This window comes from Micromonospora sp. NPDC049282 (assembly GCF_043197045.1).
GTDB lineage: Bacteria > Actinomycetota > Actinomycetes > Mycobacteriales > Micromonosporaceae > Micromonospora.
On record NZ_JBICSL010000002.1, the window covers coordinates 191,826 to 248,028 of the forward strand.

Annotated in this window: 51 protein-coding genes (1 of these 51 running past the window's edge); 14 read left to right on the top strand and 37 right to left on the bottom strand. The window is 75.3% G+C overall.

The window, feature by feature from the left end:
• Positions 1-61: 61 nt before the first annotated feature.
• The 3 genes from ACGFI2_RS04715 to ACGFI2_RS04725 all read right to left on the bottom strand — a co-directional run bounded on the left by ACGFI2_RS04715 (position 62) and on the right by ACGFI2_RS04725 (position 2,475).
• The gene (locus tag ACGFI2_RS04715; RefSeq protein ID WP_393510636.1) at positions 62-568 is read right to left on the bottom strand and encodes a DinB family protein; all 507 of its coding nucleotides are present in this window, start codon (positions 566-568) and stop codon (positions 62-64) included.
• Between the two features lie 67 nt (positions 569-635).
• The gene (locus tag ACGFI2_RS04720; RefSeq protein ID WP_393510639.1) at positions 636-1,442 is read right to left on the bottom strand and encodes a M15 family metallopeptidase; all 807 of its coding nucleotides are present in this window, start codon (positions 1,440-1,442) and stop codon (positions 636-638) included.
• A 70-nt stretch (positions 1,443-1,512) separates the two neighbouring features.
• Complete coding sequence (locus ACGFI2_RS04725) at positions 1,513-2,475, bottom strand: acetylxylan esterase (RefSeq protein ID WP_393510642.1); 963 nt, start codon at positions 2,473-2,475, stop codon at positions 1,513-1,515.
• 201 nt (positions 2,476-2,676) lie between these two features.
• Between ACGFI2_RS04725 and ACGFI2_RS04730 the strand changes: the two genes are divergently transcribed.
• Positions 2,677-3,702 carry a LacI family DNA-binding transcriptional regulator gene (locus ACGFI2_RS04730; RefSeq protein ID WP_393510645.1) on the top strand — a complete coding sequence of 342 codons (1,026 nt, stop codon included), beginning with the start codon at positions 2,677-2,679 and terminating at the stop codon, positions 3,700-3,702.
• Positions 3,703-3,718: 16 nt separating this feature from the next.
• Here the strand turns inward: ACGFI2_RS04730 and ACGFI2_RS04735 are convergent, their stop codons facing one another.
• The 8 genes from ACGFI2_RS04735 to ACGFI2_RS04770 all read right to left on the bottom strand — a co-directional run bounded on the left by ACGFI2_RS04735 (position 3,719) and on the right by ACGFI2_RS04770 (position 12,757).
• Positions 3,719-5,014 (bottom strand): D-alanyl-D-alanine carboxypeptidase family protein, encoded by a 1,296-nt coding sequence (locus ACGFI2_RS04735; protein ID WP_393510648.1) that lies wholly within the window; start codon positions 5,012-5,014, stop codon positions 3,719-3,721.
• A gap of 96 nt (positions 5,015-5,110) precedes the next feature.
• Entirely contained in the window at positions 5,111-5,833 is a 723-nt protein-coding gene (locus ACGFI2_RS04740; RefSeq protein ID WP_393510650.1) for a polysaccharide deacetylase family protein, read from the bottom strand.
• Entirely contained in the window at positions 5,830-7,002 is a 1,173-nt protein-coding gene (locus ACGFI2_RS04745) for a glycosyltransferase (protein ID WP_393510653.1), read from the bottom strand. Before ACGFI2_RS04745 ends, ACGFI2_RS04740 begins: the two co-directional genes overlap by 4 nt.
• Positions 7,003-7,100: 98 nt before the next feature.
• Positions 7,101-8,375 carry a D-alanyl-D-alanine carboxypeptidase family protein gene (locus ACGFI2_RS04750; protein ID WP_393510656.1) on the bottom strand — a complete coding sequence of 425 codons (1,275 nt, stop codon included), beginning with the start codon at positions 8,373-8,375 and terminating at the stop codon, positions 7,101-7,103.
• Positions 8,376-8,479: 104 nt separating this feature from the next.
• On the bottom strand, positions 8,480-8,899 hold the full coding sequence (locus ACGFI2_RS04755) for a protein phosphatase (protein ID WP_393510659.1): 420 nt from the start codon (positions 8,897-8,899) through the stop codon (positions 8,480-8,482).
• A gap of 98 nt (positions 8,900-8,997) precedes the next feature.
• Entirely contained in the window at positions 8,998-9,627 is a 630-nt protein-coding gene (locus ACGFI2_RS04760) for a hypothetical protein (RefSeq protein WP_393510662.1), read from the bottom strand.
• Positions 9,628-9,640: 13 nt separating this feature from the next.
• On the bottom strand, positions 9,641-11,425 hold the full coding sequence (locus ACGFI2_RS04765; protein ID WP_393510665.1) for a DUF4012 domain-containing protein: 1,785 nt from the start codon (positions 11,423-11,425) through the stop codon (positions 9,641-9,643).
• Between the two features lie 117 nt (positions 11,426-11,542).
• A complete protein-coding gene (locus tag ACGFI2_RS04770; RefSeq protein WP_393510668.1) occupies positions 11,543-12,757 on the bottom strand; it encodes a glycosyltransferase family 4 protein in 1,215 nt (404 codons plus the stop codon).
• Between the two features lie 144 nt (positions 12,758-12,901).
• Between ACGFI2_RS04770 and ACGFI2_RS04775 the strand changes: the two genes are divergently transcribed.
• Positions 12,902-13,456 carry a low molecular weight phosphatase family protein gene (locus ACGFI2_RS04775; RefSeq protein WP_393510671.1) on the top strand — a complete coding sequence of 185 codons (555 nt, stop codon included), beginning with the start codon at positions 12,902-12,904 and terminating at the stop codon, positions 13,454-13,456.
• Here ACGFI2_RS04775 and ACGFI2_RS04780 read toward each other — a convergent pair.
• Positions 13,437-14,891: a polysaccharide biosynthesis tyrosine autokinase gene (locus ACGFI2_RS04780; RefSeq protein ID WP_393510673.1), complete on the bottom strand. Its 1,455-nt coding sequence runs from the start codon at positions 14,889-14,891 to the stop codon at positions 13,437-13,439. The two genes, ACGFI2_RS04775 and ACGFI2_RS04780, sit on opposite strands and share 20 nt — an antisense overlap.
• Before the next feature lie 185 nt (positions 14,892-15,076).
• Here ACGFI2_RS04780 and ACGFI2_RS04785 point away from each other — a divergent pair, with 185 nt between their 5' ends.
• On the top strand, positions 15,077-16,933 hold the full coding sequence (locus ACGFI2_RS04785; protein ID WP_393510676.1) for a polysaccharide biosynthesis protein: 1,857 nt from the start codon (positions 15,077-15,079) through the stop codon (positions 16,931-16,933).
• A 153-nt stretch (positions 16,934-17,086) separates the two neighbouring features.
• A complete protein-coding gene (gene nhaA, locus ACGFI2_RS04790; RefSeq protein ID WP_393510678.1) occupies positions 17,087-18,388 on the top strand; it encodes a Na+/H+ antiporter NhaA in 1,302 nt (433 codons plus the stop codon).
• Between the two features lie 230 nt (positions 18,389-18,618).
• Here nhaA and ACGFI2_RS04795 read toward each other — a convergent pair whose 3' ends face one another.
• The 8 genes from ACGFI2_RS04795 to ACGFI2_RS04830 all read right to left on the bottom strand — a co-directional run bounded on the left by ACGFI2_RS04795 (position 18,619) and on the right by ACGFI2_RS04830 (position 25,646).
• Positions 18,619-18,822, bottom strand: a complete 204-nt coding sequence (locus ACGFI2_RS04795; protein ID WP_393510681.1) for a hypothetical protein — start codon at positions 18,820-18,822, stop codon at positions 18,619-18,621.
• 117 nt (positions 18,823-18,939) lie between these two features.
• On the bottom strand, positions 18,940-19,527 hold the full coding sequence (locus ACGFI2_RS04800) for a TMEM165/GDT1 family protein (RefSeq protein ID WP_393510684.1): 588 nt from the start codon (positions 19,525-19,527) through the stop codon (positions 18,940-18,942).
• Between the two features lie 225 nt (positions 19,528-19,752).
• Positions 19,753-20,724, bottom strand: a complete 972-nt coding sequence (gene egtD / locus ACGFI2_RS04805; protein WP_393510686.1) for an L-histidine N(alpha)-methyltransferase — start codon at positions 20,722-20,724, stop codon at positions 19,753-19,755.
• 34 nt (positions 20,725-20,758) lie between these two features.
• Entirely contained in the window at positions 20,759-21,505 is a 747-nt protein-coding gene (gene egtC, locus ACGFI2_RS04810; protein WP_393510688.1) for an ergothioneine biosynthesis protein EgtC, read from the bottom strand.
• Positions 21,506-21,514: 9 nt separating this feature from the next.
• A complete protein-coding gene (gene egtB, locus ACGFI2_RS04815; protein WP_393510691.1) occupies positions 21,515-22,843 on the bottom strand; it encodes an ergothioneine biosynthesis protein EgtB in 1,329 nt (442 codons plus the stop codon).
• On the bottom strand, positions 22,840-24,075 hold the full coding sequence (gene egtA / locus ACGFI2_RS04820; protein WP_393510694.1) for an ergothioneine biosynthesis glutamate--cysteine ligase EgtA: 1,236 nt from the start codon (positions 24,073-24,075) through the stop codon (positions 22,840-22,842). Before egtA ends, egtB begins: the two co-directional genes overlap by 4 nt.
• Positions 24,076-24,232: 157 nt before the next feature.
• The gene (locus ACGFI2_RS04825) at positions 24,233-24,988 is read right to left on the bottom strand and encodes a hypothetical protein (RefSeq protein WP_393510697.1); all 756 of its coding nucleotides are present in this window, start codon (positions 24,986-24,988) and stop codon (positions 24,233-24,235) included.
• 16 nt (positions 24,989-25,004) lie between these two features.
• Entirely contained in the window at positions 25,005-25,646 is a 642-nt protein-coding gene (locus ACGFI2_RS04830; protein ID WP_393511609.1) for an RNA polymerase sigma factor, read from the bottom strand.
• 524 nt (positions 25,647-26,170) lie between these two features.
• Between ACGFI2_RS04830 and ACGFI2_RS04835 the strand changes: the two genes are divergently transcribed.
• Positions 26,171-27,568, top strand: a complete 1,398-nt coding sequence (locus tag ACGFI2_RS04835; RefSeq protein ID WP_393510700.1) for a serine/threonine-protein kinase — start codon at positions 26,171-26,173, stop codon at positions 27,566-27,568.
• 261 nt (positions 27,569-27,829) lie between these two features.
• On the opposite strand, the gene ACGFI2_RS04840 is transcribed toward ACGFI2_RS04835, so the two are convergent.
• From ACGFI2_RS04840 to ACGFI2_RS04850, 3 genes are read right to left on the bottom strand one after another with little or no spacing between them, the layout of a single operon-like run.
• On the bottom strand, positions 27,830-28,495 hold the full coding sequence (locus tag ACGFI2_RS04840) for a response regulator (protein WP_393510702.1): 666 nt from the start codon (positions 28,493-28,495) through the stop codon (positions 27,830-27,832).
• A complete protein-coding gene (locus ACGFI2_RS04845; RefSeq protein WP_393510705.1) occupies positions 28,492-29,715 on the bottom strand; it encodes a sensor histidine kinase in 1,224 nt (407 codons plus the stop codon). Before ACGFI2_RS04845 ends, ACGFI2_RS04840 begins: the two co-directional genes overlap by 4 nt.
• A gap of 17 nt (positions 29,716-29,732) precedes the next feature.
• A complete protein-coding gene (locus tag ACGFI2_RS04850; protein ID WP_393510708.1) occupies positions 29,733-30,440 on the bottom strand; it encodes a DUF305 domain-containing protein in 708 nt (235 codons plus the stop codon).
• Between the two features lie 138 nt (positions 30,441-30,578).
• Here ACGFI2_RS04850 and ACGFI2_RS04855 point away from each other — a divergent pair, with 138 nt between their 5' ends.
• Entirely contained in the window at positions 30,579-32,030 is a 1,452-nt protein-coding gene (locus ACGFI2_RS04855) for an LVIVD repeat-containing protein (RefSeq protein ID WP_393510711.1), read from the top strand.
• A gap of 70 nt (positions 32,031-32,100) precedes the next feature.
• Positions 32,101-32,715 carry an HD domain-containing protein gene (locus ACGFI2_RS04860; RefSeq protein ID WP_393510714.1) on the top strand — a complete coding sequence of 205 codons (615 nt, stop codon included), beginning with the start codon at positions 32,101-32,103 and terminating at the stop codon, positions 32,713-32,715.
• Here the strand turns inward: ACGFI2_RS04860 and ACGFI2_RS04865 are convergent.
• The 7 genes from ACGFI2_RS04865 to ACGFI2_RS04895 all read right to left on the bottom strand — a co-directional run bounded on the left by ACGFI2_RS04865 (position 32,712) and on the right by ACGFI2_RS04895 (position 39,817).
• Positions 32,712-33,704, bottom strand: coding sequence for a carcinine hydrolase/isopenicillin-N N-acyltransferase family protein (locus ACGFI2_RS04865; RefSeq protein ID WP_393510716.1), 993 nt, complete (start codon positions 33,702-33,704; stop codon positions 32,712-32,714). The genes ACGFI2_RS04860 and ACGFI2_RS04865 overlap by 4 nt on opposite strands.
• 49 nt (positions 33,705-33,753) lie before the next feature.
• Complete coding sequence (locus ACGFI2_RS04870) at positions 33,754-34,227, bottom strand: DUF1203 domain-containing protein (protein WP_393510719.1); 474 nt, start codon at positions 34,225-34,227, stop codon at positions 33,754-33,756.
• Positions 34,228-34,326: 99 nt separating this feature from the next.
• On the bottom strand, positions 34,327-35,940 hold the full coding sequence (locus ACGFI2_RS04875; protein WP_393510722.1) for an asparagine synthetase B family protein: 1,614 nt from the start codon (positions 35,938-35,940) through the stop codon (positions 34,327-34,329).
• Positions 35,941-35,944: 4 nt separating this feature from the next.
• A complete protein-coding gene (locus tag ACGFI2_RS04880) occupies positions 35,945-36,907 on the bottom strand; it encodes a hypothetical protein (protein ID WP_393510725.1) in 963 nt (320 codons plus the stop codon).
• 101 nt (positions 36,908-37,008) lie between these two features.
• Positions 37,009-37,803 carry an isocitrate lyase/phosphoenolpyruvate mutase family protein gene (locus tag ACGFI2_RS04885; RefSeq protein ID WP_393510728.1) on the bottom strand — a complete coding sequence of 265 codons (795 nt, stop codon included), beginning with the start codon at positions 37,801-37,803 and terminating at the stop codon, positions 37,009-37,011.
• Complete coding sequence (locus ACGFI2_RS04890) at positions 37,800-38,855, bottom strand: cytochrome P450 (RefSeq protein WP_393510731.1); 1,056 nt, start codon at positions 38,853-38,855, stop codon at positions 37,800-37,802. The genes ACGFI2_RS04885 and ACGFI2_RS04890 overlap by 4 nt, the downstream gene beginning before the upstream one ends.
• Positions 38,856-39,076: 221 nt before the next feature.
• The gene (locus ACGFI2_RS04895; RefSeq protein WP_393510734.1) at positions 39,077-39,817 is read right to left on the bottom strand and encodes an ArsR/SmtB family transcription factor; all 741 of its coding nucleotides are present in this window, start codon (positions 39,815-39,817) and stop codon (positions 39,077-39,079) included.
• Positions 39,818-39,947: 130 nt separating this feature from the next.
• Between ACGFI2_RS04895 and ACGFI2_RS04900 the strand changes: the two genes are divergently transcribed.
• Positions 39,948-42,143 (top strand): family 43 glycosylhydrolase, encoded by a 2,196-nt coding sequence (locus tag ACGFI2_RS04900; RefSeq protein ID WP_393510737.1) that lies wholly within the window; start codon positions 39,948-39,950, stop codon positions 42,141-42,143.
• Positions 42,144-42,182: 39 nt separating this feature from the next.
• Here ACGFI2_RS04900 and ACGFI2_RS04905 read toward each other — a convergent pair whose 3' ends face one another.
• The 3 genes from ACGFI2_RS04905 to ACGFI2_RS04915 all read right to left on the bottom strand — a co-directional run bounded on the left by ACGFI2_RS04905 (position 42,183) and on the right by ACGFI2_RS04915 (position 44,524).
• Positions 42,183-42,716: a 2'-5' RNA ligase family protein gene (locus tag ACGFI2_RS04905; RefSeq protein ID WP_393510740.1), complete on the bottom strand. Its 534-nt coding sequence runs from the start codon at positions 42,714-42,716 to the stop codon at positions 42,183-42,185.
• Positions 42,717-42,779: 63 nt separating this feature from the next.
• Positions 42,780-43,385: a response regulator gene (locus tag ACGFI2_RS04910; protein ID WP_393510742.1), complete on the bottom strand. Its 606-nt coding sequence runs from the start codon at positions 43,383-43,385 to the stop codon at positions 42,780-42,782.
• Complete coding sequence (locus ACGFI2_RS04915; RefSeq protein WP_393510745.1) at positions 43,382-44,524, bottom strand: sensor histidine kinase; 1,143 nt, start codon at positions 44,522-44,524, stop codon at positions 43,382-43,384. Before ACGFI2_RS04915 ends, ACGFI2_RS04910 begins: the two co-directional genes overlap by 4 nt.
• 131 nt (positions 44,525-44,655) lie before the next feature.
• On the opposite strand from ACGFI2_RS04915, the gene ACGFI2_RS04920 reads away from it, so the two are divergent.
• Positions 44,656-45,483, top strand: a complete 828-nt coding sequence (locus ACGFI2_RS04920) for a hypothetical protein (RefSeq protein ID WP_393510748.1) — start codon at positions 44,656-44,658, stop codon at positions 45,481-45,483.
• A 97-nt stretch (positions 45,484-45,580) separates the two neighbouring features.
• On the top strand, positions 45,581-47,341 hold the full coding sequence (locus tag ACGFI2_RS04925) for a DEAD/DEAH box helicase (protein ID WP_393510750.1): 1,761 nt from the start codon (positions 45,581-45,583) through the stop codon (positions 47,339-47,341).
• A 59-nt stretch (positions 47,342-47,400) separates the two neighbouring features.
• On the opposite strand, the gene lon is transcribed toward ACGFI2_RS04925, so the two are convergent.
• Positions 47,401-49,737 carry an endopeptidase La gene (gene lon, locus ACGFI2_RS04930; RefSeq protein ID WP_393510753.1) on the bottom strand — a complete coding sequence of 779 codons (2,337 nt, stop codon included), beginning with the start codon at positions 49,735-49,737 and terminating at the stop codon, positions 47,401-47,403.
• 242 nt (positions 49,738-49,979) lie between these two features.
• Between lon and ACGFI2_RS04935 the strand changes: the two genes are divergently transcribed.
• On the top strand, positions 49,980-50,327 hold the full coding sequence (locus ACGFI2_RS04935; protein WP_393511612.1) for an Lsr2 family protein: 348 nt from the start codon (positions 49,980-49,982) through the stop codon (positions 50,325-50,327).
• Positions 50,328-50,509: 182 nt separating this feature from the next.
• Here ACGFI2_RS04935 and ACGFI2_RS04940 read toward each other — a convergent pair whose 3' ends face one another.
• Positions 50,510-51,802 carry a hypothetical protein gene (locus ACGFI2_RS04940; protein ID WP_393510756.1) on the bottom strand — a complete coding sequence of 431 codons (1,293 nt, stop codon included), beginning with the start codon at positions 51,800-51,802 and terminating at the stop codon, positions 50,510-50,512.
• 249 nt (positions 51,803-52,051) lie between these two features.
• The gene (locus ACGFI2_RS04945; RefSeq protein WP_393510759.1) at positions 52,052-52,918 is read right to left on the bottom strand and encodes a hypothetical protein; all 867 of its coding nucleotides are present in this window, start codon (positions 52,916-52,918) and stop codon (positions 52,052-52,054) included.
• Between the two features lie 136 nt (positions 52,919-53,054).
• Here ACGFI2_RS04945 and ACGFI2_RS04950 point away from each other — a divergent pair, with 136 nt between their 5' ends.
• Together ACGFI2_RS04950 and ACGFI2_RS04955 are read left to right on the top strand one after the other, a co-directional pair.
• Positions 53,055-54,140, top strand: a complete 1,086-nt coding sequence (locus ACGFI2_RS04950) for a DICT sensory domain-containing protein (protein ID WP_393510762.1) — start codon at positions 53,055-53,057, stop codon at positions 54,138-54,140.
• 28 nt (positions 54,141-54,168) lie between these two features.
• The gene (locus ACGFI2_RS04955; protein WP_393510765.1) at positions 54,169-54,885 is read left to right on the top strand and encodes a helical backbone metal receptor; all 717 of its coding nucleotides are present in this window, start codon (positions 54,169-54,171) and stop codon (positions 54,883-54,885) included.
• Positions 54,886-54,897: 12 nt separating this feature from the next.
• Here the strand turns inward: ACGFI2_RS04955 and ACGFI2_RS04960 are convergent, their stop codons facing one another.
• Positions 54,898-55,596, bottom strand: a complete 699-nt coding sequence (locus ACGFI2_RS04960; RefSeq protein WP_393510768.1) for a CBS domain-containing protein — start codon at positions 55,594-55,596, stop codon at positions 54,898-54,900.
• Positions 55,597-55,811: 215 nt separating this feature from the next.
• Here ACGFI2_RS04960 and ACGFI2_RS04965 point away from each other — a divergent pair, with 215 nt between their 5' ends.
• Positions 55,812-56,203, top strand: partial view of a hypothetical protein gene (locus tag ACGFI2_RS04965; protein WP_393510771.1) — the 5' portion only. 166 nt of this gene lie beyond the right edge of the window; the window shows 392 of its 558 coding nt (coding positions 1-392); it begins with the start codon at positions 55,812-55,814; its stop codon lies beyond the right edge, outside the window.

The following is a 56,203-nucleotide window of genomic DNA, read 5'->3' on the forward strand; positions in this document are numbered from 1 at the left end:
CATGATCGACGTGTCAGAAGGGGGCCTCTCCTCTGCCGGAGGCGTTGACAGGGGCCCCGCCCTACACGCCGACGGTGCCGTCGATCGCCTCGCGGAGCAGGTCGGCGTGGCCGTTGTGCCGGGCGTACTCGTGCAGCATGTGCAGCATCACCAGGCGCAGCGAGACGTCCTCGCCCCAGCGGGCCTGGTGGCCGGTCACGTCGAGCGACTCGGCCTCCCGCTCGATCCGGCGGGCGTGCTCGACCTCCCGCCGCCACGCCTCGAACGCCTCCGCGCGGTCGGCCTCGCGCGCGTCGTACGCCACCTGGAAGTCGCCGCTGTCCGACCAGACCAGCGGCACGTCCTCGGCGGCGATGACGCGGCGGAACCAGGTGCGTTCCACCTCGGCCATGTGCCGGACCAGGCCGAGCAGGGACAGCGTCGACGGCGGCGAGGACCGCCGGCGCAGCTGCTCGTCGGTCAGCCCTTCGCACTTGAGGGCCAGGGTGGCCCGGTGGAAGTCGAGGAACGCGCGCAGCGTCTCCCGCTCGCCGGCCAGCAGCGGCGGGCCGATCCGTTCGTTCTCCACGGAGGATCCTTCCGGCAGGTGTTCGATCACCGGGAGCGTAACCCTTGTGGATCATGGCGCAAACGCGTTACCGCAGCGAGGAGCGGGCCACCGGGAAGTCGAACCAGGTGGCCGGGTACGGCTCGTCCACGTACCGGTAGTGCCACCACTCACGCGGGTAGTTCTCGAAACCCTGCCCGGTCATCAGCCGTTTCAGCAGCTCCCGGTTCGCCCGGGCGGCGCCGGTGAGCCGTGCGTCGGCGGTGTGCGCGCGCGGGTCGAAGCAGTCGAACCCGGTGCCCATGTCGACCGAGTTGTCGGCGAAGCGGTGGCCGGCGGGGGCGGTGCAGGGCAGCAGGGATGCACCGGGCGGGTAGCCGGGCTGCGCCGGGGTGGGCACCGGCACCAGGGTCAGGTCGACCGTGCTGGCCCGGCTGTGCGCGGTGGGCGCGCCGATGTAACCGTCGGCGAAGAGCCGGTCCTTCGGCAGGTCCGGATAGAACTCCGCCTTCATCTGCTGCTCCGCCGGGCGCTTCGCCCAGGCGACGAACTCGTTCACCGCGCGTTGCGGGCGGTAGCAGTCGTACACCTTCAGGCTTCGTCCCCGGGCCAGCGCGGCGGCCTGCACCCGGTGCAGCGCCTCGGCCGCCCGCCGGGTGAGCAGGCAGAGCGGCTCGGGGTAGCCGTCGATCGGCCGGCCGACGAAGTTGTGCGCCGTGGCGTACCGGATGTCGGTGCGCACGCCCGGGTCGACGGTGGCCAGGTCGACGATGTCGGCCGGGGCGCGCGGCCCGGTCGGGGTCGGCGACGGCGCCGGGCGCGGCGCGGGTCGCTGGCAGGCGGCGGTGAGGGCCGCGACCGCCACGACCAGGACCGCTGCCGTACGTCTGCGCACGCTGCCGTGTCTACCACGGGGTAAGGAGGGGCCCCTTGTGAACAGACGTCTGTTAACAAGGGGCCCCTCCTTACCCGAGCGCCGCGCGGAGGAAGTCGACCGCGGCGGCGTCGTCGTCGATGCCGCCCGCCTCGTGGCCGTTGAAGCGCCACACCGTCAACTCCTTCTCACCCCGGTAGTCGTGGTAGGCGGCGTAGACGGTCGACGGTGGAACGATCTCGTCCATCAACGCGACGGAGAAGCGGGCGGGCACGGCGGCGCGCCGGGCGAAGGCGACCCCGTCGACGTAGGAGAGCGTGCGCAGCACCTGCTCCTCCCGGTCCCGGTGCACGGCCAGGTAGTCCCGGATCTCCCGGTACGGCGCCGAGTCGGTGAGCGTGACCGCGCGCGGCACGTCGCAGAGGAACGGCACGTGCACCACCGCTGCCCGGACCCGGGGCGCCAACGCGGCGGCGGCCAGCGCCGCGGCCCCGCCCTGGCTGTGGCCGAGCACGGCGACCCGGCCCGGGTCGACGGCCGGCAGGTCACCGACCGCGTCGACGGCCCGGACCGCGTCGGTGAGGAAGCGCCGGTAGTAGTAGCGGCGAGGGTCCTCGACGCCCCGGGTGGTCATCCCGGGCGCCTGCGGCCCGGCCGCCGCCACGTCGGGCGTGTCGCCGCGGCTCCACCCGGAGCCCTGGCCGCGAGTGTCCATCTGAAGGTGGGCGAAGCCGGCGGCGGACCAGAGCAGGTTCTCCAGCGGGTGGCCGCGCCCGCCGCCGTAGCCGACGTACTGCACGACGGTCGGCAGCGGTCCGGACGCGCCGCGCGGCACCCGCAGCCACGCCCGGACCGGCTGCCCGGCGAACCCGGGGAACGTCACGTCGAAGACGTCCACCGCCGACAGCGGGGTGCAGACCGGGGTCGCCGCGACCGGGTCGCCGCAGGAGCGCGCCTCGGCCAGCGTGTCGGCCCAGAAAGCGTCGAAGTCGGACGGTTCGCACAGGTCGCTGCGGTGTTGGCGGAGTTCCGCCTCGGGCAGGTCGGTGAACACGCCTCGGCTTCCTGGTCGCTCCGTGGGCCGGCCGTGACGCGTCGCCGCGCCCGGCATCCGGCACATTTCCGGAAGGTTTCCGTAACTTGTCCGAACGCTAGGACCGGACCGACCTGTCGTCAAGCCCTCGGCGTACGGCAAGATGTCCGTGGGGCGGAACGGTTTTCCGGTCGGTTCCGGCAGCCGGCGAAGGGAACACGGGTGAGCGGGGACGACGAGCGCAGGGTGACCATCACCGCGATCGCACGGGAGGCCGGCGTCTCCGTGCCGACCGTGTCGCGGGTGCTCAACGGGCGCTCCGACGTCGCCCCCGACACCCGGGAGCGGGTCGAGAAGCTGCTGCGCCACCACGGCTACCGGCGTCGCGGCAGCCGCACGGTGCGCCGGGCGGACCTGGTCGACCTGGTCTTCAACGACCTGGACAGCCCCTGGGCCGTGGAGATCATTCGCGGCGTGGAGGACGTCGGCCACGCCGCCGGGGTCGGTGTGGTGATCTCGGCCGTGCACCGGGAGTCCAGCTCCACCCGGCAGTGGCTGCACAACCTGCGCGCCCGTGCCTCGGACGGGGTGATCGTGGTGACCTCGCACCTGAGTCCGGCGGTGCAGGCGCAGCTGCGCCGGCTCAACGTGCCGGTCGTCGTGGTGGACCCGGATGCCGGGGTCGCCGGAACGGACGTGCCGGCGATCGGCGCCACCAACTGGACCGGCGGCCTGTCCGCCACCGAACACCTGCTGAAGCTGGGTCACCAGCGGATCGGCTTCGTCGCCGGCCCGCCGCACCTGCTGTGCAGCCGCGCCCGACTGGACGGCTACCGGGCCGCGCTGGCAGCGGCCGGGGTGCCGGCCGACGACCGGCTGGTCCACCCCGGCGACTTCTACCACGCCTCCGGCTACACGGCCGGCGGCGCGCTGCTCGACCTCGACGACCCGCCCACGGCGATCTTCGCGGCCAGCGACCAGATGGCCTTCGGGGTCTACGAGGCGGTGCGCCGGCGCGGGTTGCGGGTCGCCGACGACGTCTCCGTGGTGGGCTTCGACGACCTGCCGGAGGCCCGGTGGGCCTCACCGCCGCTGACCACGGTGCGCCAGCCGCTGGTGGAGATGGGACGGCTCGCCGCCCGCACCGTGCTGCGGCTGGCCCAGGGCGAGGAGATCGAGTCGCCCCGGATCGAGCTGGCCACCGAGTTGGTGGTGCGGGACAGCACCGCGGCCCCCGCCGGCGGGTAGCCGGACCGGTCGTTTCTCAGTTGCCTTCCGGAAACTTCGACTCCCGTAGGACCGGGCCGGTCGACGTGGCCGCCGCCGCGGCGTGCCGGCGCCGCCGGGCCAGCAGTACCGCTCCCCCGGCCACCAGCACCACACCCAGCGCGACCGACAGCCCGGCGCCCGGGCGGGTGCCGGGAGCCGCCGCGCCGGCGCCCAGATCGGCGTGTCGGGCCAGGGCCGACGCCCCGTTCGCGGGCGCCGGCGACCGGTCCAGCTCGCCCGGCTCCACCAGCCGGCCCACCGTCGCGCCCCGGGGCAGCCCGAAGCCCCAGTCCAGCAGCGCCGCGCCCTGCTGCCAGCCCCGCTGAGTGGGGATCTCCGCGCCGAGCAGGGTCACCACCAGCCGCCGTCCGCCGCGCTCGGCGGCGCCGACGTAGGTGTGCCGGGCCAGGTCGGTGAAGCCGGTCTTGCCGCCGATCGCGCCCGGATAGTGGTCCAGCAGCATGTTGTCGTTCTGGATCTGGAAGGCCTTCTCATGCAGCGCCGGCTGGGCCGGCACCTGTGCGGTCCGGGTGGCGGTGTAGCGGCGGAAGGCCGGCTCGTGGAAGCACGCCCGGGCGATCAACGCCAGGTCGTACGCGCTGGTGAACTGCCCGGCACCGTCCAGACCGGACGGCGTCACCGCATGCGTCTGCCGAGCCCCGAGGTGCTGGGCCTCCGCGTTCATCGCCCGCACGCCACCGGCCAGCCCGTCCGGACCGCCACCGAGTCGGGCCAGGGTGTTGGCCGCCTCGTTGCCCGACTTCAGCAGCAGGCCCAGCCAGACCGTCTCGATCCGGTAGCGCCCGCCCTCGGCCAGCCCGACCGCCGAGCTGCCCGGCTCGATCGCCACGTCCCCGGCGGTCACGGTCACCTCCCGGTTCGGATCCAGCCTGGGCAGCATGGTCGCGGTCAGCAGCAGCTTCTGCACGCTGGCCGGGACGCCGTACTCGTGCGGGCCGCAGCCCCCGAGCACCGCGCCGGTGTCCAGGTCCGCGACCAGCCACGAGGTCGCGGTCACCGGCGGCGGCGCGGTCGCCACCGGCGGGACGACGAGTCCGGTGGTGTCCAGCGCGGCGCCGCCGATCGAGCGGGCGGCCGGATCGGGCGCCGGTGGGGGCTGCGGTGGGCGGGTCGCCGGGGCCGGCACGTTCGGGCAGGGCGGCGCGCCGCCCGGCAGCCGGCGGGCCGGCCCGGCGCCGGGCCGCGTCCCCGCCGCGGCGGGCGTCGCCGGCAGCGACAACGGCAGGAGCAGGGCGGCGGCCAGCGCCACGGACGGTCCCCAGGTCCTCATGACCCGCACGCTAGCCACGCCGACCCGAACGGGTCGCCGGCTCCGGGATTCGCGTCCCGGACCGGGTGCCCCGGGGTACGCTGCCGCGCTCCCCGGTCAGCGCGCGGTGAGGCGGTGGGCGGCGAGCGGGCCGACCTGCCACCCGCGCCGGCGGCACTCCGCGATCAGCCCCGGCAACGCGGCGAGCGCGGCCCGCCAGGCGCCCGGCTCGGCGGCGCCGGAGGAGTCGTGCAGCAGGATGGTGCCGCCGCCGTGCAGGCCGGCCAGCACCCGCCGCCGGACGCTGTCCCCGGTCGCCGACGCGGTCCAGTCCCGACCCCAGCAGCTCCACAGCACCGGGCGCAGGCGCAGCCGCCGGGCAGCCAGCAGGGTCGCGCCGGTCAGCACCCCGTACGGCGGGCGCAGGAACGCCGGCGGCCGGCCGGTCACGTCCGCGACCAGGTCGTACGCCCGGGTCAGGTCGCGGACGGTGCCGGCCGGTCCGCGCAGCAGCAGGTTGTCGTGCGCCCAGCCGTGCAGGGCCACCTCGTGGCCGGCGGCGACCAGCCGGCGACCCAGGTCCGGGTGCCGGCGCAGCATCGCGCCGAGCACGAAGAAGGTGGCCCGGATCCGGTGCGCGGCGAGCACGTCCAGGAAGTGGGGGGTGGACTCCGGGTCCGGACCGTCGTCGAAGGTCAACGCGACCCGGTCGGGCGGCCCGAGGCCGTGCAGGCCGGGCAGCAGGCGCCGCCGGAGCGCCGGCAGCGCGGTCACCGCCGGCGCCACCTGGAACACCGGCAGCGCCACCGCCGCGACCCGGGCCAGCGCGGCGGGCCTCACCGTAGGCCGCCGGTCGACTGGAGCAGCGCGGCGACGACGGCCACCGCGTCACCGACCGGGTCGAGCAGCGAGCGGCGCTCCGGCTCCGCCGGGCCCGCGGGGGCGGCGGCCCGGCGGGCGGCGTCGGCGACCAGCCCGGCCGGGTCCTCGGGAGTCGGGCCGTCCCCCGGAGCGGCCGGCGGGCCGGCGCCGATCACCGCCGCGAGCACCGGCCCGAGCTGTTCGGGGGTGGCGGCCCAGCGGGTGAGGCCGGACCGGGCCAGGATGGCGGCGTTCGCCCTGCCGTGCCCCGGCAGGGGACGGTAGGTGACCACCGGCACTCCGGCGGCGAGCGCCTCCTGACAGGTCAACCCGCCGGCGTTCTCCACCACCACGTCGACGGCGCGCATCAGCGCCGGCATGTCGTCCACCCAGCCCAACACGTGCCGCCCGTCGGCACTCAACCGCCGGTACAGCGTCCGGTTCCGGCCGCAGACCACCACCGGGCAGACCCCGGTGGACCTCACCTCCGCGGTCGTGGCCGCCACCTCACCGACGCCCCAGGAGCCGGCCACGATCAGGGCGAGCACCCCGTCCGGCGGCAGCCCGAACCGCTCCCGGACCCGCCGCCGGTCGACCGCGTCCCCACCGGCGAACGCCCGCGACACCAGCGGCTCGACGAGCGCCACGTCGACTCCGCCGGGCCGGCGCAGCTCGGCGTGCCGGACCGTGCAGTAGACGTCCACGCCCGGCGCCAGCCAGGTCGGGTGCACGACGAGATCGGTCACGTAGGTGAGAACCGGGACGCGGAGACGCCCGCGAAGTCGCAGCGGCCCGAGGAGCTGGTTGGCGAACGGGTAGGTGCTCACCACCGCCCGCGTGTCCGGCGGGATGCGGCGGCGGATCCGGGCGCGGAACGGGCGCAGCAGCACGCGGATGGCGCGCACCGACGCCCGCGACCGGCTGGTGAGCCGGAACAGCAGGTGGTAACCCCAGGGGAGCCGGTGCAGCACCCCCCGGTACGTCTCCCGCACCGCCCGGTGCACCGGACCGGGCAGCAGGTGCAGGAGGTTCAGTCGGTCCACCTCGAAGCCCTGGCCGCGCAGCCGCGCCGCCAGTTCGTCGGCGGCCCGGTCGTGTCCGGCGCCGATGTCCGCGGAGACCACCACGATCCGTCCCGGGTGCTCCATGCGCGGCGCATACCCCCGCTGACGACGTCCACGCGGCCGGCCCCGGAAGATCCCGGCCACGCTCCCACGCGCGGGCCGGAAGGGACGGGCCGGCGCGGTCAGGCGCGGCGGCGACCGCGCCGGCGGGCCCGGCCCCGGCGGGCGGCGAGCACCGCCGCCACCCCGCCGACGGTGAGCGCCAGGAGCCCGGCGACGGGCACGATGATCTGCCAGTCCCCGTCGGCCATCCGGCGCAGCGCGGTCCCACCCGGCCCTCGCCACGGCGCCGGCTCGGGGCGGGCGGGCGCGGCGGCCACGGGGGCCTTCCCCGCCGGCCCGTCCTTCGCGGCGTCCAGCTCGCCCGGCTCCACCAGCTTGCCGACCGAGGCCTCCCGGGGCAGTGAGAAACCCCAGTCGAGCAACTGCGCGCCCTGCTGCCAACCGCGTACCGGCCGGGCCTCGGCGCCGAGCAGCGTGACCACCAGCCGGCGCCCGCCGCGCTGGGCGGCGCCGACGTAGCTGTGCCGGGCCAGTTCGGTGAAGCCGGTCTTGCCGCCGAGCGCCCCGGGATAGCGGTAGATCAGCTGGTTCTCGTTCTGGATCTGGAACCCGCCCTTCTTCAGCGCGGGCTGGGCCGGGATCTGGGCCCGCTCGGTCAACGCGTACCGGCCGAAGCGGGGGTCGGCGAAGCAGGCCCGGGCGATCAACGCCAGGTCGTACGCGCTGGTGAACTGTCCCGGACCGTCCAGGCCGGACGGCGTCACGGCATGGGTCTGCAACGCGCCGAGCCGGCGCGCCTCGGCGTTCATCTCCGCGACCCCGGCCCGGGCGCTGCCGGCGCCCAGCCGCGCCAACATGTTCGCCGCGTCGTTGCCGGACTGCAACAGCAACCCCAGCCAGAGCGTCTCGACCGAATAGCGACCGCCCACCAGCAGGCCCACGGCCGAGCTGCCCGGTTCGATGTCCAGGTCGTCGCGGGTGGCGACGGCCACCTGCTTCGGGTCGAGGCGGTTCAGCATGGTGGCGGCCAGCAGCAGCTTCTGGGTGCTCGCCGGCGTGCCGTACACGTGCGGGCCGCAGGCGCCCAGCACGGCGCCGCTGTCCAGGTCGGCGACCAGCCAGGTGGCGGCGGTGACCGCGGGCGGCGCAGGACTGCCGGGCGGGGTCACGAGGCCCGGTGCGCCCAGCGCCTCGCCGCCCACCACCTGCTGTTCGGGCACCGACGCCGGCGGGACGGGGCGCGGTGGCCGGGAGACCTTCGGGGCCGGCAGGCGCGGGCAGGGCACGGCGGCGCCGGGGGCGGCGGCGACCGCGGGCGCGCCGTCCGCCGGTGCGGGCGCCCCGACGACGAGCAGCGTGACGGCGGTGACGGCGGCCAGGACCCGGGCTCTCATGAAGAGGCACCATACCGAGCGCGGCGACCGTGCCGACGTGGCTCACCGGGCCGGTGACGCTGCGCCGATCCGGCGGTCCCGCGCCGTGGTCGGCGTGGGCGCCGTCACCGGACGCCGCGCAGCCACCACCGCTGCCACGGCGTCTCCACCGCGCGCGGGTGGTAGCGCGCCCGCACCCAGGCCACCGCCCGCCCGGGGTCCAGCCCGTCGAGCACGGCCAGGGCGGCCAGCGCGGTGCCGGTCCGGCCGACGCCGCCGTGGCAGGCGGCCTCGACCCGCTGGCCCGCGTAGGCGCGGCGCCGCGCCTCGCGCAGCGCGTCGAGCGCGTCGGCGCGGTCCAGCGGGAGCCAGAAGTCGGGCCAGCGGATCCGCCGGGCCGGCCACCCCGGGTCCGGCCCGGGCGCCAGCACCAGGGCGAAGTCGGCGGGCGAGGCCGGCGCGGCGACCCGACGCCCGCGGACGACGGCGCCGCCGGGCAAAGTGAGCAGACCGGCCGGATCAGCCCACGGCGTCGTCAAGTCCATCACGTCATTGTGCGGCGCGCCGGGGACGCGTGGGTGCCCGCCGGACGAGGTCCGGCGGGCACCCACGATGTGCCGGGTCCGCCCCGGCTCGCCTCGAGTCAGCCGAGGCGACGGCGGCGCCAGGCCAGGGAGGCCAGCAGCAGCACCGCGCCGGCGCCGGCGAGGCCGCCACCGAGCTTCAGCGGCGTGCCGATGCTGCCGCCGGTGACGGGCAGGTGACCGCCGTGGTGCGGCGGGCGCGGCGGCTTGGTCGGCCGCACCGGGAGCACCGTGCCGGTCGTGCTGGCCGTCAGGCCGGACGTCTGACCGGTGGCGGTGAACGTGTAGCGACCGGTGCGGGTCGGGCGGTAGGTGACGGTGAAGTTGCCGTTCGCGTCCGTCTGCACGGTGAAGTGCGTCGGCGCCGGCTGCGGCGCGGCCTGGTTCGGCGTGTAGGCCACCGCCGCCAGCGCCACCGTGCTGCCGTCGCTGCGCCGCGCGGTCCCCTCCGCCGGAGCGGCGAACGGGAGCGCGGAGATGGTGACGTCGATCGACACGGTCTCGTTCGGTCCGAAGCCCGTACCCCGCAGGGTGAAGGTCTCGCCGAGGGTGATGGTCGGGTCGACCAGGGTCAGCGCCGGGCCTGGTGGCACGTACGGGGGCTGCGGCTGCGCCGCGCCGGCCGCGGTCGGCGCGGCCGCGACGGCCAGGCCCACCGTGAGCGCCATGATGATGCGGGATAGCCGCATGATGGGTTCCCTCCTACTGTTCACATCTGGGTGCGGTGACTATCTGGGTGGTCCACGGGGTGACGGCGGGCGTGAGCATCAGATCGGCCGTGCCCGCGCCGTTCTGGCCGGTGAGCAGCGTGACGTCGAGCGTCCGGGTCCGGCCCGGTCCCACCTCGACGGTCGCGACCGCCACCTGGCGGCGGCCGTCGGTCCCGCCGCCCATCGCGGTGTCCCGCCCGTCCAGCCGGCCGGTGAGGACGGCACCACCGCTCGGCGTGTGCACCGAGACGAAGGTGCGGGCGGTGTACTTGTCGCCAGACCGGGCGAGGCCCGTGACCGACTCGGTGAGGCCCGACCGCGGGGCGGTCGAGTGCACCGTGACCCGCAGCCGCAGTTCGCGGCGCCCGTCCGGCTGGCAGTCGCCGACCGTCAGGGTGGCCGAGAACCTGAGGTAGTAGCCGAGCTTCGCGCCGCTGCCGTCGTTGAGGAACACACCGACCGTCGGCACGGTGTCCTTGTCCGGGAGCTGCCCGGCCAGCCGGGTGCCGGCCAGCGCACGCTGTTCCTCGGATCGGACACTCCAGAACAATATCCGACGTTCCTGCATCGAGCGGCGCATAACGGTCAGAAGTGCCTTGGCGTCCACCGTCTTGGTGAACATCGCCTCGAACACCCCCGCGGCGGCCCGCGCGAAGAACGCGTCCTGGGCCCCCGCGTCCAGGTCCCGGTACGAGTCGCTCAGCAGCGTCCGGACGGCGGTGCTGCCGGCCAACGCGGGCCCGTCCGGCACGGTGACCGGGCCGATGACGCCGAGCAGGTAGGACAGCACCACCGGGTCCACCGCGAGGACGCCGTCCACCGTGGTTCCGGTGCGACGACGCACCATCTCGCGGTAGAGCGCGGCGGCGGCCGGGAAGTCCGGACTGAGGTTCACGTCCGCCGGGTAGATGCCGGGCAGGTCGGACCAGAGCCGGCGCGTCTCCGGGCCGACCTTGAGCGGCGGATCGAAGTTCCGCAGTTGGCTCGCGTTGCCCTGCCCGGCCAGTCGGATCCGGCCGCCGTCCGCCCGCAGCACGGCGTAGGCGCCGAACATGCCGCCGGTGGCGCGCAGCTCGGCCGGGTTCTGCGAGACGATCAGGTAGGTGCGGGGCCCGTCGGCGCCGAGCAACGGCGGCAGCAGCCGGGCGCCGCGATCGGCGGCCGAGGTGAGGTCACCCAACTGCTCCAGCTCCGCCCGCAGGGCGGTGACCGCGTCCCGCACCTGCGCCACCAGTCCGCCGGTCGGCACCGCCCGCAGCCGCTCCGAGGTCTGCCGCACCGCCTGGTCGGCGCTGGACACCTCCGCCGAGACCGCACGCAGGCGGTTCACGTCCAGCCGCCCCTGTGACGGCACCAGCGAGGCGAGGTCGACCCGGAGCAGGGTGGGAAAGGCGAGCCGGGCCAGGTCGTCGACCGCGACCGAGATCTGCCGGACCGCGGTCAGGTCGTCCCCGGCGTACGGGGTCCGCTGGCCGAGCCACCAGACCGGGTCCCCGGTCGCTCCCCGGGCGGCGGTGGCCTGCTCCTGCAGTGCGGCCAACGTGCGCTGGGCCCTCGCCACGTCGCCGGCCAGGACCTGGGCGCTGAGGTCCTTGGCGAGACCGGCGGCGTTCACCAGATGGGAGCGGGCCTGCCAGCCCTGGAACGTGACCCAGCCACCGGCGGTCAGCAGCACCGAGACGACGACCAGCCCGACGAGCAGGATCCGGCGGACCCGGGCCCGCCTGCGCCGCCGTGAGCGCCGGTGCCGACGACGCGGAGCATCACGTTCCGTCACACCACTCTCCCTTTGGGTTAACCGGACAGGAAACTACTTTGCGGCACAATTCGCCGTGTGCATTTCGGATAACAGTATGTATGGGTCGATGGCTCTTCTTGGGGCTTTTCCGCGTTTTCATCCGATCGTTGTCACCTGCCGGAGGGAGTCCTCGACCCGGTCCACACCGGCCCGCAGCGACATCTGCCCCAGGTAGGCGTCGCGGCCCCGGCGTCCCATGTCGACCCGGGCGGCCGGCGGGATCGCCGCGGCCAGCCAGAACCGGTCGGCAAGCGCGGCCCAGTCCTCGGGCGGGCAGGAGAGCCCCGCGCGAGCCCGCTCCACCAGCTCCGCGGTGTCACCGCCGGCGGAGGCGACCACCGGCGCCGCGCAGGAGAGCGCGGCCTGCAACTTGCCGGGCACGGTCGCGCGCAGCTCCGGCAGGTCACGCTGCATCACCAGCTGGTAGTCGGCGGCCGCGTACAACTGCGGCATGTCCGCCGGCGAGAGTCGGTCGACGAACCGGACGTTGTCGGCGCCCAGCTCGGCGGCGAGCCCGCGCACCCGCCGTTCCTCAGCCCCCGAGCCGACCAGGACCAGGTCCATCCGGTCCCCCAGCGCGGCCGCCGCCCGGACCGCGGTCTCCAGACCCTGCCGTACGCCGATCGTGCCGGCGTGCATCACCACGCAACGGTCGTCCCGGCGGACCAGCCGGCACGCCGCGGGACCGGGTCGGGCCGGCCGGAACAGGCGCTCGTCGGTCCAGTTCAGCACCGTACGCACCCGGTCCGGCTCGGCCCCGGCGGCGAGCACCAGCTCGCGCATGGACGGCGCGCCGACCACGACCACGCCCGCCTCCCGGCACAACCGGCGCAGGCCGGCGTCCAACCGCCCCGCCCACCGGCCCGACTCCCCCGGCCGGGCCGGATCCCCCTCCGCCCAGACGTCCTGCACGTGCAGCACCGTGGGCACCCGGCCGAGCAGCCGGAGCAGGCCGGTCGCCGCGAACGTGACCGCCGGAAGCTGGAAGACGTAGAGCGCGTCGAGGTCCCGGAAGTAGCGCCGGCCGACGAGCCCGGCGCTGGCCGCGAAGGAGAGCCAGTTGGCGGTCCGGGCCCGGGCCGAACCGTCGCCGCCGGCGTACCGGGGCACCCGGCGGACGGTCAACCGCTCGCTGTGCGTCTGGTGCCGCCATCGCTGCCGCCAGCCCGGATAGACCTGGCCGCCGGGATAGTCGGGGAAGCCGGTGAGCACGCGCACCTCGTGGCCGCGGGCGGCCAACTCCTCGGCCAGGCTGCCCGGGATGAACGCCGGCTCCGGCGGGAAGTGGTACGAGAGAATGCCGATTCTCATGGTCACGCTCCCGGCGCGGCCAGCCGGCCGGTCGGGGCCGACGCCGCGTACGATGCCGGCATCCCCTCTGCGACCGACCGCGACCGGCGGACGTACGCCGTCGCGGTGCCGCCCGGCGCCACCGCGCCGACCAGAGGGGTGCAGATGCTCGACGGAGTGCTCTTCGTCTGCCAGGCGAACATGTGCCGGTCACCGATGGCCGAGTTCATCGCCCGCCGGCTGCTGGCCGGCCTCCCGGTGGAGGCGACCAGCGCCGGCACCGACGCGGTCGACGGCGCGGCCATGCATCCGTACGCCGTCCAGGTGGCCGCCGCGGCCGGCGCGGACGTCACGGCGTTCCGCACCCGCCGACTGCGTCCGGAGCACCTCACCGCGGCCGATCTGGTGCTGACCGCCACCCGTCGGCAGCGTTCCGCCTGCACCGCGCTCGCACCGGCCGCGCTGGGCCGCACGTTCACGCTGCACCAGTTCGCCCGGCTCGCCGTCGCCGCGGCTCCGGCCGGCACGACGGGGGACAGCCCGGTGCGGACGGCGGTGGCCGCGGCCGTCCGCGCCCGGGGGCGGCTGCAACCCGCCGCCCCCGGCGCGGACGACCTGTGGGACCCGATCGGTGGCTCCCCGGCCGACTTCCGTCGCTGCGCCGAGGAGATCGAACGGTCGATCCGGCCCGTGTTCGCGCTCATCGCGACAGCCGCGTGAGTTCCTGCGTCCGGTTTCCCACGGGAGCCTGAGCGCCCCGCCGGGTCGCCTCGGCCCGGTCCGCGGGCACCGCGGTGGGGGCGGGCGGCACGACCACCTTGTACGTCTCGTACTGGTAGGCGTCCGACTTGCCGACCTTGGCCATGTTGAGCACGCAGCCGAGCAGGCGCACCGACACCGAGCTGAGCGAGCGCGCCGCGGCGGCCACCTGGCTGCGCGAGGTACGCCCCTGCTGGGTGACCAGGAGCGCGCCGTCGGCCTGCACGGCCACCACCACGCCGTCGGTGACCGCCAGCAGCGGAGCGGTGTCGATGATCACGATGTCCGCCGACTCGCGCAGCGCGACCAGCAGGTCCGCCATCGCCTTGGAGCCGAGCAGCTCGCTCGGGTTCGGCGGGGCGGCGCCGCTCGGGAGCACCAGCAGCGACTTCTCGCCCCAGCGCTGCACCACGTCACCGACCTGGACGTCGCCCACGAGGACGTCGGTGAGTCCGACCCCGCCGTCGAGGCCGAGGTAGTCGGCGGCCTTCGGGCGGCGCAGGTCGGCGTCGATGAGCAGCACCCGCCAGCCCGCCTCGGCAAGCGCGATGGCGGTGTTGCAGGCCAAGGTGGTCTTCCCCTCGCCCTGCAGGGCGCTGGTGACCGCGATGACCCGGGCCGGCTCGTGCACGTCGACGAAGCGCAGGTTGGTCCGGAGCTTGCGGACCGCCTCGGCCCGGGCCGAGGTGGCCGCTTCGCCGACGATCAGCGGGGCGGCCTTCGCCCCGGACTCGAACGGGATCTCGCCCAGCAGCGGGCTGCCGGTCACCCGTTGCAGCGCCACGGCGTCCCGCATCCGCACGTCGGCCAGGCCGCGCAGCACGGCCAGGCCGGCGCCGGCCAGCAGGCCGAGCAGTCCACCCAGGATCAGGTTGCGTGCCGGTCGCGGCGAGACCGGGCTCGAGGTCACCCGCGGGCCGCTCACCACCTCGATCTTGATCGGTGACGCCTGGCCGTCGGCCGGGGTCTCCACCTTCCGGACCAGCTCGGTGAACTTCGCCGCGAGCGCCTCGGTGGTCTTCAGCGCCCGGGTCTGGTCGGTGTCGGTGAAGGTGACGCTGAGCAGCACCGTCTCCGGTTTGGCGGCGGTGGTGATCCGGCCGCGCACCTGATCCGCGGTGAGCCCGAGCGGCGCGTCGGCGACCACGCTCTGCGCCAGCCGGTCGCTGGTGAGCAGGTCGGCGTAGGACTTCACCCGCTGCTGCAGGAAGAGGCTGCCCTGGAAGGCGTCGGTGACGCCCTGGCTGGGCGTGGTGACGAAGAAGGTCACCGTGGCCTGGTAGCGCGGCGGCGTGCGGACCGTCACCAGGGCTGCGGTACCCAGGGCGACCATCACCGTGATCAGCACGATCCACCAGTGGCGTCGGACCAGGCGCAGGTAGCCGAGAACATCCATCACGCTCCCCCTCGCGACACGCCGGTCTGCCGATGAAACTGCACGAATGCCCCCTAAAACCACCAGTCGTCGTGCCAGGATCGAATCGCCCATTCAACACGTTAGGCGATTAGAAGAACCTAAACGACGCAACATGCTCAGATGACCCGAATCTGCGTATTCCGGATAGGACACGAGGGCAATTCATGGATCCTGAAACCGCCGCCGCCGAAGACGTCGTGCGACCCCTCCGCCGAATCACCCATCGCGCCGCCACCCTCTCCCTGTTAACGCTGGACACGGCCGCGTGGTGCGGCGGTTTTCTCAGCGCCGCCTGGACCCGGTACGAGTTCGAGCTGAGCGCCCCCAGAGGCGCCTGGACGCTCGGCGTCGCGCTCGCCTGCGCCGCGCTCTACGCGCTCCTCACGTTCGTCCGGTCCCGGCTCTACGGCCGCCACCCGATCGGCAGCGCCGGGGACGCCCGCGGGCTCGCCGGCCGGGTCACCATCGCCGCCGTCGTCACGCTCGTCGCCGTGCTTCCCTGGGCCGACCGGCCGGTCCCGGCGACCACCCCGATCGTCGGCGGCGCCGTCGCGCTGGTGCTGATGGCGGCCGGCCGCGGTCTGTGGCGCGCCCACGCCGACCGGCGCCACCCGGCCGCGCAGCACGCCGAACGGTGCCTGGTCTACGGCGTGGACGCGGCCAGCGAACGGCTGGTCCGGGCGCTGTTGCACGACCCGGAGAGCAACTACCGGCCGGTCGGCCTGCTCGACGACGCCCCGGAGAGCCGTGGGCTCCGGCTGGAGGGCCTGCGCGTGCTCGGCGGGCGCCAGCAGGTCGGCGCCGTCGTCCGCGCCACCCAGGCCCGTACCGTCATCTTCTCGATGAGCTGCTCGGACGCGGGGCTGCTGCGCGACGTGCGCACCCGCACGCTGGAGGCCGGCGCCGCGTTCAAGGTCCTGCCCCCGGTGCGGGAGCTGCTCGACCGGCCGGTCGCCGCGACGGACGTCCGCGATCTCCAGCTCGCCGACCTGCTCGGCCGCGCCCAGCGGGTGGCCGAGCTGACCGTCGAGCGCGGCGGTCTCGCCGGCCGTCGGGTGCTGGTGACCGGCGCCGGCGGGTCGATCGGCTCCGAGCTGTGCCGGCAGATCGCCCGGTGCGAGCCGGACGAGCTGATGATGCTCGACCGGGACGAGTCGGCGTTGCACGCGCTGCAGATGTCCCTGCACGGCCGGGCGCTGCTGGACGGCCCCGAACTGATCCTCGCCGACATCCGCGACGCCGAGGGCATCGCCCGGGTGGTCGCCGACCGGCAGCCCGACGTGGTGTTCCACGCGGCCGCGCTGAAGCACCTGACCATGCTCCAGCGGCACCCCGGCGAAGCGATCATGACCAACATCTGGGGCACCCTGAACGTGCTGCAGGCGTGCCGGGACGTCGCCCGGTTCGTCAACATCTCCACCGACAAGGCGGCGAACCCGACGAGCGTCCTCGGCTACTCCAAGCGGATCACCGAGCGGCTCACCGCCCACCAGGCCCAGCGGTTGGACGGCACCTACCTGAGCGTCCGCTTCGGCAACGTGCTCAGCAGCCGGGGCTCCGTCCTCACCGCGTTCCAGGCGCAGATCCGGGCCGGCGTGCCGATCACGGTCACCCACCCCGACGTGACCCGCTATTTCATGACCGTGCAGGAGGCCGTGCAGCTGGTCCTGCAGGCCGCCACGATCGGCCGCGGCGGCGAGGCGCTGGTGCTCGACATGGGTGAGCCGGTCCGGATCGCCGACGTGGCGCGCCGGCTGGCCGCCGAGGCGGACCACCCGGTGGACATCGTCTACACCGGGCTGCGAACCGGTGAGAAGCTGCACGAGCACCTCTTCGGCGCCGACGAGTCGGACAACCGCCCGCTGCACCCGTTGATCTCGCACGTGCCGGTGCCCCCGCTCGACCCCGACGAGGTGCGCGGGCTGGACCCGTACGCCGACCCGGAAGAACTGGTCAAGCGGATGGCGGCGTTCTGCGAGACGGTCGGCTCGGCCCTGCCGGCGTTGCCCGGGCAACGCTGAGCCGCCCACCGGTGCGGTCGCCACGCGGACGCGGCGCCCGCACCGGTTCGACTCGCCGCCGGGCCGCCGGTGGCGATAGGGTTGACCGCGGTGTGCCGGGAAGCCTGGTCGGCGATGTGATCAGCCGACCCCTTTTCCCGAGACGGACACCCTGTGCCTCAACACCCTCCCCGCCCCTCCCGCCTGCTGGCCCGCCGTTCCTGGCCGGAGGCCCGCTTCCTGGCCGACGTGCTGCGCACCGAGACGGTCGGCGGCGGGCTGCTGCTGCTCGGCGCGGTCCTCGCCCTGGTCTGGGCCAACTCGCTGTGGCGCTCGGCGTACGCCGGGCTGGGCGACTGGGTGCCCTGGCCCGGTGGCGCGGCGCTGCACCTCGACCTCGACCTCGCCACCTGGGCCGCCGACGGGCTGCTGGCGATCTTCTTCTTCGTGGTCGGGCTGGAGCTCAAGCGCGAGTTCGTCGCCGGTGACCTGCGCGACCCCCGGCGGGCCGCGTTGCCGGTGGTCGCCGCGGTCGGCGGCATGGTGGCGCCGGCGTTGATCTACCTGGCGGTGACGGCGAGCGCCGGCGGCGCGGGGATGCGCGGCTGGGCGATCCCCACCGCCACCGACATCGCCTTCGCGCTGGCCGTGCTCGCCGTGATCGGCTCATACCTGCCGCAGGGACTCCGGGCGTTCCTGCTCACCCTCGCGGTGGTCGACGACCTGCTGGCGATCACCATCATCGCGGTGTTCTACACCGCCGACTTCCGGCCACTGCCGCTGCTCGGCGCGCTGCTGCCGATCGCCGTGTTCGCGCTGCTGGTGCAGCAGCGGCGCACCTGGTGGTGGGCGCTGATCCCGCTCGCGGCGAGCGCCTGGGTGCTGGTGCACGCCTCCGGCGTGCACGCCACGGTGGCCGGGGTGCTGCTCGGCTTCACCGTGCCGGTGCTGGCCGGCCGCAACGGCGAGCCCGGGCTGGCCGAGCGGCTGGAGCACCGCTGGCGGCCGATCTCCGCCGGCCTCGCCGTGCCGGTCTTCGCGTTCTTCGCCGCCGGGGTCTCGCTCGTCGACGTCGACCTGGGTGAGGTCGCGCGCGACCCGGTGGTGCTCGGGGTGGCCGGCGGCCTGGTGCTCGGCAAGGTGATCGGGGTGTTCGGCTCGACGTTCCTGCTCGCCCGGTTCACCCGCGCCGAGCTGGACGAGGAGATCACCTGGGCGGACCTGGCCGGCCTGGCGCTGCTGGCCGGCATCGGCTTCACGGTGTCCCTGCTCATCGGCGAGCTGGCGTTCGGTCCGGGCAGTCCGGAGGACGCGCGGGTCAAGGCGGCGGTGCTGGCCGGCTCGTTGATCTCCGCCGGCCTGGCCGCCGTCGTGCTGCTGCGCCGCAACCGGGTCCACCGGCGGATCAGCGAACGGGAGAGCCGGGACGACGACGGTGACGGCATCCCGGACGTCTACCAGGAACGGCTCGCGTGACCCGAACGCGCCGGGCGCCCGCCGGGGCCGCGGCCCGCGCCCCGCGCGCACCGGGGGGGGTGGGGGCGCCCCGGGGGGGCCCCCGCCCCGCGGTCCCCCCCCGCGGGGGGGCCCCGCCCCGGGGGGGGCCCCCCCCCCGCCGCGGCCCCCCCCCGGCCCCGCCCCCCCCCCCCGCGGGGGCCCCCCCCCCCCCCCGCCCCCGGGGGGGGGGGGCGCCCGCCCCACGGCGATCAGCGGCGGTGCTCGGCGCGCCGGTCGGCGCCCTCGTCCTCGGTCTCCTCCAGCGCGTCGGCGAACGGCTCGGTGAGGTCGTCACCCGGCACCGCGACCTGCTCGGCGCGGTCCTGCTCGTCCGCGCGACCGCCGGCCGGCGGCTCCGGCGCCGTGGCGCCCCCGGCGAAGCCGTACTCGTTGGGCTCGTCGTGCCTGCTCATGCGCGGAACCTCCCGGTCGTCCGATTCGGTGGCGGGCCGGGCGGCGCTCGTCGCACCGCCGCGGCGTCACCTCCGGTACTTACCCACCGTCGTGGTTCCTGATCATCCGAGGAGGGCTCAGCTCAGCTCCCGGATCGCCTCGAAGATCAGCCAGAGACCGCAGATGGCGAACAGCACGGCCGCGCCGAAGCGGATGGCCCGCTCCGGCAGGTGCCGGCCGAGCATGCGGCCCACCAGGATCGCCAGCGCGTCCGCGGCGACCATGCCCAGCGTCGAGCCGAGCCAGGTGCCGAACCAGCCGTACTTGGTGGCCAGCGTGATGGTCGCGAGCATGGTCTTGTCGCCCAGCTCGGCCAGGAAGAACGCGACACCGACCGCGACGATCGCCGACTTGGTGCTGCGTTCGGCCTTGCGCTTCTCCTCCTCGGTCAACTTGTCGCCCCGCAGCGTCCAGGCGCCGAAGCCGAGGAACGCCAGACCGGCGATCAGCGAGATCCAGCCCGTGGGCAGGGCCGCGTTGAGACCGACGCCGATGGCCACCGAGGCCAGGTGGACGATCGCGGTGGCGACGGTGATGCCGATGAGCACCGGCACCGTCCGGAAACGCGTGGCGAACGTCAGGGCCATGAGCTGGGACTTGTCCCCCAGCTCGGCGACGAAGATGACGCCGAAGCTGACCACCAGCGCGACGAGGAAACCCTCCATGTGAACCTTCCCGATCAAGCCGGGTGGAGAGACAGGGGCGCCCTCGACCCGGCTGCGACAGCCTGAGTCGAAGGTCTCGCCCGCCCCGGGGACCGGGGCCGCGTGGCCGGGTGCGGAACGCACCAGTGTGTCGACCACGACATTGGGGGCTACTCCCCTTCGCGCCGCCCAGCCTAGCCGATCACCATCCGAGCCGCCCGCCGGGTGTGGCCGGGGCCACCCGCCTCAGTCGGCCCGGGCCAGGCTCACCCCGAACAGCCCGTCCGGATCGGTCCAGAAGGCCTGGCGTACGAAGCCGGCGCCGGCCAGCTCGTCCGCGATCCCGGCCGGCCGGAACTTGGCCGAGACCTCGGTCCGCATCTCCTCCCCGGCGGCGAACGCGACGTCCAGGTCCAGCGCCGCCACCCGTACCCGGGCCGGGTGCTCGGCGCGCAGCCGCATCTCGATCCACTCTCGCTCCGGGTCCCAGGCCGCCACGTGGCGGAACGCCTCGACGTCGAAGTCCGCGCCCAGCTCCCGGTTGACCACCCGCAGCACGTTGCGGTTGAACTCGGCGGTCACCCCGGCCGCGTCGTCGTAGGCGGGGACGATCACGCCCGGGTCCTTCACCAGGTCGGTGCCGATCAGCAGCCAGTCGCCGGCCTCCAGCGCCGCGCGCGTGGCGGTGAGGAACCCGGCCCGCTCCACCGGCAGCAGGTTGCCGATCGTGCCGCCGAGGAACGCCACCAGGCGCCCGCCACCGGTGGGCAGCCGGTCCAGGTGGCGGGTGAAGTCACCCACGATGCCCCGCACCCGCAGCCCCGGGTACGCCGCGGCGATCTGCGCGGTGGACCCGCGCAACGCGCTGACCGAGACGTCGAGCGGCACGAACGTGCCCAGGTCGCCGTGGCGGGTGAACGCGTCCAGCAGCAGCCGGGTCTTCTCCGACGAGCCCGACCCCAGCTCGATGAGCGTCTTCGCCCCGGTCATCGCCGCGACGTCGTCCGCGTGCGCGGCCAGCACCGCCCGCTCGGCCCGGGTCGGGTAGTACTCCGGCAGGCGGGTGATCTCCTCGAACAACTCGCTGCCCCGGGCGTCGTAGAACCACTTCGGCGGCAGCCACTTCGGCGACGAGGTCAACCCGACCCGCACGTCCTCCCGCAGCGCACGGTCGAGGTCCTGCTCCTCCAGGTGGATCTCCAGTGGCTCAGCGCTCATCGAGAAGTCCTCTCTGCTACCGGTCGATGGGTGGTCAGGCGGTGGTCAGCTCGCGGACGTCCAGCCCGGCGGCGGTGGCCAGCACCAGCCGGCCGTCCGGCACCGCCTGCCAACCGGGGTCGTCGTCGAACGGCTCGGAGGCCAGCACCACCGAACCGGGGCCACGCCGCACCGACAGCGCGTGCCCGGCCACGCTCGCCACCACCGTCGAGCCGTCGGTGAGCAGCACGTTCAGCCGCGAGCCGGGAGCGGCCGCGGCGACCGCCGCGACGGTGCCGGCCACCGCCTCGCCGAGCGTCGCGCCGCAGCGCAACCGGTGCCGCACCAGCGCCCAGATCACCGCCGAGTCGGTCGGCACCTCCAGGGTCAGCAGGTCCCGGACGGGCAGCCCGGCGGCGAGCGGGACCAGGCTGTCCGGCCAGCCCCGGACCACACCGTTGTGGCTGAACAGCCAGCGCCCCTCGGCGAACGGCGCGGCGGCGGTCTCGTGCAGCGGCATGCCCACCGTGGCGGAGCGGACGGCGGCCAGCACCGCCCCGGCGGACGTCACGGCGGCCAGCTCCGGCAACGTCGTGTCGCTCCACATCGGCTGGGCCCGCCGGTAGCGGACCGGATCCGCGCCGTCCGGGTACCAGCCGACCCCGAAGCCGTCGGCGTTGATGGTGCCGCCGCCGCGCATGTCGCGCGGCGCCCAGGACTGCCGCAGCAGCCCGTACGGCGGGTCGTGCAGCAGGCTCCGCAGGGTGACCGGTGGTCCGAGGTACGCGAGGTGACGGCACATCGGGCCGGTTCACTCCCCCGGGCCGGCGTCGCGGGCGCAGCGGAAGCCGCTGAAGATCTGCCGCCGGATCGGGTAGTCCCAGTTGCGGAACGTGCCCCGGCACGCCGACCGGTCGGTGCCGAACGAGCCGCCGCGCAGCACCCGATGGTCGTCGCCGAAGAACACCTCGGAGTATTCGCGGTAGGGGAACGCGGTGAAACCCGGGTGCCCCCGGAACGTGCCGGCGGTCCACTCCCAGACGTCGCCGATCAGCTGGTGCACGCCGAGCGGCGAGGCGCCCTGCGGGTACGCGCCCACCGGCGCCGGCCACAGGTGACGCTGCCCCAGGTTGGCGTGCGCGGCGGTCGGGTCCTCGTCGCCCCAGGGATAGCGGCGGGAGCGGCCGGTCGCCGGGTCCCAGCGGGCGGCCTTCTCCCACTCCGCCTCGGTGGGCAGCCGCTTGCCGGCCCAGGCGGCGTACGCCTGCGCCTCGTACCAGCAGACGTGCACCACCGGCTCGTCGTCGCGCACCGCGCTCCAGCGGCCGAACCGGCGGTACGCCCAGCCGTCGCCGTCGCGCCGCCAGTGCATCGGCGCGCTCAGCTCGGCCTCGACCCGGTGCCGCCAGCCGTCCTCGCTCCACCAGCGCGACCGGTCGTAGCCGCCGTCGGCGACGAACGCGCGGTAGTCCCCGTTGGTCACCGGCGCGGCGTCGATGAAGTAGGCGGGCAGGTCGACGGTGTGCGCCGGGCGTTCGTTGTCAAGCGCCCACGGGTCGGTGGAGGTGCCCATGGTGAACGGTCCGGCCGGCACCAGCACCTCGCCGGCGACGGACGACCGGGGCTCCGGCGGGGGCGGGGCGTCCAGCACCGGCACACCGGCGCGCAACTGGTGGGTGGCGAGCATCGTCTCGTCGTGCTGCTGCTCGTGCTGCACGATCATGCCGAACGCGAAGCCGTCCTCGACCAGCCGGCGGTCGGTGAAGCGGATGCCGTCCAGCAGGTCGTACACCTTGTCCCGCACGGTACGCACGTACGCGCGCGCCTCGGCCGGCGGCAACAGCGGCAGCGACGGCCGGTCCTTGCGGGGCTGCTTGAACGCGTCGTAGAGATCGTCGATGTCGCGGCGCACCGGCTCGCGCCCGCCGACGTCGCGCACCAGCCACAGCTCCTCCTGGTTGCCCACGTGCGCCAGGTCCCAGACCAGCGGCGACATCAGGGTGGAGTGCTGCCGGACCAGATCGTGGTCGTCCACCGCGTCGGTCAGCGACGCGGTGCGGGCGCGGGTGCGCTCCAGCTCCGCCGCGATCCGGGCGCGCAGCTGCTCGGCGTCCGTTCCGGGCCGCTCGGTGGTGGTCACCGGTCTCCCCTCTCCGCGGCGGCACGGCGCCGCCGGATCGCTCGACGGACCCGGTCGTGGAGCCCGGCCGGCAGGTCCAGCCCGGGCAGGGCGGTCGACGCCAGGTCGAACAGGGTCGCCGCCGCGGTCGCCAGCGGACGCTCGGCCAGCCCACGCCGGGCCGCCGTGTGCCAGCGGTCGGCGACCGGACCGGCCGCGGCGAGCGCGTCGCGGGTGGTGGGCGGGTCGGCGAAGAGCGCGGCCAGCACCGTCAACGGCACGGCCCACTCCCGGCCGGGCTGGGCGTCCAGGTAGCGCAGTTCCAGGTAGCCACGCGGGCGCACCGGCGGGAAGAGCGTGCTGACGTGGTATTCCAGGTCGTCGGTGGTGGGCGGGCGGGGCAGCGCCCCGGCCAGCCAGTCGGCGAAGGTCACGCCCTCCGGCGGGGTCCAGTCCGGGCCGTCGCCGCGGACGCAGAGCAGCGGCGCGGCGAGCACGTACCCGGTCCAGGCGGTCACCGGGTCGTGGCCGGCGTCGGCCGGCGACCAGACCGGGCGGGTGCGCCCCGGGTCGATCGCCAGCCAGGCGGCCATCCGGGCGGACGCCCAACCGGTGGGCCGGCCCGCGTGCCGGTCGGCCGTGGCGAACGCGGCCAGCAGCGGTGGTCCGACGGCGTGCGCAGCGGCCCACCGCTGCGCCAACTGGTCCGGCTCGCCGGCATCCAGGCAGACCTGGAGCCCGGCCGTGCCGTACATCATGGTTCGCCCGGCCGGACCGCGCCGGTCGAAGACGCGGCGCATGGCCCGGTAGCGGGGGGTCTCGACGACCGGCCGCGGTGGGCGCCACGGGTCGATCCCGGCGCCGCCCAGCACCAGGCCGGCAGCGTCCAGCAGGGCCCGCAGCTCGGCGGCGTCGGCCTCGGTGGCGAGGACGAGCGCGGCGACCGACGGTCGCGGTGGGGCGGAGATCTCCACCTGCCCGCCGGGCTCCACGGTCACGGTGCCGCCGTGCCGGAGCTCGTCGGCCGGGCTGGTGGGGTCGAGGGTGACGGGGCTGTGCCGTCCCAACGCCTCGCGCAGTCGCTCGCGGCCGACCGGGCGGGTCGGGTCCGCGGCGTCGTGCACGGTCCATTCCAGTTCGACGCCGGTGAGGGTGGGTGGGCCGGTCTTGAAGCAGATCCGGGCCAGGTGCCCTCGGGCCGCGGCCTCGTCCCCCAGGACGGTGGCCCGGTCCAGCTCCGGCGACATCACCATGTCACGGCTCCTCTCCCGGAGACGGGCGACCACGCCGTCGCCCTGGACCCGGCCGGGACGGCCCGGTCCGCGCGTCCCACCATCCTCTGTCTAGCAGACGGAATCCGCGCGCCCGGAGAGATGAATTTTTGTCCGGAATCTGATCGCGTCGGACGGCTCAGTCGTCGTCACCGTCGACGGGTCCGGGCTTGCGGTCCTCGTCGCCCGGCGACGGCTTCGACTTCGGCGCCGGCGCAGTGGGGGCCGCGGTCGGCTCCGTCCCCCGGCAGTAGCTGTCCACCCGGTCGGCGCCCCCGGCTGCGGCCACCAGGTCGGCGAAGCCCGGCTTGGTCAGGGCCTTGGCCCGTTGCGGTTCCTTCTTGGCCAGGTAGGCGCGGCACTGACCGGCGAGCTTGCCGTCGACCGGCGGCGGGACCGGACGCCCGCCGGGGGGCGCGGCGGACCGCGGTGCAGTGGGCGACGGCGGAGTCGGCGACGGCGCCGCGCCGGACGCCTCACCGGCCGGACCGCTGGGCACCGGCCGCGAGGGCCCGGCGCCGGTCGGGCCGGTGCCCGCCGTGGTCGAGGTCGGTGGGATCACCGGTTCCGGGTTCCGGTCCAGCCGCACGGCGGCGAACGCCACGCCGGCGACCGCGGTGGCGGCGAGGCCGGACAGAGCGGCGGCGATCCGGAGACGGCGGCGCGGGCGGGGCACCGGCGACGGCGACGGGATCTGGGGGGTGGCGCGGGCGGCCCGGAAGGCGGCCAGCGCCCGTTCCTCGCCGTCGAGTTCGTTCGCGGTGGCCGGGGCGGCTGCGGCGGCGAGCAGTCGGGTCAGCGGGTCGGCGCCGGCCGGCGTCGCGGCGCGCGCGGCGTCGAGACGCCGGTCGGACTCCGCCCGGTCGGCGGGCCCGACGGGTCCGGGAGAGTTCATGCCGTTTCCCCTCACGTCAGCCCTCCGCCGGCTCGGCCTCGGGCGCGTGCGGCGCCGGACGGTCGGTGCGGGGACGGGGCGGCACGGCGCCCCGGGCGCCCTCCGGAGCCACACCCGGCGCGTCCTCCGCCCGCTCCAGCATCGCCGCCAACCGGCGCAGCCCACGATGCGCCGCCGTGCGCACCGCGCCGGCTCGCCGCCCCAGCACCCGTCCGGCGGTCTCGGCGTCGAGGCCGATGACGGCTCGCAGCATCACCGCTTCCGCCTCGGCCGGCGGCAGGGTGCGGATCAGCGCCAGCGCGCTCTCGGTGCCGATGGCCTCACCGGCGCGGTCCGCGGTGTCGGCGTCCGCGGCCAGGTCGGTGAGGGCCTGCACGGGCACCGGGACCACGGGTCGCCGCCGTTGCCGGCGCAGGTGGTCCATGGCCCGGTTGCGGGCGATGGTGACCGCCCAGGCACGGAACTCGCCGCCGGTGAACGAGGGCAGGTCCCGGGAGATCTGCAGCCAGGTCTCGGAGGCCACGTCCTCGGCTTCGGTGCCCACCAGCGTGGTCAGGTAGCGCAGCAGGGCCGGTTGCAGGCTGCGGTAGAGGAAGCGGAACGCCTCCTCGTCACCGGCCCGCGCCGAGGCGACCGCCTCGGTCAGCTCCGCGGTCACGGTCGCCGCCCGGGCCGGGCCGGCGCCGCGGGCCGGGGGTACGCCGACGCGGGAGACCACACCGCCATCCGCACCTCGGCCCCCCGCTGAGCTGATCGGCACCGGCTCGGAACCGGTGCGCACCTGGACACCGCCGGCGGCACGGCCGGGGCGGGACATACCGTACCGGCGGTGCGGGACGACCGGGAGCCCGGCCGGTCGTTGAGGTGCGAGTGGGCAGCCGGCAAGGGCGCGGAGCGGCGGAAAAGCGAGAGAAATGTCCAAGCCGGCTGTCGGCGTGTCGGTGTAACGAAGGCCACCCCACCGACGCTGCACAGCGTCACAAATGGGGCGGATCCCGCCGGGAAGAGCGGACACCGGCCCCGACACGAGCCCATTCTGGCCCATCGTACCCGCCCGATCACGGTCAGCGCACCGGCCGCCTCGCCCCGACCGTTCGGCCGACCGACTCGCAGCCGCTTGCCGATCGCGACAGGAGAGATCGCCGGGAAATACTTCGGGGCCGCTGTGGGTACGGTATGGGGATGCTCAGCTCCGACGTCGTACTCAGCGGTCGGTACCGCCTGGATGACCGTGTCGCCACCGGCGGCATGGGCGACGTCTGGCGTGCCAAGGACCTGGTGCTCGGCCGTCAGGTGGCGGTGAAGGTGCTCCTTCCCGCGCTGGTCTCCGACCCCGACTTCATCGCCCGGTTCCGGTCCGAGGCGCGGATCATGGCGTCGCTGCGCCACCCCGGCGTGGTCCAGGTCTTCGACTGCGGCGAGGACGAGCTGCCCGACGGCAGCCGCGCCGACTACCTGGTGATGGAATTCGTCGCCGGGGAGCCGCTGTCCCGGCGGATCGAGGACGCCGGGCAGCTCGAGGTCGCCGAGACCATGTCGATCGTGGCCCAGGTGGCCCAGGCGTTGCACGGGGCGCACGGCCGGGGCATCGTCCACCGCGACGTGAAGCCGAGCAACCTGCTCGTGCAGGACGACGGCACCGTGGTCCTGGTCGACTTCGGGGTCGCCCGCTCGACCAACGTCACCAGCATCACCAGCGCGAACGCGGTGCCCGGCACCGCCCTCTACATGGCGCCCGAGCAGGCCTCCGGCCGTCCGGTCTCGGGTGCCACGGACGTGTACGCGCTCGGCGCGGTGGCCTACTGCTGCCTGACCGGCAGCCCGCCGTTCACCGGCGACAACCCGCTCCAGGTGGCCGTGCGCCATCTCGACGACGAGCCGCCGGAGCTGCCGGCGGAGATCCCGGCCCCGGTCCGTGAGCTGGTGTCCCGGGCGCTGGCCAAGGACCCCGCCGACCGTTACCCGAGCGCCGCGGCGATGGCCGACGCCGCCCGGGCCGCGCGGTCCGTGTCGCCCAGCGCGACGGTGCCGGCGGCGCTGCGGGGCGCGGCCGGTCCGGCGCCGACCCGCGGCGACCAGCCGGTGGTGCGGTCGGCGGCCACCGCCGCGGCCCCCCGCCGCCGGAGCCGGCGCGGTGCGCTGGTCGGCGCGCTGGGCGCGGTGCTCGTGGCGGTGACCGCGCTGGGCGCGATGCTGGCCGCCGCCAAGGACGCGGAGGCGCCGGCCACCGAACTCGATACCAACCCGCCCGCCGTGGCGCCGAGCAACTCGGTCGCCGACACCGCGGTCACCGGCGAGCCGCCGGCCGGCGTCGATGGCGACAACTGGCACCCGACCGGTTCGAACGACCGGCCCTCGGCGTCGGCCTCGGCGTCGCCGAGCGCCTCCCCGAGCGGGTCGGGGCAGTCGAGCCCGTCGGGCACCCCGTCGACGGCGCCGACCGCGCCGAGCACCGCGCCGACCACCAGCTCGCCCCCGGTCCAGACCACCGCGCCGACCGAGACCACCACCACGACGACGGCCCCGGCCGGCGGCGACGGGGGCGGCGACGCCGGCGGTCAGCCGATCTCCCGTCCCTGAGTCACCCGACCTGGTCCCGCCGCCGACGCGGGACCGGGCCGGGCCGACGGTCAGTCCGCACCGAGCGACGCCACCACCGGCCGGCGGCGACCAGGTCGAGGTCGACGGCGTCGAGGGCGACGACGCGGGACTGCCCTACGCCGTACTCCCGACGCAGGTCACGGGCGGCGAGGGCGACGCCGGTGGGCGCGCGCTCGACCCCGGTCCGCCCACGGTCGTCCCCGACCGGGCGGACCCGTACGACCTGCGGCGTACGCCGGGTCAGCCGCCGGGGGTGACCAACCCGCTCTCGTAGGCCAGCACGACCGCCTGGACGCGGTCGCGGACCTGGAGCTTGGCCAGGATCCGCCCGACGTGGGTCTTCACGGTCGCCTCCGCGACGTGCACCCGGGCGGCGATCTCGGCGTTGGACAGCCCCTGCGCCACCAGCAGCAGCACCTCCCGCTCCCGCTCGGTCAGCTGGGCCAGCCGCGGGTCCTCGGTCGGCGTCGGGCCGAGCTGCCCGGCGAACCGGTCGAGCAGCCGCCGGGTGATCGACGGGGCCACCACCGAATCGCCCTCGGCGACCACCCGGATCGCGGTGAGCAGCTCCTCCGGTGGCACGTTCTTGAGCAGGAAGCCGCTCGCCCCGGCACGCAGCGCGGCGAACGCGTCGGCCTCGGTGTCGAACGTGGTCAGCACCAGCACCCGCGGTCGCGCGCCGGCCGACCGGGCGCAGATCCGCCGGGTCGCCTCCACCCCGTCCATGGTCGGCATCCGCAGGTCCATCACCACCACGTCAGCCTCGACCCGGTCCAGCACCCGCAGCGCGTCCGCGCCGTCGATCGCCTCGCCGACCACGACCAGGTCGGGTTGCGAGTCGAGCACCATCCGGAAGCCGGCGCGCACCAGCGCCTGGTCGTCGACGATCATCACTCGCACGGTCACGCCGCCGCGCTCCCTTCCTCCGTGCCGGCCGCCGCGGGCAGCGGCAGTCGCGCCTCGACCCGCCAGCCGCCGGCCAGCGTGGGGCCGGCGGCGAGGCTGCCGTCGTACACCCCGACCCGTTCCCGCATGCCGACCAGGCCGTGCCCGCCGGACGGCGCCGGCCGGACCACCGGACGGCCGCGGCCGTCGTCGACGGCCCGGACCGCGACGGTGTCGTCCGCCCAGTCGAGCGTCAATTCGACCGACGCGCCCACCCCGGCATGCTTGAGCGCGTTGGTCAGGCTCTCCTGCACCACCCGGTAGACGGTCAGCTCCAGGCCGGGCGGCAACGCCACCGGGGCGCCGGCGCCGCCGCAGTCGATGCGCAGCCCGGCGGCGCGGAAGCGGTCGAGCAACGCGGGCAGCTCCACCAGCGCGGGACGCCGGTGCGCCGGCTCGCCGGCGGGCTCGTCCGCCACCGCGGCCGGCTCCGGCCGGCTGGGTTCCCGGAGTACGCCGACCAGCCGCCGCATCTCCTCCAGCGCCTGCCGGCCGGTGTCCGCCACCACCTTGGCCGCCTCCCGCGCGGTCGCCGGGTCCCGGTCGAGCGTGAACCGCACGCCGTCCGCCTGCACGATCATCACGGCCAGGCTGTGCGCGACCACGTCGTGCAGCTCGCGGGCGATGCGGGTGCGTTCCTCGGCGACCGCCGCCCGGGACTCCGCCTCCCGCTCCCGGTCCGCCGTCGCGGCGCGTTCCTCCAGGCTGAGCACGTAGAGGCGGCGGGTCCGCACGTTCAGGCCGACCAGCCACACCGCGCCGGTGACCAGGCCGTAGTAGAGCGCGCCCGCCCACCAGGGCGCCGGCCCGGGCCAGGAGAGCGCGGAGAGCAGCACGCCGATCCCGGCGCCGATCCCGGCCAGGATGCCGTCCCGCGACCGGTCGGCGTACTTGACCACGCTGTAGAGCGCGATCAGCACGCCGATGTCGTAGCCGAGGGGGCCCCAGCCGACGATCACCTGGAGCAGTGCCAGCGCGGCCACCGCGACGGCGACCGCGGACGGGTGGGTGCGCCGGAAGAACAGCGCCGCCGCCATCGCCACGCCGACCGCGAACGCCGGCAGGCCGCCCTGCTCGGCCAGGAGGCCCAGCACGGCGAGGATGACGACCAGCCCGGAGACGGCGGCGTCGAACGCGACGCCGCGCAACGGGCGGCCGAGGATCAGGCGGTCCACGGTCACCCAGCGTACGGGGTGGGTCAGGCGGCGAGCAGGGCGCGCATGCGGCCGATCTCGGCGGACTGCTCGACGGCCACCGCGTTGGCGAACTCCTGCATGGTCTGGTCGACCCCCACCTTGAGCAGGTCGGTGGACATCACCACCGCGCCCTGGTGGTGGGCGGTCATCATCGCCACGAAGAGCCGGTCGAACGCCGCGCCGCGGGTGTCCGCGAGTTGCCGCATCGCCTCGGCGGACTGCATCCCGCGCATGGTGGCGTGGTCGTGCCCGGCCACCTCGGCGGGCAGGTCGCGGGTGCTGAGCCAGGCCCGCAGCACGCCGACCTCCGGTCCCTGGGCGGCCCGGATCCGGTCGGCGACGGCGCGTACGCGGGGGTCGGCGGCCCGGTCGGGGGCGAGCTTCGCCATCTCCAGGGCCTGCTCGTGGTGCGGGATCATCATCCGGACGTACCAGACGTCGAGGCCGTTGAACCGCGGCTGCGCCGCGTCGCGGACCTGCCCGGCGGCGCGGGTGGCCGCCGGCTCCCCGGGGCGCCCCGGGACCAGCACCGGCGGCGCCGGGACGGTGTCGGTCGCGCTCGGGGTGGCCGGGGTGGCTGCGGCCGGGCCGGGTCGGTCCGCCGCCGGGCGGCTGTCGTCGTCGCATCCGGCCAGCGCCGGGCCGCCGACCGCCAGGAGCGCCGCCAAGGCTGTGACGGGGAGCCGCACACGTGCCTGCCGACCGGTCATACGGTCCTCCCTCCGGTCGAGGTGACAGCGATCCTATCCATAGACGAAAGTTGCTGGATGTGACCGGAGTCACATTGATGACGGTCACATCTAGGTAAGGTGTGGCGAGCATCATCCCCCTTTCGAAGGGTGTTGCCGATGATCAACATTCACCTGTCCCGTGCCCGGACCGTCAGCCTCGCCGCCGCCGGCCTGCTGCTCGCCGGCGTGATCGCCGCGCCACCGAGCAGCGCCCAGGAGATTCCCCGCACCCAGGCCGCGCCGGCCGCCGCGGACAACGCCGTCCCCGGTGTCGACGAGATCTCCAGCAGCCCCAACCTGCGCCAGGTGGCCAACCTGCCGAAGCAGGGCCCGTTCGACGCCACGTCCGCCCTCGGCACCGACATCGCCTTCCAGGGCCGGTACGCGTTCGTCGGCAACTACGAAGGCTTCGTCATCTACGACGTGTCCCGGCCGAGCCGGCCGACGATCGTGTCGCAGGTGCTCTGCCCCGGCTCGCAGAACGACATCTCGGTCACCGGTGACCTGCTGTTCCTGTCGACCGACTCGTCGCGCAGCGACGACTCCTGCGCCAGCACCGCCCAACCCGCCTCCGTGAAGGAGTCCTGGGAGGGCATCAAGATCTTCGACATCCGCGACAAGCGCAACCCGCGCTACATCAAGTCGGTGGAGACGGCGTGCGGCTCGCACACCCACACGCTGGTGCCCGGCAAGGACCGGCGCAACGTCTACCTGTACGTCTCGTCGTACAGCCCGCGGGCCGAGTTCCCGGACTGCCAGCCGCCGCACGACTCCATCTCCATCGTCAAGGTGCCGGTCAAGAGCCCCACCACGGCCGCCGTGGTCGCCACCCCGAACCTCTTCCCCGACGGCGGCTACCCGGGCATCCCGGGTGAGACGTCCGCCACCACCGGATGCCACGACATCACCGCGTACCCGTCGAAGGACCTGGCCGCCGGCGCGTGCATGGGTGACGGGATCCTGCTGGACATCAAGGACCGGGAAGCGCCACGGGTCATCGAGCGGGTCACCGACACGGTGAACTTCGCGTTCTGGCACTCGGCCACGTTCAACAACGCCGGCACCAAGGTCGTCTTCACCGACGAGCTGGGCGGCGGCGGCGCGGCGACCTGCAACGAGGTGGTCGGCCCGACCCGCGGCGCGGACGCCATCTACGACATCACCGGTCGCGGTGACGCCCGCGAGCTGGCGTTCCGCAGCTACTACAAGATCCCGCGCGTCAACACCGACACCGAGAACTGCGTGGCGCACAACGGCTCGCTGATCCCCGTGCCCGGCCGCGACATCATGGTCCAGGCGTGGTACCAGGGTGGCATCTCGGTGTGGGACTTCACCGACTCCGCCAAGCCCAAGGAGATCGCCTACTGGGAGCGCGGTCCGCTGGACGCCGCCCAGCTGCGTACCGGCGGTTCCTGGTCGGCGTACTGGTACAACGGCCACATCTACTCCAGCGACATCCAGAAGGGACTGGACGTGCTGGAGCTGCGCGACCCGCGCACCTGGTTGGCCCAGCTGATCCGGGTGCCCGAGCTGAACGTGCAGACCCAGGCGGGTTACCTGAGCTGGTGACCCGCGCGCGACCCGACCGGGTCCGGCACCCTCCGGGGCGCCGGGCCCGGCCCGTGGAAGGGGCGCCGACGTGACGATCGACCACCGGACCGCGGTGCCGACGGACGAGCGGATCCGGTCGCTGCACGAGCGGTTCGCACCGACGGAGGAGGCGTTCCGGCTCGTCTGGACGCACTGCCGGATCGTCTGCGAGATGGCCGAGGGTCTGCTCGACCGGCACGGCGCCGGACTCGACCGCGCGCTGGTGCGGGCCGGCAGCCTGCTGCACGACATCGGTGTCTACCGCCTGTACGGCAACGACGGGCGGTGCGACGAGGAGAACTACGTCCGGCACGGGGTGCTGGGGCACGCGCTGCTGCGGGACGTGGGGCTGGCCGAGTCGCTCGGCCGGTTCTGCTCGCGCCACACCGGGGTGGGGATCACCCGTGCGGACGTGCTCCGGCAGCGTCTTCCGCTGCCGGTGGCGGACTACACGGCGACCACCGGCGAGGAGCAGCTGGTCATGTACGCCGACAAGTTCCACAGCAAGACCACACCGCCCACCTTCGTCTCCGCGGCCTCCTACACCGCCGCCGTCGGGCGGTTCGGGGCGGACAAGGTCGCCCGGTTCACGGCGCTGGTCGAACGGTTCGGTGAACCGGACCTCACCGCGCTCGCCCGCCGGCACGGGCACCCGATCGCCTAGCTCATCGGCAGCCGGTAGCTCCGGGCGCCGCCGCCCGCGGTGACCACCCGCACCTCGCCGCTGCGCAGCCCGTACGTCACCGACCAGCGGGTGTGCGACTGGCGCACCGCGTCGAGCAGCCGCAGGGCGCCGGCGGCGTCGATCTTCCCGCCGGCCCGGTCCAGCTCCTTCGCCAGCACCCCGTACCGGTGGTCCCGGCGCAGGTCCTTCTCCGCCACCCCGACCGCGGGCACGTTCGTCAACGCCTGCCACGGACCCCGCCGGCGGTCCGCCCGCAGCGCCCCGTCGACGAACTCGACGACCGCGGAGGCGCCGGTGGCGTCCGCGAGCAGGTAGTGCAGCGGCGGGCCGCCGTCGAAGTCCAGGTTGTAGCGCCCGAACACGGCGACCGCCTCGTCCACGGTGGCCGCCGAGTCGAGCACCAGGCGCAGGATGCGCACCGAGCCGACGGTCGGCCGCCTGGGCACCGGCTCGGCCCGCGCGCCGTCGTCGGCGGCCAGCCCCACCGCGAGACCCCGGTCGTTCATCCCGTCGAACGGCAACAGCGGCGCGTCGAGCAACCGCCGGTCGCCGGTCGGGTCGGCGGCGACCCCCAGGTAGGAGATGTCCACCAGGGAGATCGACGCGTACCCGTCCGGCGGGTCGGTGCGCAGCACCAGCGCCGGGTTCCGCTCCCAGTCGAAGTTGCGGGCGAACAGCGGGCGGTCCCGGTCGCCGAGGGCGGCGAACAGCGAGCAGCCGAACGGGCTCGGCGGGGTGCTGCCGGCCACGCCGGCGGTCGGGTCGTAGTCGCCGACGTAGGTCATCTCGTACAGCGGCAGGTCGTCGACCTCGCGCAGGCTGGCCAGCGTCCGTTCGACCTGGCCGGGGTCCTGCCGGGAGGCGGTCGGCGTGCCGGCGGCGGCCGGGCCGGCCGGCGCGCGGCTCTCCCCGCAGGCGGTGCCGAGCAGGAGCAGTGCCAGCCCGGTGGCGATGAGGGTCCTCCGCATGCCCGCGACGCTAGGAGAGACCGGGGGCGGTGTCCATCGAGGAACCGGCTCAGCTCCGGACCACGGCGAACATCCAGCAGCCGTAGACCACGTTGCGGCTGTGCAGCACCTCCACCGCCGGGTCGGCGAACAGCTCCGCGATCACCGCCTCCGGGTCGCCGCCGTCGTGCCGCCGCCCACCGACGATGCGACCCCGCCTGTCGTACGCCCGCAGCACCTGCGCCCGACCCCGCCAGCCGGCCGGGTACGCCGTGACGTCGGCCGGGCCGGGGCAGCCGCCCGCGTGCGCGAAGATCGGACCCGTCTCGCGGTACGGGCCGGGCGGCAGCGGAGGGGCGTACCCGAACAGCAGCAGCGGCTCGCCCGGCGCGGCGTCACGCAGGCAGCAGCGCAGCGGCTCACCACCGCCGGCGCGGTGGCGCTCCGGCGGCTGCCCGCCCGCGTCGCGGTCGGTACGCCGCAGGTCGGTCAGCACCTCGGCGGACAACGGTCGGATCAGGAAGGCGGTACGGGTGGTGGTCACCACCCCAGCCTGACGCGGCGCCGGACGGATCGCTGGCGGCGATCGGACCTGGCGTTGCTCAGGACGGTGTCGGCGCGACGACCGTGCAGCCGTGGCGGGTCAGCCGGGCAGCGCCGCCTCGTCGCCGCCCCTGGTGCGGCGCGGGTTGACCAGCCGGCGGACCATCGGCGCGGCGTTCCACCGGGCCGCGCCGACCATGTCGCGGGCGTGCTCCAGCACGGTGTAGTCGGGCCGGGCCAGGCCGTCGGCGATGGCCCGGTCGAGGTCGTTGCCGCAGCGGGTGAGCACGCTGTCGAAGTCCCGCCGGACCGGCTCCAGCAGGTCGTAGCCGAAGGAGCGGTGCAGCCGGGCGAAGAGCGGCTTGTAGAGCCGGGCCCGCTCGTGCAGCCCGGACGAGTACGACATCGGGTTCTTCGGCCGCCGCCGGACGTAGTCGGGCAGCAGGTCGGCGAAGGCCCGCCGGACGATCCACTTCTCCTGCCCGTCACGCAGCTTGAGGCCCAGCGGCAGCCGCATGGCCAGCTCGACGACGCTGAGGTCGAGGAACGGCACCCGGGCCTCCACCCCGTGGCCCATGCTGGCCCGGTCCACCCGCTGCAACTCGGTCCGGCACAGGTTGCGGATGCGGTGCAGGAACAGCCGCCGGGACCGCTCCGGCCCGACGTCGTGATACATCGGGTAGCCGCCGAACAGCTCGTCGGAGCCGTCGCCGGTGAGCACCACCTTCACGCCCAGCTCGCGCAGCCGCCGGAAGATCGGCACCGAGACCACCGCGTTGATGATGTCGCCGTACTCGGTCAGCTCCGACATCCGGATGGCGTCGCGCACGTCGGCGAGCCGGATGTCGCGCGGGCGCAGCTCGATCACCTCGTGCGGCACACCGAGGTCGGCGGCGAGCCGCCGGGCGTACGCCACGTCGGGGCTGCCCGGCGCGCCCACGGTGACCGCCACGCAGTCGGGATGCAGCTCCCGGGCGTGCAGCAGCGCCAGCGAGCTGTCCAGGCCGCCGGAGAGCACCACACCGACGGTGAGGTCGGTGTCCAACCGGATCCGCATGGCGTCGGTGAGCGCGAGCCGGACGAGCAGGGCGGCCTCGTCCGGGTCGTCGATCACCGGCAGCCCCGCCCCGAGCGTGAGCAGGTCGACGTGCGGACGCAGCCGGAGCGGCATCTCCGTCCCGGCCCAGCCGTGGTGCCCCGGCGGCACCTCGTTGATCGGCGCGCCGTGCCCCACCAGCGCCTTGACCTCGGAGGCGAGGTGCAGGCAGCCCGGGCCGCGGGCCCAGTAGAGCGGCTTCACCCCGAGCGGGTCCCGGGCCAGGTACGCGTGGCCGGTGTCGCGTTCGACCACCACGAACGCGAACTCGCCGCGCAACCGGCGCACCGCCTGCTCGCCCCACTGCCGGAACGCGGCCAGCACCACCTCGGTGTCACCGGCCGTGCGGAAGCCGTGGCCGAGCCGTTTCAGCTCGGCGCGCAGCTCGTGATGGTTGAAGATCTCGCCGTTGAAGCAGAGCAGGTGCCGCCCGTCGGGTGAGATCCACGGCTGCACGGCCCGGTCCCGGTCCACGACCCGCAGCCGGCGCACGCCGGCCAGCAGGCCGTTCTCCTGCCGGGTCTCGGTCACCTCGCCGCGCGGGGCGAGCGCGGCCAGCATCCGCCGGAAGGTGGCCGGGTCGGCCTCGGGGCCGATGCTCAGCGCGATCCCGCACATCGGGTCACACCCCCATCTCGGCCTCGTACGCGCGCCGGAACCGGCGGCGGGCGGCGGGCGCGAGGCAGAGGTGCCAGGCCTGGCCCTCGTCGACCACGTTGATCTCGCCGGCGTCCTGCCGGGCCAGTAGCAGCCCGGCGAGGGCCGCGCGGGCGCCGAACCGCTCGTACCAGTCCAGCTCCACGTCGGCCGCCCAGCCCAGGCAGTGCCCACTGGGCACCATGGCGGCGTACCCCAGCCGGCGCAGCCGGTACTGGTGCTCGGCGCTGCGGGCCAGGCTGGTCACCCAGAGCGGCGGCGTGCCGGGCGGGGTGACCGCGGCGAACTCCCGGGCCAGGTCGTTGAGGAAGGCGATCATCTCGCGGCGGGCCCGGGGGAACAGCAGGCCCGCGGTACGTGGCGTGGCGGCCGGGCGCACCCGTCGCTGGACCGCCCGCAGCCCGCGCCCCAGCACCGTGGCGGCCTGTTCCCGGTAGCGGAACTCGATCAGCCCCCGGCGACGCGGCCACTCCAGGTCGACCAGGTCGATGCTGGTGCGCACCTGGTCGTCGGTGCGGAAGGTCGGGCTGTCCCGCCACCACAGCACGTCGACGCGGGAGAGCAGGTAGATCCGGACCAGGGCGGTGAGGTCCTGCGCGGAGGTGCGGGAGTTGGGCTGGTAGCGGGCCATCTCCAGCAGCAGCGTCTCCCGGGCGCCGACCAGCCCCTGCGGGGTGGCGTCGAGGACCGCGGCGATGGCCGGCTCCCGCAGCCGCTGGTCGAGCAGCACCTGCCGGGCGGTGGTCGACGGCGTGTCCGCCAGCGCGCCCACCTCGACCAGCAACTCCGCCACCGCGGCCCGGTAGGCGGCCAGGTCGGGCCCCGCGTCGTCGGCGCGGCGGTCACCGGGCGGCAGCCGGCGGGCGGGAGTGGTGGACGCGACGGCGGGACCCGGCTGGCGACCGGTGCTTCGGCTGGGCACTCGCATGGTCTGCGCCCCCTCTCGGCAGGACAAGGCGTAATCGGACCTGCACCCAACGTAATGGGAGGCGAGAGTGCTACCGAGAACAATTCTCCCGAAGCGCCCGATCAGGTAGCCGGCCGGCGCGCCAACGCCTGCACCTCGGGGTAACCGGGGGCCGGCGGGAGCCCGGCGTCCCGCCCGGCGGCGACGGCGTCCACCAGGTGCAGCGCCGCGCCCAGCGCCACCCGGAACGGCAGGGAACCGGTGCTCACCCGGGCCACCCCCAGCCGGCCCAGCGCGGCCAGGTCGGGCCCACCCGGCCGGTGCAGCACGTTCAGCGGCAGGCCCGCCTCCGCCGCCAGCGCCCCGACCTCCTCGTCGGGCGCGCCGGGGACGAAGAAGCCGTCCGCCCCGGCCGCCCGGAACACCGCCGCCCGACGCCGGGCCTCGGCCAACGGGGACAGCACACCCAGCCACCACGCGTCGGTACGGGCGTTGACGAAGAGCCCCGGGGCGGCCGTCCGTACCGCCGCGATCTTGGCCGCGACCAGCGGCGCCGGGGCCAGGGTGCCGTCGGGGCGGCCGTCCTCCAGGTTCATCCCCACCACGCCGAGCGCGGCCAGCTCGCCGGCGTACCGGGCCACCGCCGCCGGGTCGTCGTGGAAGCCGCCCTCCACGTCGACGGTGACCAGCACCGGCACGCTCCGCAGGCGGCGGGCCAGATCCAGGGTCTCCGCCCGGGTCGCGCCCGTCCCGTCCGGCCGGCCGGCGGCCGCCGCGACGCCGAGACTCGTCGTGCCGACCGCCGGGTGGCCCCGGGCGGCGAGCGCGGCGGCGGAGGCGTGGTCCCAGGCGTTGGGCAGCAGCAGGGGGTGGCCCGGCCGGTGCAGCTCACGGAAGGCTGCGTAGCGGTCGGTCATCGCAGGATCACCTCGAGACGGGTCGGGACGCGCAGCGTCGGGTGCGGGACGTACGGAACCGGCAGGTCGGCGCGGCGGCAGCGTTGGCGCAACACGTCGACCACGCCCTCGGCCAGGGCCAGCGCGTGCCGCTCCCCCGGGCAGCCCCGGGGTCCGGCCCCGAAGGTCAGCGACCCACTCGCCCGGCCGGCCACGAACCGGTGCGGCTCCGGGTGGACGGCCGGGTCGCGGTTGGCCGCGTCGAAGCGCAGCAGCAGCGGATCGGCCGCGTCCATCGTCCGGCCGCCCAGGTCGATCGCGACGGAGGCGACCCGCCGGGTGGCGCGTACCGGCGGGTCCAGCCGCAGCACCTCGGCGAGCAACCCGGCGGTCCGGAGGCCGGCCGGCGCGCCGAGCCCGTGCCGGACCGCGCCACCGATCAGCCCGGCGGTGGCGTCCGCGGCCTGCACCAGCAGCCCGATCCGGTTCGCGGTCACCTCGTCCGGCGCCGGGGGCGACATCGCCACCAGGGCGGCCACCGCCCGGTCCGCGTGCGCCGCCGCGGCCGGCGCTGCGCCGGGGTGGTAGGCGGCAGCCACCGCGGACACCGTCGGGACGGCCGCCCTCGGGTCGGCCAGGCCGAGCCGTTCCGCCAGCACCCGCACGGGTACCCGCCGAGCCACCTCACCCATCACTTCGACAAGGCGGGGCCCCCGGTTAACGCCTTTGGTAGAGGAGGGGGCCCCGCTTGACACACCAGCGGCGAGGATCTCCTCGGTGAGGCGCGCGGCGGCGAGGGACAGGTCGGGCGGGTCGAGGCGGTCCAGCGCCGCCACACCGATCGCCCGGCGGGCGGGATGCGACCCGGCCGGGCTGAACCGGCTCACCGAGGCGCGCAGCCAGCCCAGCGTGCCCGGCGGCGCGCCGGGCTGGGCCGGCGGCACCACGCAGCGGGGGTCGGTCAGGGCGGCGACGACGTCCGCGTGCCGGGTGACCACCCAGCCGTCGTCGCCGCGCACCGGCGGCCCGCAGCCCGGCGTACCGGGGGCGGCCGTGATCGTCGGTAGGTCCACCGGCCGACCGTAGGCCGCGGATCGTTCGGCCCGGACCGAACGATCCGCCCCGCCCTGGCGGGTCGGGCCGGGCTGGGTCGGGGCGGCCGTGTGCCGGCCGGGCTCGGTCCGACCGCGCCAGGTCGGCGAGGTGGCGGCATCGACCGCACCACGACCCCACCACCTCGCCGACCTGGAGTCGATCAAACGCTGGCCGGGCGTCGGGCACGACCGAGCGCGGGTCAGGCGCGGGCGGGTCCGCTGTCGCGGGCCGGCGGGGCGAGCGCGGCCGGATCGAGCGCGAGGGCCTCGGCGAGCGCGTCCCGACCGGCCGGGGTGAGCCGCAGCGACCGCCCGGTCCCCCGGACCGTCCAGCCGAGGTCGAGAAGGCGCGCGCACAGGGCGGCGCCGAGCGCGCCGGCCAGGTGCGGGCGCCGTTCGGTCCAGTCGAGACAGTCGCGCACCAGCGGCCGCCGGGCGGCGCGCAGCGGTTCGACCGGCACCCCGAGGTCGGCCAGCCAGGACAACCCGGTGGGGGTGAGCGCCAGGCCCCCGGTCCGGTCCAGCACGCCGCGTGCGAGCAGCGCGTCGTGGAGCAGCACCCCGAGCCGCCCGGCCAGGTGGTCGTAGCAGGTCCGGGCGTACGCCAGGGCGGCGTCGGCGGACGCGGCGCGCATCGTGCGCGGCGGCGCGGCCGGCGCGGGCGCCCGGGCGGCCAGGTCCTCGACGAGTTGGGCGGCCGCCGGGTCGGCGAGCCGGACGTACCGGTGCCGGCCCTGTCGTTCCTCCGCCAGCAGGCCGCCCCGCACCAGCCGGGTGAGGTGGTCGCTCGCGGTGGAGGCCGCCACCCCGGCGGAGCGGGCCAGTTCCCCGGCGGTCCAGGCGCGGCCGTCCAGCAGGGCGAGGCAGAAGCCGGCCCGGGTGGGGTCGGCGAGCAGCGCGGCGAGCCCGGCCAGCCCACGGCCGTCGGCACGGGTGGTCATCGGCCCATGCTGGCACGGATACGTTTCGGCCCGGGCCGCACGGTCGGGCCCCGGCTCTTTACATCGTTGTATCCAACGTTGTAGAAACGTGTGCACCGCAGTGACCTCCGTCTACTCCGAGGCAGGCCCGATGCGACACCTCCACCGCGGCGGCGTGCTCGCCGCCGTACTCACGCTTCTGCTCGCCGGCGCGGCGCCCGCGCCCGCCGCCGGGCCCGACCGCTACCGAAATCCGGTCTCCGCCGGATTCGCCGACACCTTCGCCGACCCGGTCGTGGTCCGCGGCGACGACGGGATCTGGTACGCCTTCGGCACCTCCGACCCGCTGCGTGAGGGTGCGGGGCGGGCGCACCGGGTGCCCATCGCCCGCTCCACCGACCTGGTCGACTGGACCTTCGTGGGCGACGCGTTCACCGCCGACCAACGCCCCGCCTACGCCGCGCCCGGTTCGGCGTTCTGGGCGCCCGACGTGCGCCGGGTGGCCGGCCGGTGGGTCATGTACGTGACGGTCACCGACACCACCGTCTCCGACGACACGTTCGACACCGCGGTCGGGGTGGCCACCGCGCCGAGCCCGGCCGGACCCTGGACGTTCGCCGACACGCCGGTGGTCGCCCCGCGCCCCGGCGCCGGCGGCGGCTACCTGTGGACCATCGACCCGAGCCAGCTCACCGGCGCCGACGGCCGGTCCTGGCTGTACTACGGCAGCTACTACGGCGGGATCTCGGTCACCGAACTCTCCCCGGACGGGCTGCGGGCGGTCGGCGACCCGACCCCGGTGGCGGTGGACAACAAGTTCGAGGGCGCGTACGTGCTGCGCCGCGACGGCTGGTACTACCTGTTCGCCTCCGCCGCGAACTGCTGCGCCGGTCCGGCCACCGGCTACTCCGTCCAGGTCGGCCGGTCCCGCGACCCACGGGGACCGTTCGTCGACCGCGACGGCCAGCGCCTCGACGTCTCCCGGGCCGGCGGCACGCCGGTGCTGACCCAGAACGGCAACCGTTGGATCGGCACCGGCCACAACGCGGTGCTCACCGACCTGTCCGGGCAGGACTGGATCGCCTACCACGCGATCGACCGCGCCGACCCCTACCTGGACGAGCCGTTCGGCGTCAACGAGCGGCCCATGCTGCTGGACCGCCTCGACTGGATCGACGGGTGGCCCACCGTCAACGCCGGCGCCGGCCCCTCCGACGGCGCCCGCCCGGCGCCGGTCACCACCGGTCGCGTCGACGCCCGCTTCGACACCGCCGACCTGCACGGCTGGCGGACCGAGGCCGGCACCTGGCGGGCGGCCGGCGGGGTGTTGACCGGCACCGGCACGCTGGCCTCGCGTACCGGAGTCGGCGGCGACCTGCGGGTGGAGACCGACCTGCGGCTGACCGGCGCGGACACGGCCGGGCTGCGGCTCGGCGCGGTGGACGTCCGGGTCGGCCGGGGCCGGCTGACCGCCGGCGCCGCGAGCACCCCGCTGCCCGCCGGCACCGACCTGCGCGACCGGCACAACCTCGCCGTCGAGGTACGCGGGCGGCAGCTCGTCGCCACGATCGGCCCGTCCCGCCTCGGCGACCCGGTCGCCCGGGTCTCGCTGCGGCTCCCCCGCCCCGCGACGGGCACGCTCGCCGTCCGCGCCGAGGGCGGCCCGGCGGAGTTCGACAACGTCAGCGCCGTGAGCCTCTACCGCCCGGCCCGCCACGCGGTCGCTCCGCCCCGGGTCGGCCCGGTGCTGCGCGCCTTCTCGGACGAGTTCGACGACGGGCTCGACCCGGCCTGGCGGTGGGTACGCCAGGACCGGGCCGCCACGGTGGCCGCCGGCGCGCTGCGCTGGCCGGTCCAGGACGCCGACCTGTCCGGCACCGGCAACACCGCCGGGGTGCTGCTGCGCGACGCGCCGGCCGGCGACTACGTCGTCGAGACCAAGGTGACGCTGGACCTGGGCGAGGAGACCGTCCGCAACTACCAGCAGGCCGGCCTGGTCGCGTACGTCGACGACGACCGGTTCGCCCGGCTCACCCAGGTGGCGATCTGGAACACCCGCCAGGTCGAGTTCGGCTACGAACTGCCCTTCGCCGGCCAACCGGTGTACGGCGGCAGCATCGTCGGCACCCCGGGCACCACCACCTGGCTGCGGCTGGCCCACCGCGTCGACCGGGTCACCGGCGAGCACGAGTTCCGCGCCGGCTCCAGCCGGGACGGCAGGCACTGGACGTGGGGCGCGGTGTGGACGTTCCCGGCGGACACCACACCGCGGATCGGCCTCGTCGCCCACGGCGGCGTGACGCCCGCGGTGACCGCGGAGTTCGACTACCTCCGCTTCCACCGCTGACCGTCGCCGGGGCCGTCCCTGGGCAGGGGCGGCCCCGGCTCAGCCGCCGGGGCGCCGGGACGCGCCGGTCAGCCCGCTCACCGTGCGGGTGTCGCCGTCATAGCTGCGGGCCGCCACGAACTCCCCGGCCGGCCGCTCCGCACCGGCGACCGCCCGGGCCCGGCGACGGTCCGCGCCCCGGAAGCGCAACGCCAGGCTCAGGTGCGGGACCCACCGGCCGGGCAGGTGCCACGGGTGCGGGCCGGCCGCCTCGGCGAGCACGTCCCAGACCGCCCCGTGCAGCGCCACCAGCTGCGGCGTCGGTCGGACCAGCCAGACCAGCGGGGCGCTGCCGTCGAGGACCTCCAGCCGGCTCAGCCGCACCGGCAGCGGCAGCGCGGCGTCGCAGAGGTCGGCCAGGCGTTGCTCGGCGCCCGGCGGGAACCCGTCGACCGAGGCGAGCGTCAGGTGCGGCCGGTTCGTCGGGTGCGTGTTGCCGGCCAGGCTGGGCAGCCCGGCGGCGGCGAGCCGGCTCCAGGCCGCCCGCACGCCCGCGTCCAGCTCCGGTGAGCAGAGCAGCTCCACTGTCCGCACGGGATCAGGCTAGTCCCCGGCGGCGGGCCGCGACGCCCCGCACCGGGGCGCCGGCGGGCGCGTTCAGAGCCAGCCGGCCTCGCGGGCCCGCCGGACGGCCTCGGCCCGATCGGCGGCCCCGAGCTTCTGCACGCAGGCGCTCAGGTGGTTGCGGACGGTCCCGGCGGCCAGGTGGGTCCGCCGCGCGATCACCGCGACCGGGGTGCCGAGCTCGGCCAGCCGGAGGGTCTCCAGCTCACGCGGGGTCAACGGGCACTCGGGCAGGGTCAACGCGTCGGCGGCGAGCGTCGGGTCGACGTAGCGCGCGCCGGAGTGCACCCGCCGGATCACGTCGGCCAGCGCCCCACCGGGGGCGCCCTTGGCGAGGAACCCGCGCGCCCCGGCGGTCAGCGCCGGCCGGAGCTGGGCGGGGCGCGCGTGTCCGGTCAGGATCACCGGCGCGCAGCCGGGCAGCAGCCGGCTCAGTTCGGCGGCGACCTCGACCCCGCCGGGCGGCGGCATCTCCAGGTCCAGCACGGCCACGTCCGGGCGGTGGGCCAACGCCGCGGCCAGCGCGGCGCGCCCGTCCGCGGCGTGCGCCACCACGTCGATATCCGGCTCGAGGTCGAGCAGCGCGGCCAGCGCGAGCCGGATCAGCTCCTCGTCGTCGGCGAGCAGCACCCGGATCACGGCGTCACCGGCACGGTCGCGACCAGGCTGAACACGCCGTCCTCGGCGGACGCCCGGACCCGGCCGCCGGACGGGGCGAGCCGGTCGGCGAGGCCGCGCAGGCCACCGCTGAACCCGTCCGGGCCGAGGCCACCGGCGCCGTCGTTGCGTACGGTCAACGTCACCAGGCCATCGTCCCGGGTGATCTCGATCCGGCACCAGCCGGCCCGGCTGTGGCGCAGCACGTTCGTGCCGGCCTCCCGCAGCACGGCGGCCAGGTCGGCGGCGACCGGGGCGGGCAGCTCACCCACCGGCGGCTCGACCGTGCAGCGCACCCCGCTGGAACGCAGCACCTCCCCCACCGCCGCCGCCTGCTCGGCCAGGTCGACGGCGCGGTAACCGTGCACGGCCGCGCGTACCCGGGTCAACGCCGACGCGGCGAGCCGCCGCGCCTCGGCCGCCTCCCGGCCGGCCCGGGCGCCGTCCACCGGCGCCAGCCGTTCCGCCAGCTCGGCCTTCAACGCGATCACGGTGAGGTCGTGCCCGAGGAGGTCGTGCACGTCGCGGGCGAAGCGCAGCCGCTCCTCGGCCGCGGCGAGCCGAACCCGGGCCGCCTGCCCCTGCCGGGCCTCGACCAGCAGGTCCCAGAACCACACCTGGACCCAGGTGAGCAACGCGATCCCGGCGCCCACCGCACCGGTGACCAGCAGCGCCGCGGGCAGCGGTCCACCGGTCGCCGCGGTGACGCCGGCGGCGGCGGCGAGCACCCCGACCCCCGTGGCCGCCGCCGCCGCCGGCCGGAACAGCAACGGCGTCATGCCGACCAGCGACGCGCCGAGCCAGGCCCAGGTGGGCCAGGCGCCGGCCGCCACCGGGCCGAGCAGCGGCAGGCTGAGCAGCGCGGCCACCGCCAGCGCGAGGTGCCGGCGGCGACGGGCCCGGGCGCCGAGCCACGGCGTGACCGCGGCGTGCAGCACCGCCACCTGGGCCACCGTGAAGCCGGCCAGCGCGACCGCGCCGAGCGCCACCCGCACCGGATCCGGCTCCCGGGTCAGGCCGACGGCGGGCAGCAGCACCGTGGTCCACACGTTCGTGGCCAGCGACAGCAGGGTGATCCGCCGGGCCCGGCGCATCCGGTGGTCCACCGCGTCGACCGTCATGCCCGCCGATCCTAGGTCCCGGGCGCGACGGGCGGCCCGGCGGAATGTCACGGCCGATCCGTGCGTCGCGCACGGTTTCCCGGTGACGGACGCGCCTGTTTCCGCGCGCCCGGGCCCGGCAGGGTCGGGGCATGACGGAGATGACGATGGACGTACCCCGGTCGCGGGCCGGGTGGACGCGGACCCGGCACCTGGCCGGGATGGTCGTGGCGATGGTGGCCGGCATGGTGCTGCTCGGCCCGTTGTGGCAGGCGGGCGGGCAGGCGCTCGGTGGCGCGGGCGTGCTGGCCCGGGCGGACGTCGCCGCGCTGGTCATGGCGACGGACATGTCCCTGGGCATGGTCGCCTGGATGTGGCACCGCGGTGACGGGTGGGCCGCCACCGCGGAGATGACGGCGGCCATGTTCGTGCCGTTCCTCCTGCTCCTCCCGCCCTGGTGGGCCGGCCTGGTCGGCGATCACACGCTGATGCTCGGCGGCCACCTGCTGATGGTCCCGGCGATGGTGCTGGTGGCGCTGCGGCACCAGCACGCGCCCGGCGTCACCCCGCGCCGGCATCCGGTGGCGGCGGCCGTGGCGCGACGCTGGCCGGCCGCTCTGGCGCTGCTCGTGACGGCCGACATGTGGTTCGCGCCGACCGTGGTCCCGCCCTGGACGTTGCTGGTGCTTCCGGCCGGTTACCTGTTCCTCGGCACCTGGCGGCGGCAGTGGGCCGACCGGCGGCAGCTCGCGGTCCAGCTGGCCGGGCTGGCCGGCTGGGGCGGTCTCGCCGCCGTGGCTGCCGCCGCGCCGGCGGGCGTCGCCGGTGTGCTGGTCGGTCTGGGGTGGCTCGGCCACGCCGGCTGGGACGCCTGGCAGCACCGGGCCGCCCGGGTGGTGCCCCAGGCGTACGCGCAGTGGTGCGGCGTGCTGGACGTGGCGGTCGGGACCACCACGCTGCTGGCCGTCCTGTCCCGGTGACCCGGCCGGGGCACCGGAGGGGACGGCCCGGGTGGCGCGGCGAACGTTTGCGCCGGTCGCCGCGACCCGCGTCCGGCCGTGATGAAAGGCTTGCCACATGAGCGCCGCACCGACCCCGACCGACCCCACCGCCCCCGCCGACGCCGAGGACACCCCCGCCTTCGCGGATCTCGGGCTGCGCGCCGAACTGCTGGGGGCGCTGTCCGCCCTCGGTTACGAGGAGCCGACCCCGATCCAGAACGAGGCCATCCCGCCGCTGCTGGCCGGCCGGGACCTGCTCGGACAGGCGGCGACCGGCACCGGCAAGACCGCCGCGTTCGCGCTGCCGCTGCTGCAGCGGATGCCCGTGGGGCGTCCGGACGGTGAACCGGTGTCGCTGGTGCTGGTGCCGACCCGGGAGCTGGCCGTGCAGGTCTCCGAGGCGTTCCACCGCTACGGCAAGGATCTGGGCGCCCGGGTGCTGCCGATCTACGGCGGCCAGCCGATCGGCCGGCAGCTGCGCGCCCTCGACCACGGGGTCGACGTGGTGGTGGCGACGCCCGGGCGCGCGCTCGACCACATCGCCCGCGGCACGCTGCGGCTGGGCTCGTTGGCCACCGTGGTGCTGGACGAGGCGGACGAGATGCTCGACATGGGCTTCGCCGAGGACATCGAGGCGATCCTGGAGCACGCCCCCGAGGGCCGGCAGACGGTGCTCTTCTCGGCCACCATGCCGGCCCGGATCGACGGCCTGGCCCGCCAGCACCTGACCGACCCGGTCCGCATCCGGATCGAGCGCGAACGCCCGGTCGCCGGGGCGGCGCCGAAGGTGCGGCAGAGCGCCTACCTGGTGGCCCGGGCGCACAAGCCGGCCGCGCTGGGCCGGGTGCTGGACATCGAGTCGCCCACCGCGGCGATCGTGTTCTGCCGCAGCCGGGAGGAGGTGGACCGGCTCACCGAGACGATGAACGGCCGGGGCTACCGGGCCGAGGCGCTGCACGGCGGGATGAGCCAGGAGCAGCGGGACCGGGTGATGGGTCGGCTGCGCGGCGGCACCGCCGACCTGCTGGTCGCCACCGACGTGGCGGCCCGAGGGCTGGACGTCGAGCAGCTCACCCACGTGGTGAACTACGACGTCCCGTCGGCGCCGGAGGCGTACGTGCACCGGATCGGCCGGGTGGGCCGGGCCGGGCGCGAGGGGGTGGCGATCACCCTGGCCGAGCCGCGCGAGCACCGGATGCTCAAGACGATCGAGCGGGTCACCGGCCAGCGGATCACCATCGACAAGATCCCGACGGTCGCCGACCTGCGGACCCGGCGGTTCGAACTGACCCAGGCCGCGGTGCGGGAGGCCCTGCTCGAGGACGACCTGGAGCCGTTCCGGGCGGTCGTCGAGTCGCTGACCGACGAGTTCGACCTGATGGAGGTCGCGCTCGCCGCGGTCCGGCTGGCGCACGAGGCCACGCTGCCCGGCACCGCCGACGAGGAGGAGATCCCGCAGGTCGCCGTCCGCGCGAACCGGGAGGGACGGCCCGGGACCGACAGCCGGGACCGGCGCGGCGCGGTCCGCTCGCGCGCCGCCGGCACCACGCAGGTCTTCATCGGCCTGGGCCGGCGGGCCGGGGTACGTCCGCAGGACCTGGTCGGCGCGATCACCGGGGAGACCCGGGCCAGCGGTCGGGACATCGGCTCGATCGAGATCGCGGACCGGTTCTCGCTTGTCGAGGTGCCGCAGGGGCTGGCCGACGAGGTGATCGCAGGGCTGCGCGGCAGCACCATCAAGGGCCGCAAGGCGACCGTCCGGCGCGACCGGGACGGCGAGGGCGACGGGGGCGGCGAGCGCCGCTTCGACGGCCGGGACCGGCGCGACCGCCGGTAGCAGCGCCGACCGCGCCCGGACGGTGGTCGATCCGGGCGCGGTGACGTGCGGCGATCAGGTCAGGCCGCGGCGAGCGGCTGGCCCCCGAGGCTCTGCGCGTCCACCTCGGCCGGCCGCAGCGCCAGCGCGAGCACGTCGGCGACGTCGGCGAGGGTGTGCACGGTGAGTGCCTCCCGGACCTCGGCGGGCAGGTCGTCCAGGTCCGGCTCGTTGCGCTTCGGGATGATCACCTCGGCCAGGCCGGCCCGGTGCGCGGCGAGCAGCTTCTGCTTCACGCCGCCGATGGGCAGCACCCGGCCGGAGAGCGTCACCTCGCCGGTCATCCCGAACTCGGGCCGGACCGGCCGGCCGGTGACCAGGGACGCCAGCGCGGTCACCATGGTGATGCCGGCGCTCGGACCGTCCTTGGGCACCGCGCCCGCCGGCACGTGCAGGTGGATCCGGCGCCCGGCGAGGGCGTTCGGGTCCAGGCCGTACCGCCGCCCGTTGGCGCGCAGGTACGACCACGCGATGTGCGCCGACTCCTTCATGACGTCGCCGAGCTGGCCGGTGAGGGTCAGCCCCGGCTCGCCCTCCATGCCGGTGGCCTCGATGAACAGCACGTCGCCACCGGCGCCGGTGACGGCCAGGCCGGTCGCCACGCCGGGCACCGCCGTCCGCTCGGCCGACTCCGGGGTGAACTTCGGCCGGCCCAGGTAGCGGGCCAGGCCACCGGCGTCGACGCGTACCGGCGCGGGCTCGGTGGCCAGCGCGACGGCCACCTTGCGCAGGATCTTGGCGAGCGCCCGTTCGAGCTGCCGGACCCCGGCCTCCCGGGTGTACTCCCCGGCGATCAGCGCCAGCGCCTCGTCGGCGACGGTCACCTCCTCGGCGGTCAGCCCGGCCCGCTCCCGCTGCCGGGGCAGCAGGTGGTCGCGGGCGATGGCCACCTTCTCGTCCTCGGTGTAGCCGTCCAGCGTCACCAGCTCCATCCGGTCCAGCAGCGGGCCGGGCACGGTCTCCACCACGTTGGCGGTGGCCAGGAAGAGCACGTCGGACAGGTCGAGGTCGACCTCGAGGTAGTGGTCGCGGAAGGTGTGGTTCTGCGCCGGGTCGAGCACCTCCAGCAGGGCCGCGGCCGGGTCGCCGGAGTAACCGACGGCCAGCTTGTCGACCTCGTCGAGGAGCACGACCGGGTTCATCGAGCCGGCCTCGCGCAGCGCCCGCACGATCCGGCCGGGCAGCGCGCCGACGTAGGTGCGCCGGTGGCCCCGGATCTCCGCCTCGTCGCGTACCCCGCCGAGGGAGACCCGGACGAAGTTTCGCCCGAGCGCCCGGGCGACCGACTCGCCGAGACTGGTCTTGCCGACGCCGGGCGGGCCCGCCAGGGCGAGCACCGCGCCGGAGCCGCGCCCCCCGACCACGCCCAGGTTGCGCTCCGCGCGGCGGTTGCGCACCGCGAGGTACTCCAGGATGCGGTCCTTCACGTCGGCCAGACCGGCGTGGTCGGCGTCGAGCACGGCCCGCGCCGCGGCCAGGTCGGTGTTGTCCTCGGTACGCGTGTTCCACGGCATCTCGAGGACCGTGTCCAGCCAGGTACGGATCCAACCCGCCTCGGGTGAGGCGTCGCTGGCCCGTTCCAGCTTGCCGACCTCGCGCGTCGCCGCCTCGCGGACGTTGTCCGGCAGGTCGGCGGACTCGACCCGCGCCCGGTAGTCGGCGGAGCCGTCCGGCTCGTCCTCGCCGAGTTCCTTGCGGATCGCGGCGAGCTGCTGCCGGAGCAGGAACTCGCGCTGGGACTTCTCCAGCCCTTCGCGGACGTCGCTGTTGATCTGCTCGGTGACCTCCTGTTCGGCCAGGTGCTCCTTCACCCAGCCGACCAGCAGCTCCAGCCGGGCGGTGACGTCCGGCGCGGCGAGCAGCTCGGTCTTCTGCGCCAGGCTGAGCCAGGGCGCGTAGCCGGCCGAGTCGGCCAGCTCGGAGAGGTCGGTCATCCGCTCCATCGCGTCGATGACCTGCCAGGCGCCGCGCTGCTGGAGCACCGAGGTGGTCAGCGCCCGGTACTCGCGGGCCAGTTCCCGGGCTCGGCCGGCGGGGGCGGGCTCGTCGAGGGCGGTCGCCTCGACCCAGAGGGCGGCGCCGGGGCCGGGCACGCCGGAGCCGATACGGGCGCGGGCGAGGCCACGGACCACGGCCGCCGGCTCACCGCTGGGCAGCCGGCCCACCTTCTCGATGGTCGCGACCACGCCGACCGAGCCGTACTCGCCGTCGATGCGGGGCACGGCCAGCAGCTTCTTGTCGCCGGTCGCGCGGGCCGCGTCGACCGCGGCCTGGGTGGTCGGGTCGAGGGTCACCGGGATGACCATCCCGGGCAGCAGGACGGCGTCGGTCAGGGGAAGTACCGGAAGAGTTGCCATCGAACACCTGCCATCACGTTGGTTGAGCGTGTCTGACTCAAGTAACAAACCGTGCCCCTTGTTCCAGTCTGTGACTCAGGACACTCGCCCGGCGCGAACGCCACGCCACGACCCGCGCCGGCCTTTTGCCGGCCGCCGATTTCGCGACCCGCCGAATGGAACGGGGCGGGTATTGTTGCGAAATTACCGCCAGGTAGGTCAAACTCTTAGCCACACCCCGCCCGACACAGGGAGTAATGGCGATGGCAAGGAAAGTAATCACCGTTCTGACCGACGACCTCGACGGCGGAAAGGCCGATCGGACCGTCGAGTTCAGCCTGGACGGCGTGGCGTACACGATCGACGTCTCCGACGAGAACGCGGGCGTCCTGCGTAAGGCCCTGGACCCCTACATCAGCGCTGGCCGGCGCATCGGTCGCGGCCCCGTCGACGCCGGCCGCACGACCCGTCGCGCCGCCCGGCCGAGCACCTCCGGAATGGACCGCGAGCAGAACCGCGCCATCCGCGAATGGGCCGCCAAGAACGGCTACGAGATTTCCGAGCGTGGGCGCATCCCGGTCTCGGTGGTGGAGGCGTACAAGAACCGCTGAGCTCCCGGTTCACCGTCGGGCACCCCGGGGTCACGCCGAGAAATCGGTGTGGCCCCGGTCGAGTTTTGCCCGGTCGACAAATTTCGCGGGGCGGGAACAGGACGGCACCAATTTTCCCGCACCGCGAACGGCCGGAGCCGCCCGAGGTCGTCCCCCGGGCGGCTCCGGCCGTCGTCGTACGGTCAGTTGACCTGGATGCGCACCACGTCGATGGCCGGGGTCTGGTTGGCCCGCTCCATCATCGGGATCCGGTGCGAGCCGTCACCGGCCCAGACCGAGCACTGGGCCAGGCCCGAGTCCGGCAGGCCCGGAATCTGGATCAGCACGTCGTCCGGCTCGTTTCCGCCCCCGCCGTCCTCGGTGGCGACGAAGAAGGCGGGCACGTCCTGCGGGTTCGGGGGCTGGCGGGTGCTGCCGAGCATCCGGCACGCGGTGTGGAAGTGACCGCGGACCAGGCCCTGGTCGTTGAGCAGCGAACTCTCGATGTAGTAGCCACCCTGCCCGGCGGCGAGGAAGCGGTCCCGCACCAGGTTCTTGGTGGTGACCCGGAGGGTGAACGGCTGGTTGCGCTGCACCTGGTTCGGGAACTCGGTGATCAGCAGCGACGGGTTGTTCGCCGCGGCGCCGACCTCACCGAAGGAGGTGCTCACGCACCGGTTGCCGTTCTGGAAGCCGTTGTGCGCCTCCAGCTGGCTATTGGTGCAGTCCTTGGCCAGCGCCTGCAGGCCGCCGCCGGTCTGGCCGCCGCCATTGTTGCCGCCGGTCTGACCGCCATTGTTGCCGCCGGTCTGACCACCGTTGTTGCCGCCGGTCTGACCACCGTTGTTGCCGCCGGTCTGACCGCCGTTGTTGCCGCCGTTCTGCGCGTTGTCGGCGAGGGCGCACTGGGCGAGCTTGTCCAGGCCCTGCGGGCGCTGGCCGCCACGACCGATGGCCGTGGCGATCCGGTTGAGCGTGGCGGTCCGCTTGTCCGCGAGCGGACGGAGGATGGCGTTGTTGATGAAGTTGCCACCCTTGCGGCCGTCCGCCGCCAGCCGCCGGTTCGCCTCGGCGATCTGGGTGTCCAGCAGGGCCAGGTTACGGTCCACCTCGGCGCGGGCCCGGTCGGGCACCTGCGGCAGCTTGCTCTTGACGTCGGGGCAGGCCACGGTCGGCGTGCCGGCGCCGGCACCGCCCGCGTTCGTCTGCTGACACTCGGCCGCGGACATCTGGCCGTCACCCCAGTGGTTGCGAACCCAGCGACCGTTCTGCCAGGTCCGGGTGGTGCTGCCCTGGCCGCCCGGAGCAGTCGCCCCCGGGCTCGAGGCCACGCAGGACGCCGAGGCGGCACGGGTGGTCCTCCGCTGGTCCTGGGCGGACGAGATCTGGGTGACGGCGACAATGCCGCCGAAGACGGCGAGCGTGCCGACCACGGCCAGCACCCGCTTGCTCCGCGCGTTACCGGATGACCGGCGCGCCCGTGTGGACCTGCGCATCGAATTGCTCTCCTTCTCGATCCGGTAGTTGACTGGTGACCCCGGCGGAATTCCTCGGGGTGGGATCACTGCGACGCCGTGGTCGCGCGTCAATGGCCGACGATGCCCTCTCCGCACCGTCTTCCGCGCCGTCCGGGCGCGGCGGAAGATCTGCGTCCATTCCCGCTTAGGTACGGAGCGCCGTCGGCGAAGGTTCAACCGGAGATCGGAAAAAAATCGATGGCCCGGCCGGCGGCCGGAACGGGCGGATCAGTCCGCGCAGAGATGGTCGAACGCGAAGCCGCCGTCGAAGGACTCCCGCCGGGCGGCGAGACGACGCACCTGCCCACGCAGATCGTCCCGGTCCACCAGCGACGTCGCGCCGCCGTCGAGGTCACGCAGCCGCTCCCCCAACGCCGCCGCGGCCAGGTCCTCGGCGAGCCGGCCCGGGTCCACCCCGCAGGAGAAGCCCCGGGACGCGAGCCGTACCCGCTCCAGCAGGCAGCGACCGGGCCGCACCTCGACCCAGCCCCAGCCCTCCGCCGGCCCGTCCGTCCACCGCACGTGCAGACCGCGCACGATCGGGTCGGCCAGCCGGCCCGCCACGTACGCCTCGACCGCATCGGCCCGGGCCAGCGCGCCGAGGTCGTTGACCGGACCACGCCGGCCGTCCGGCAGGCGGCCCACGATGTCGCGGAACCCGACCGTTTCCCCGCCGTCCGGGTCGGTGCCCTCGGCGTAGGCGCGGGCGTCGAGCACGTACTCGACGAACCGGCGGACCTGCTCGCCGCCGTCGAGCGCCGACGACTCGACCCGCAGCAGCGGCAGGCCCAGGGCGGCGCAGACCGCGTCGGTGAGTCGTTCGGCCCGGCGGGCGGGCGATCCGTCGGGCGCGGGCGCGCCGAAGCGCACGGCGAACTGCGGCAGGCCGGTGTCGGCGGCGCAGACCACCAGGTCGAGGCGGGCCCGCCCGGCGGTGCTCCACTGGCTGCCGGTGACCCCCGGTGGACGGCCCTGCGCCAGTTCGCCGAGCCGCCGGTCGGCGTACCCGACATGGCCGGCGTGGACGAGGCGCGGCGCGGCGCCGGACGGGATCGGCCGCAGCCAGGAGGCCGCCACGCTGCCGGTGCTCGTCATCTCGCCACAATCCGTCCGTCGCTCGGTCGACGTCCGAGTGTAGGGCGTCGATCATGGAGGCCGCCTCGGCGGTGCGGCGGAATCCGGACGCCCGACGGGCGGTGCGTCGCCCGGTCCGGCGATCTAGGCTCGGCGGGTGCACAGCGGACTGACCCCGGAACGGTTCACCAAACGCAGTCTCGTCGCCGTTTCCCACGCCATCGAGCGGGCCGCGCTGGCGGAGGCCGAGGACGGCCCGCTGGTCGTGTTCGCGCTCTTCCAGCGGCTGCCGTACTTCGAACGGGAGCGCGCGATCTACCGGCGCATCGCCGGCCGGGCGGCCGCCACCGTGGTCGGCATGGTCGGCGCTCCTCCGCCGGATCTGCCCGACGGGGCCCACGGCGTGGTGCTGGACGAGGCGGAGGAGCTGGCCAGGGAGTGGAGCGTGGTGGCGTTGACCCCCCGTTTCGGCGCCACCCTGGTGGCCCACGACCGGGGTGAGGTCACGCCGGCCGCGACGCTGGAGGCCGGCCGGCTCTTCGAGGGCCACTGGGGGTTCCGCCGGGACGCGGCGCTGCACGAGGTGATCCGGCTGCGGGAGCGGCTGGCCGAGCGGCTGCCCGGCCCGGCCCGGTCGGCGCTCGACGACGCGGTGGCCCGGGTGCGGGACATCCCGGCCGGTCCGGGCGAGGCCCGGGCCGAGTCGGCGCTGCGGCTGCTCGCCCGGCGGGGTGACCGTGGCGCGCCGCCGGTCGAGACGACGGACGGGATGCTCGACGACCCCGGCCTGCGCCGGTGGAGCGGGGCGGACGGGGTGACCGCCTCCGGCACCCTGCCGGTGGCGCTGGTCGGCCTACGGGTGGACGAACCGCCCGGCTCGCCGGAACGCTTCGGCCGGCGCAGCGCCGCCCGGGAGGGCCAGGCCCTGCTCGCCGCGGTCACCGGGGTGCTGCGGCCGGTCGACCGGGCGGTCCGGGTCGCCGACAACGAGTTCCAGCTGGTCCTGCCGGCGCTCGGGGAACCGGAGGCGCTGGCCGTGGTGGGCCGGCTGCACGACGCGATCGGCGGGCTGGCCCGGTCGTTCCCGTTCGTCGCCTACTCGGTGCACGCGGCGGTCGCGGTGACCGCCAGGCGGCCGCTGCCGACGGCGGACCTGCGGGCCGCCGTGGAGTGGGCGGTACGCGAGGGCGTGCCCGTGGCGGGCCTGCCGCCGGAGCCCGCCGCCACGGTCGGGGCCCGCTGAGGACGGGTCGGTACGAGGGGAGGACGGCGTGCGGGTGGTGTCGCTGGTGCCGTCGCTGACCGAGGCGGTCGCGGCGACGAGGCCGGAGGTCCTGGTCGGCGCGACCGACTGGTGCACGCACCCGGCCGGGTTGGACGTCCCCCGGGTCGGCGGGACGAAATACCCCGACCTGGATCGCGTTCTCGCCCTGGCGCCCGACCTGGTGCTGCTCAACGAGGAGGAGAACCGGCTCGCCGACGCGGACGCGCTGCGCGCGGCCGGGATCGAGGTGCGGGTCACCTTCCCGCGTACCGTGCCGGAGGCGCTCGACCAGCTCGGCGCGCTCGTCGCCGCGCTCGGGAGCCCGGCCGAGCCGCCCTGGTTGCGGGCGGCCCGGCGGGCCTGGGCCGCGCCGCCCGCGCCGGAGCGGGTCCGCACCGCGGTGGTGCCGGTGTGGCGGCGACCGTGGGTGGTGCTGGGCCGGGACACGTTCGCCGGGGACGTGCTGCGCCGGCTCGGCGTGGTCAACGCCTGGGACACCGATCCGGAACGCTATCCGCGCCCGACGCTCGACCAGCTGCGCGCCCGGGCGGCGGAGCTGGTGGTGCTGCCCGACGAGCCGTACCGGTTCACCGCCGACGACGGGCCGGAGGCGTTCCCGCGGGTGCCCTCGGTGCTGGTCTCCGGCCGGCACCTCACCTGGTACGGCCCGTCGCTGGCGGAGGCGCCGGCGTTGCTCGCCGCCCAGCTCGCCACGCCGGTCTGAGCCGGGATCCGGTCACGCGATCGGGGTGGCGTGCACCGGATCCAGCTCCATCAGGGTGGTGTCGTCCACGTCGTAGGAGATGGTGTTGTGCACCGCGACCACGCCGGCGACCTGGCCGGCCAGACGGCCGGCGAGATCGACGGCGCTGCGGCGGTCCAGCCGCCCGTCCATGGTGACCTCGCCGCCACGGACCTGCACGGTGACCAGGCCGTCCCGGACCGCGAGCACCCGGCGCAGCACCTCCTGGACCACGTCCTCGCGGATCTCGGCGTCGGTGCGCAGGTGCACCCGGAGCAGGTCGCCCCGAGTCACGATGCCGGCCAGTCGGCCGAGGTCGTCGAGGACCGGCAGCCGCTTGACCGCCTCGCGGTCCATCAGCCGGGCCGTCGCCGCGAGCGCGGCCCGCTCGTGGGTGGTGACCGCCGGCGCGGTCATCAGGTCCCGGGCCACCAGCGCGCCCGCCTTCTCCCGGGCGACACGCCGCCGCCGCCCGGAGAACACCCGGCGTTCGTCGGGCCGGCCGGACCGCTCCACCTTGTGCAGCAGGTCCGCCTCGGAGATCACCCCGAGCACCCGGCGGAACGAGTCCACCACCGGCACCCCGCTGACCCGCTCCCGGACCAGCACATCGACGATGTCGCGGTAGGGCGTGTCCGCACCCACGGTCGCCACGTCCCTGGTCATCACGTCGGCCACCTGCCACGTCCTCATCACGACCTCCTCGTGCCGGGCCTTCACCAGGAACGCTAGGCCGCCGGCCGGCCGCCGCGGCAGGGGCGGCGGACCGGCCGCGACAGGCCGACCGGACCGGGTCCGGACGGGACCAATGACCCGGTCGGAAGGGCACCCTCGGCCCTGCTCCCGGCCGCCGCCGGGCGGTGGAATGGAGATGCCACCGAAGCGCGGTGCGAGGCACAGGAAGGGACGTGGACACCATGACCGCGACAACCGAGCGGACCCCCGCCGCCACCATCGCTCCGGCGGTCGAGACCCCCCGCCAGAAGGCCACCCGGTACGTCTGGGCCGGGCTGCGGATCGCCCTGGGTTGGGTGTTCCTCTGGGCCTTCCTGGACAAGATGTTCGGCCTGGGGCACGAGACCCCGGCGAAGAACGCCTGGATCAACGGCGGCAGCCCGACCAAGGGCTTCCTGGGCAACGCCGTGGCCGGCCCGTTCGCGGACGTCTACCACGACATCGCCGGCGCGGCCTGGGCGGACTGGCTGTTCATGCTCGGCCTGCTCGGCATCGGCGTGGCGCTGCTGCTCGGCATCGGCATCCGGCTCGCCGCCGTCGCCGGCGGACTGCTGCTGGTCCTGAT

Excerpts from the sequence above, each read along its gene's own strand:
- ACGFI2_RS04735 (WP_393510648.1), bottom strand. The coding sequence starts at position 5,014 with ATGAGGACCTGGGGACCGTCCGTGGCGCTGGCCGCCGCCCTGCTCCTG.
- ACGFI2_RS04745 (WP_393510653.1), bottom strand. The coding sequence starts at position 7,002 with ATGGAGCACCCGGGACGGATCGTGGTGGTCTCCGCGGACATCGGCGCC.
- ACGFI2_RS04750 (WP_393510656.1), bottom strand. The coding sequence starts at position 8,375 with ATGAGAGCCCGGGTCCTGGCCGCCGTCACCGCCGTCACGCTGCTCGTC.
- ACGFI2_RS04755 (WP_393510659.1), bottom strand. The coding sequence starts at position 8,899 with ATGGACTTGACGACGCCGTGGGCTGATCCGGCCGGTCTGCTCACTTTG.
- ACGFI2_RS04760 (WP_393510662.1), bottom strand. The coding sequence starts at position 9,627 with ATGCGGCTATCCCGCATCATCATGGCGCTCACGGTGGGCCTGGCCGTC.
- ACGFI2_RS04770 (WP_393510668.1), bottom strand. The coding sequence starts at position 12,757 with ATGAGAATCGGCATTCTCTCGTACCACTTCCCGCCGGAGCCGGCGTTC.
- ACGFI2_RS04775 (WP_393510671.1), top strand. The coding sequence starts at position 12,902 with ATGCTCGACGGAGTGCTCTTCGTCTGCCAGGCGAACATGTGCCGGTCA.
- ACGFI2_RS04780 (WP_393510673.1), bottom strand. The coding sequence starts at position 14,891 with ATGGATGTTCTCGGCTACCTGCGCCTGGTCCGACGCCACTGGTGGATC.
- ACGFI2_RS04785 (WP_393510676.1), top strand. The coding sequence starts at position 15,077 with ATGGATCCTGAAACCGCCGCCGCCGAAGACGTCGTGCGACCCCTCCGC.
- ACGFI2_RS04795 (WP_393510681.1), bottom strand. The coding sequence starts at position 18,822 with ATGAGCAGGCACGACGAGCCCAACGAGTACGGCTTCGCCGGGGGCGCC.
- ACGFI2_RS04800 (WP_393510684.1), bottom strand. The coding sequence starts at position 19,527 with ATGGAGGGTTTCCTCGTCGCGCTGGTGGTCAGCTTCGGCGTCATCTTC.
- egtD (WP_393510686.1), bottom strand. The coding sequence starts at position 20,724 with ATGAGCGCTGAGCCACTGGAGATCCACCTGGAGGAGCAGGACCTCGAC.
- egtC (WP_393510688.1), bottom strand. The coding sequence starts at position 21,505 with ATGTGCCGTCACCTCGCGTACCTCGGACCACCGGTCACCCTGCGGAGC.
- egtA (WP_393510694.1), bottom strand. The coding sequence starts at position 24,075 with ATGGTGATGTCGCCGGAGCTGGACCGGGCCACCGTCCTGGGGGACGAG.
- ACGFI2_RS04825 (WP_393510697.1), bottom strand. The coding sequence starts at position 24,988 with ATGAACTCTCCCGGACCCGTCGGGCCCGCCGACCGGGCGGAGTCCGAC.
- ACGFI2_RS04835 (WP_393510700.1), top strand. The coding sequence starts at position 26,171 with ATGCTCAGCTCCGACGTCGTACTCAGCGGTCGGTACCGCCTGGATGAC.
- ACGFI2_RS04850 (WP_393510708.1), bottom strand. The coding sequence starts at position 30,440 with ATGACCGGTCGGCAGGCACGTGTGCGGCTCCCCGTCACAGCCTTGGCG.
- ACGFI2_RS04855 (WP_393510711.1), top strand. The coding sequence starts at position 30,579 with ATGATCAACATTCACCTGTCCCGTGCCCGGACCGTCAGCCTCGCCGCC.
- ACGFI2_RS04865 (WP_393510716.1), bottom strand. The coding sequence starts at position 33,704 with ATGCGGAGGACCCTCATCGCCACCGGGCTGGCACTGCTCCTGCTCGGC.
- ACGFI2_RS04875 (WP_393510722.1), bottom strand. The coding sequence starts at position 35,940 with ATGTGCGGGATCGCGCTGAGCATCGGCCCCGAGGCCGACCCGGCCACC.
- ACGFI2_RS04880 (WP_393510725.1), bottom strand. The coding sequence starts at position 36,907 with ATGCGAGTGCCCAGCCGAAGCACCGGTCGCCAGCCGGGTCCCGCCGTC.
- ACGFI2_RS04885 (WP_393510728.1), bottom strand. The coding sequence starts at position 37,803 with ATGACCGACCGCTACGCAGCCTTCCGTGAGCTGCACCGGCCGGGCCAC.
- ACGFI2_RS04895 (WP_393510734.1), bottom strand. The coding sequence starts at position 39,817 with ATGACCACCCGTGCCGACGGCCGTGGGCTGGCCGGGCTCGCCGCGCTG.
- ACGFI2_RS04900 (WP_393510737.1), top strand. The coding sequence starts at position 39,948 with ATGCGACACCTCCACCGCGGCGGCGTGCTCGCCGCCGTACTCACGCTT.
- ACGFI2_RS04915 (WP_393510745.1), bottom strand. The coding sequence starts at position 44,524 with ATGACGGTCGACGCGGTGGACCACCGGATGCGCCGGGCCCGGCGGATC.
- ACGFI2_RS04920 (WP_393510748.1), top strand. The coding sequence starts at position 44,656 with ATGACGGAGATGACGATGGACGTACCCCGGTCGCGGGCCGGGTGGACG.
- ACGFI2_RS04925 (WP_393510750.1), top strand. The coding sequence starts at position 45,581 with ATGAGCGCCGCACCGACCCCGACCGACCCCACCGCCCCCGCCGACGCC.
- lon (WP_393510753.1), bottom strand. The coding sequence starts at position 49,737 with ATGGCAACTCTTCCGGTACTTCCCCTGACCGACGCCGTCCTGCTGCCC.
- ACGFI2_RS04935 (WP_393511612.1), top strand. The coding sequence starts at position 49,980 with ATGGCAAGGAAAGTAATCACCGTTCTGACCGACGACCTCGACGGCGGA.
- ACGFI2_RS04940 (WP_393510756.1), bottom strand. The coding sequence starts at position 51,802 with ATGCGCAGGTCCACACGGGCGCGCCGGTCATCCGGTAACGCGCGGAGC.
- ACGFI2_RS04945 (WP_393510759.1), bottom strand. The coding sequence starts at position 52,918 with ATGACGAGCACCGGCAGCGTGGCGGCCTCCTGGCTGCGGCCGATCCCG.
- ACGFI2_RS04960 (WP_393510768.1), bottom strand. The coding sequence starts at position 55,596 with ATGAGGACGTGGCAGGTGGCCGACGTGATGACCAGGGACGTGGCGACC.